Source organism: Streptomyces sp. NP160 (genome assembly GCF_006335115.1).
Classification (GTDB): Bacteria; Actinomycetota; Actinomycetes; order Actinomycetales; family Quadrisphaeraceae; genus Quadrisphaera.
In genome coordinates this window covers 1-57,671 of record NZ_VDMJ01000030.1, presented here as the reverse complement: position 1 = coordinate 57,671, position 57,671 = coordinate 1, and the positions used below count along the sequence as shown (strand labels likewise).

Here is a 57,671-nt window from a genome sequence, read left to right as displayed (position 1 = left end):
GGTCGTGGGCGAGGTGGTCACAGCGAGGCCGCCGCGAGGGTGGCGTTGGTGGCCGAGGAGGCCTGGGGGTCCTCCCCTGCTCGGCTGAGGACCTCGACCTGTCCGGTGGAGCCGTTGACGCGGATGCGGTCGCCGGTCTGGATGCGCCGGGTGGCGTCAGAGGTGCCGACCACGGCGGGCAGCGAGAACTCGCGGGAGACGACGGCGGGGTGGGAGGCCATGCCGCCGGCGTCGGTGACCAGGCCGCTGATCTTGGTGAAGAGGACCACCCAGGCCGGCGAGGTCATGCGGCACACGATGATGTCGCGGCGCTGGACCTGGTCGAACTGCTCCGGCGAGAGCACGACGCGTGCGGTGCCCTCGACCACGCCGCTGGAGGCGGGCAGCCCGACGACGATGTCGTCGGACTCCGACGGCTTGCGGTCGATCTTCTCCGGGAAGGCCCACAGCGCCCAGTAGGGGAAGGCGAGCGCCTCCTCGGTGGCGGTGCCGACCCAGTCGCGGGGGCGCACCTCGTAGGCGTCCTCGCGCTCGTCGCGACGGTCGGAGACCAGGTCGGCGACGTCGCCGGGGTAGCCGCCGGCCATGACCACCCGCAGCTCGTTGTAGCGCAGGTACATGACGTCCTCGGGGTCGGACAGCACGCCGGCCTCGACGAGCTTGCGCCCGATGGCGATGAGGACCAGGCGGACCCGGGCGTTGGTGCCCTGGTCGATGTAGAAGTGGTGGTCCGGGGTCAGCGGGTTCATCTTCAGGCTCAGCGCCAGGGCCGCGCTCAGCTCCTCGCGCGCCGGGCCCTCGGCCACACCTTCGAGCACCTCGGCCTTGGCGGCCTCGAGGTCGGCGGTGACGGCGGCGAGCTCGGCGGGGAAGTCGTAGTCGGTCTCCAGGTACCCGCGCACCGCCTCCACGATCGGGGCGGGCTCCTCGCGCCAGGTCTTGAAGGAGAACTCGTGGGCCCACATGGACTTGTAGCCGTAGACGGCCTGGTAGGGCTCCAGCTGCTCGGCGATGAAGGCGCGGCCGGCCTCGGTCTCGCGCAGAGCGACCAGCACGTCGGTGGCCGTCGCCTTGCCGAAGGCGTCTGCGACCTCGCCGCCGTCGTTCTTGACCTTCTCCTTGATCTGCCACAGCTCGCGCAGGGAGTCCCAGTTGCGGTTCTCCGTGGAGCTCTGGAGCCGGCCCATGAGAGCGGAGTGGTCTCCTTCGCCGCGGGCCTTGGTGATGGCGGCGTTGAGCGCGGTCGTGGAGGAGAACTGGGCGAAGTTCAGCACCCAGTGGATCTGCCAGTGGCGGTCGTGGACGTCGATGGCGTCCTCGAGCAGGATCGCCAGCTCCAGCAGGCTGGCGCCGTCGTAGTCGTAGCCGTCGAGGCGCTCGAAGTTGCGCTCGATCTCCGGGCGCAGTCGGCCGCGCCACCACTCGAGGAAGTTGTCGGCGTAGTACGGCAGCGTCCAGCCGAGGTAGGAGCCGATCTGGTTGGCGTACTCCGGGTCGACCGGCACACGAGGTGTGTAGCGGGCGCCGTACTCGAAGCCCTCAGCGGTCAAGCCCGCCTTCGCCGGGATGGCGGCGGTGTAGACGTAGCCGTTGATGACCTTGACCAGCCAGTCGCTGGCGAAGGGCGTTCCGAAGCGCCGGAACATGTAGTCGCACTTGAGCCACCACCCGCCGATGTCCGCGTACATCGGGGAGACCGGGTTGGGGATGTGCAGGTCGTCGTGGACCCAGAACAGCTCCTCCTGCCCGTCCTCCCACGTGATGGGGAAGGACTCGTCACCGAAGAAGGTCGCTCGGGGCGTGCTGGTGTCGCTCATACCCACTCCATCGTGGTCGGGCCGGCTGCGAGCCGGGTTCACCGATAGCCGAGTATCGATAATCACCAGGGCGCTGTACGGCTGTCAAGGGGTGGATCTCGCGAGCTCGGCACCCTGCAGGCGGCCAGGGGGGAGCCGTCGAACGGGCACCCTCCTGACCGTCCCCTGGCTACAGTTCGACCGCTGACCAATGCCCCATCAGGGGTCAACTGGGCTCTGATCTGCTATTACGCAGCTCGAGACCCACGCGAGCCAGCGGCATCCATGCCGCGCGGCAGAGGCAGGTGGGGTTCACTGGTCCCAGATCAGCACTCGAGGGTGCACCATTGACACCACGCGCATCGGTCATCGATGATCGATGGAACGGCACCAGGAGGGCGCATGGAGTCTCAGATCGTCCGCACCGTGCTGCGCGAAGAGATCAAAGGTCGCATCCTCGAGCGGATCATCGACGGCACCTACGCCCCCGGTGACCGCATCGTGGAGAGCGCCATCGCCAAGGAGTTCGGCACCTCCCAGGCCCCCGTCCGAGAGGCGCTGCGCGACCTGGAAGGCATGCACCTCATCGAGAGCCAGCCCCACAAGGGCGCCAGGGTGCGCGAGATCACTCCCGAGCGCCTCGGCCAGGTGTACCCGGTGCGCGCCTGCCTGGAGGAGCTCGCCGGCCGCGAGGCCGCCACTCGGATCACCGACGACGTGCTCCTCGCCCTGGCCGACGAGGTCGAGGGCATGCGCATCGCCGCCGTGGAACGCGACCCCCGGGCGCAGATGCGCCACGACACCCGCTTCCACGAGATCATCGTCGAAGTTGCCGGCAACGAGGTGCTGCTCGACCAGTGGCACTCGCTGCGCGTGGAGACGGGCACCCTCATCAGCGTCATCCGCGCCGAGTGGGACCTGCACATGATCGCCGAGATGCACCGCCCGATCCTCAACGCCCTGCGTCAGCGCGACCCGGCACTGGCCTCCTCGGAGATGCGGGCCCACATCGAGTTCTTCGGCGGCCTCGTGATGCGCAGCGCCCAGCCCGTCTGATCCCCACTCCCCCACCCTCGGTGGATCACACCGAGCCTTCTGATCCACCCGGCCCGCGCAGCACCGGAGCTGCGACGAGGCACCGCTGCCTTGCGCTGGCCAGGTACTGAGCTCTCACCACCACACCGGTCGCCACCGAGCAGGCGCACCGGACCAGACGCACAGAGAGGTACGTCGATGGAGCAGATCACCCCCCGCACCTTCGCCGAGACGAAGGTGCGCGGCTGCAATCCCGGGTTCGTCGTCACCAACAGCGGCACCGTCGTCATCGACACCCCGCAGCTGCCCACCAAGGCGGTCGCCATGCGGCGGGAGGTCGAGGGCCACGGCCCCATCCGCTACGTCATCAACACCGAGCACCACGTCGACCACATCTTCGGCAACTACTACTTCAAGGGCGCCGGCCAGGTGGTCCACCACCAGGGCGTCTACGACAACTTCATGACCGTCTACCCCGAGCTCGACCCCTTCGAGTACGCCCGCGAAGCCCTCCCGGACGACCCCGGCGGCGAGCTCCTCTTCCCCGAGCGGGAGGAGTACTACGCCGACCCCAACAAGGGTCACCTCGTCTTCACCGGCGATCTGACGCTGCGCGTCGGTGACCACACCTTCCACCTGCTTCACACCCCCGGCCACACCCCCGGCCAGATCGCGGTGCACGTCCCCGAGGAGCGTGTTGTCTTCACCGGAGACACGATCTTCAACGACTGCCAGACCTGGCTGATGACCTCCGACGTCGACCAGTGGATCGCTTCCCTGGACCGCGTGCGGGCTCTGGACGTCGACCACGTCATCCCGGGCCACGGACCGGTCACCACGCTCGAGTACGTCAACGTGCAGCGCGCCGTGCTGATCGAGTGGAAGTCGGCGGTGGCCGACGCCATCGCCCGAGGCTGGACGAGGGACGAGGTCGTCGCGAAGGTCAACTTCGCCGACCGCTACCCCGTCGACATCGGCCAGGGCTACATGATGGATTACATCCAGACGCTCAACGCCGGCTCCCTCTTCGACAAGCTCACCGCCGTGCCCGCCCGGGCGCACTGAGCCAGCGGTGAGGCCCAGACCACCGTGTTGACCGAGGGGCGCCAAGACGTCAGCGCATGGGCACAGCCCTACGCGCTGGCCACGGTCATCCGCACGTGGAACTCCGCCCCCCGGCCCGCGGGGGCAGCGATGGCCGTCAGCGCTGCCGGACAGGTCTACGGGTCGGTCTCCGGTGGCTGCGTGGAGTCCGACGTCTTCATGCGCTGCCAGGAGGTCATCGCGACCGGTCGACCGGCCACGACGACCTACGGCGTCAGCGACGACGATGCCATGCAGGTGGGACTGTCGTGCGGCGGGAGCCTGACCGTCTTCATGCAGCGGGTCGACCCGCGCACCTCCGTGTGGCACGAGCGCCTCACCTCGACCGCCACCGCCACCGCCACCGTGGTCGACGGTCCTGGAGCCGGTGCTCAGCTGGTGCTCGACGGCGACACCGCAGCCGGCACGCTGGGTGACGACGGGCTGGACCGCGCCGTCGTCGCCGAGGCACTCCGCCTGGCGGAGCTGGGCGGCACCCAGCTGATCCATCGCGGCGCGCACGGCCAGGCGCTGGACCAGGAGGTGACGGTCTTCATCGAAGCCACCAGCCCTCCCCCGCGCCTGATCGTCTTCGGCGCGGTCGACTTCACCACCGCACTGGCTGAGGCGGGGCGCTTCGTGGGCTTCCACGTCACCGTCTGCGACGCCCGTGACGTCTTCACCTCTCGGACTCGCTTCCCAGCAGCGCACGACGTCGTCGTCGACTGGCCGCACCGCTACCTGCAGCGCGAAGCCGATGCCGGACGAGTGGACGCTCGTACGGCCATCGCGGTCCTCACGCACGACCCGCGCTTCGACGTCCCCGTGCTGCAGGTGGCTGCACGTCTGCCCCAGCTGGCCTACATCGGGGCCATGGGCTCACGGCGGACTCACGACGACCGACTGGCCCGGCTGCGCGAGGCCGGCCTGCAGGAGGACGACCTGCGACGCCTGCGCTCCCCCATCGGGCTCGACATCGGGGCACGCACCCCCCAGGAGACAGCGATCTCGATCATCGCCGAGGTCATCGCCGAAGGGGCGGGCCGGGCGGGCCGACCGCTGGTCTTCACCGCAGGCCGCATCCACAGCGGCGCCGCCTGATGTCCTGGCGCACCCTCGCCGCCGTCACGCTGGTGAGCTCATTGCTGGCCTGGGCCGTGATCGCGGTGACCACCAGCCAACCATGGCCGTGGTCCCTGGTTCAGGGACTGATCGGTGGCGTCCTCTGCGGGTTCATGACGTGGTTCATCGACCGCCGGCTCAGCCCACCCGGCCCTCCAACCTCTGCTGGTTGATGGCGGCTCCCGAGACGATCAGATGGCGACGACGGTCACGGGAGACCAGTGGTGGCCGCAAAGACGACCGGCCAGAGCTCGTCGTCGTCCGAGGGGATCCGTCTCACCACGCCGTCGACGGGCAGCGCGAACATCGGCGCCGCGTCCGATCGACGCCTGCGACGGCGGACACGGTCCTTCTCGTGCGCGGTCAGCTGAACTGAGGGGGCGCGACAGCTCGACGAGCCAGCTCCACCAGGTGAGCGCGGTACCGGCTTCTGCTCTCCGCCGTGTCCTCACCGAGGACCATCTGCGTGATCTGAGGCGCAGCGACGTACCAGCTGACCAGGCTGATCAGTGACATGACGACGAAGCGGGGCTCAAGCGCAGGGTCCACCAGACCGAGCTGCTGCCCCTCGGCCACCGCGGCGGCCTTGCTGCCGTAGTGCTCGCGTCGCGGGGCCTGGTGAGGTGCCTCGCGGGGATCGAACTGCACAGCTTCGTGGAGGACCAGGCGCAGCACGTCCGGGTGCGACGTCATGAAGTCGAACAGGTCGCCGACGTACTCCGGGACGCGCCGGGGCTGCAGCTCGACCGCCTCAGCCAGCTGCGTCAGGCGGGTGGAGATGACCTGCGCGAACAGCTGCTCCTTGTTGCCGAAGTAGCTGTAGATCAGCGCCTTCCCGGCGTCCGCCGCCTCAGCAATGCGGTCCATCCGCGCCCCGGCGACCCCGTAGAGCGCGAACTCGCGCTCGGCCGCGGCGTGGATGCGCTGAGTGGTGCCGGCGCGGTCGTACGGGGACACACCTCATCCTCTCAGGGGCAGGTCGCCGTATCGCTCGCTCGCGCGGGCGACCCTGACCCGTGCTTCAATATTACTGACCAGTCGGAAATCTCTCCGGAGGCTGAGATGCATGATCCACAGCAACTGCCGTGGTCCCGACGGTTGCTCGTCCTGTGCGTCGTCGCCGCAGTGGCCGTCAGCGTCATCTACCTGCCGCAGCCGCTGCTGACCGATCTGGCTCGGTCACTCGGCACGAGCGAAGCTGCGGCCAGCGTGATCGCCACCACTGTCCAGGCGGGCTACGCGGTGGGCATCTTCTTCCTGGTGCCACTGGCTGACCGCGTGCAGCCCCGCCGCCAGATCAGCATCCAGCTGACCGTGCTCGCGCTGGCCATGCTGCTCACGGCAGCCCTGCCAGGGGTGACGGCCGTCGCAGTCGGCTTCCTGGTTGTGGGACTGGTCGCCAACATCGCCCAGCTCATCATCCCCACGGCTGGTCGACTGTCCCCGCCGGAAGCTCGAGCCCGCACGACCAGCGCTCTGGTCGGAGCCCTCGTGGTCGGGATCTTCGGTGGACGTGTGCTGGCCAGCGTCCTGGGGGGCCCGCTGGGCTGGCGGTGGGTCGCGGTGGTCTTCGCCGTACTGGTCCTGGTCCTCGTGCCTCTGGTCCGCCGAGTGCTCCCGAGCCACGTCGAGCTGGTCAGCGACGTCGGCTACGGGCGCCTCCTCGCTGCGACCGTCGGCCGTCTGCGAACCTCTGCCGCGCTGCGCCAGTCAGCACTCATGCAGCTCTTCGCCTTCGCGGCGTTCAACGCGGTGTGGACCGTGATGGTGCTGCACCTGGAAGCAGCCCCCTACCGGTGGTCGGTGGCGCAAGCCGGCCTCTTCGGCCTCGTGGGCCTGGCAGCGGGCCTCGTCACCCCGCTGGCCGGACGGCTGGTCCCCCGGCTCGGCGCAGTGCCAGTGGTGGGCCTCAGCCTGCTGGTCCTGGCACTGGCCATGGCCACCCTGGTGGTGGACTCCCACGTCCTCTGGGGTTTCGCCCTCTCGACCTTCGCCCTCACGCTGGCCAGCCAGAGCATGCAGTCGGCGAACCAGGGACGGGTGCTGGAGGCCAACGCCGACGGCGGCGCCCAGGCCAACACCGTCTTCATGGTCGCCGTCTTCGCCGGCGGCTCCCTGGGTGCGGCGGCCGGTTCGGCGGCCTTCGGCTGGGGTGGGATGCCCGCCGTGGCCGGGTTAGGCCTGCTCTTCCTGGCTGTCTCCGCGGTGGGCTGGCTGACCGCCACGCGCCACGACCGACGACACGGCCCCAGCCGCAGCACCACGCCCTCACCGGTCTGACGACTCGCAGGCCGCGACGAGACCGCAGCTGGCGGCCTCCTTCACGACGTCACATCAACAACCTTACGAACAGGAGCTACGTCATGGCGACGATCGGAACATCCGCGCTGGACGTCTTCCCCCTCGCCCTGGGCGGTAACACCTTCGGCTGGACCAGCGACGAGGCGACCTCCCACCAGGTCCTGGACGCCTTCGTCGCCGGCGGCGGCGACTTCATCGACACCGCCGACGGGTACTCCGCCTGGGCGCCAGGCCACTCCGGCGGGGAGTCTGAGACGGTCATCGGCTCCTGGCTCAAGTCCCGTGGCCGGCGCGACGACGTCGTCATCGGCACCAAGGTCAGCCAGCATCCGCAGTTCCGCGGCCTGTCAGCCACCAACGTCCGGGCCGCTGCCGAGGCGTCGCTGCGCCGGCTGCAGACCGACCACATCGACCTGTACTACGCCCACTTCGACGACCCCGAAGTCGACCTCGCCGAGACGGTCGCGGCCTTTGACGGGCTGGTGAACACCGGCAAGGTCCGATACGTGGGCCTCTCGAACTACAGCGCCGAGCGGGTCCAGCAGTGGGTGTCCATCGCGCAGGGCAGCGGCTACGCCGCGCCGGTGGCGCTCCAGCCGCACTACAACCTGGTCAGCCGGGAGCCGTTCGAGGGGCAGCTGGCACCGGTGGCCGCACAGCACCAGCTCGGCGTCGTGCCGTACTTCTCCCTCGCCAGCGGTTTCCTCACCGGCAAGTATCGCACCCGCGAGGACCTCGCGGGGAGCGACCGCGAGTCGTTCACCGCGAAGTACTTCACCGACGAGGGCCTGCGCGTGGTGGAACAGCTCGACCGCACCGCGCAGGCGCACGGCGTGGCGCTGTCGACGGTCGCGCTGGCCTGGCTCCAGAGCAAGCCCACCGTCGTCGCGCCGATCGCCAGCGCCAGGAACCCCGAGCAGCTCGCGGACCTGCTCGCCTCGGCGACCGTGGACCTGGCCGTGGACGAGGTGGCTGCGCTGGACGCCTTCTCAGACGAGGTGACCCGGACGGCCGCCGAGCGCGCGTCTGAGTCAGCGGCCTGAGCCACCCGACCGAGCAGCCCCTGCGAGGAGGAATCAGATGAGCAGCACGAGACGAGAGCCGGTGAAGACACCACCGTCGGTGGAGGGGTACTTCGCGGCTCTGCGCGCCAACGACCCCGCGGCGTGGGCGGCGTGCTTCGCGCCGGACGCCGTCGGCGAGGACCCGGCGGGTGCCCCCGCCCTGCGCGGACGTGCGGCGTTCCAGCAGATGCTCACGGACTTCCTCCCCACGTGGGGACGGTTCGACGGGATCCGCGAGGACGAGGTCTTCGCTGCGGGGCCGGCGACCGCTGTTCGCTGGACCGGCAGCGGACAGTCGCTGTCGGGACGAGAGATCAGCTGGTCGGGGATGAACCTGTACCTGCTCGACGACGGCGGGCTCATCGAGCGGTTCTGGGCGGTCTTCGACGCAGATGACCTCCAGCGACAGCTCTCGGGCGAGGCCACCAACACGACAGATGAGACGACTAGGGCGGACGACGATGACCAGCAGCACTGACGACCGCAACGACGGGCAGCCGACGATGTCCCAACCGGTGGTCTCCATCAGCGGCACCGACGGGACGCAGCTCGACATGCCCCTGATCGGGCTGGGGACCTGGGAGTCGAGCGGCGGCCAGGCCTACCGAGCCGTCCGCGACGCCCTCGACATCGGCTACCGGCACGTGGACACCGCCACCTACTACGCCAACGAGGACCAGGTCGGCGCTGCCGTCCGTGACAGCGGCCTGGCACGGGAGGACGTCTTCGTCACCACGAAGATGCCGCAGGGCAACGCCGGCCGGGAGCGGAAGACGCTCGAGGAGAGCCTGCGCGCGGCCGGCCTGGAGCATCTCGACCTGTGGCTCATCCACTGGCCCCCCGGCGGGCAGGCGCGTCCCGACGTCTGGGAGGAGTTCATCAAGGCGCGGACCGACGGACTCGTGCGGGCTATCGGCGTCAGCAACTACAGCATCGCCCAGATCGACGAGCTCACCGCTGCCACTGGCGTCACACCAGCGGTCAACCAGATCAAGTGGGGGCCTGGGCTCTTCGATGCGTCCCTGGTCGCGGCCCACGCGGAGCGGGGAGTGGCGCTTGAAGGATGGAGTCCCTTCAAGAGCACTGACCTCGCTGCCCTGTCGCTGACCGCGGCTGCCCGCCGGCACGGCGTCACGGTCCAGCAGGTGATCATCCGCTGGCACGTCCAGCACGGCGTCGTCGTCATCCCGAAGTCTTCGCAGCGCGAGCGGATCGCGAGCAACTTCGACATCTTCGACTTCGAGTTGAGCGCTGACGAGATGCGCGATGTCGATGCGCTCGGCAGGAGCCGCTGAGCGTCCTGGTGGAGTCCGACAGCCGGGGTGGGCTGGCGCCGCGAAGCGGTCGGGACACGGCACCCAGGGTCCTTGCCGTCGCGTCCCCCGACTACAGACCGATGTCGGCAGCCCCGGCTCTGGATCGACACCCTGTTCACAGGGGAGCCGGCTGCCTGGACGGTGACCCGCTTTCGCCCATCAGAACCTCAGGGCGAGTCGCTGGAGACGAGGCGGGAAGCCTCGCGGCTACTCCCCTTCGCTGCGGCGCTGCCCGACCTGCCAGCTGATGTGCAGTGTGGTGGTCTCACCCGGTCCGAGGTCGACCAGCGGGCCGAGCACCTCCATCTCGACGAGGTGGGCGTCGGGGTGGAGCCCGCTGAGCTCGGCGAGAGGCTCCGGGAGGGGGTGCTGCAGCCACAGTTCCACGGGGCAGCCTCCGTCGGGGTGGACCGCTGGGTCGGCCACCTCCGTGGTGAGCGACAGCCACGCACCATCAGGCCGGTCCCAACGGACCTCCCCGCTCGCCGTCGGAAAGCCCAGCTTGGCGACGGCGTCTTGAGCGGGGACGACGACGCCCCCGCGCAGGGGCTCGGTGCGGGGCCGCCCGGCGACCGCCATCAGCTCATGGACCTCCGGTTCGCCCGAGGTCGGCACCCAGAAGGTGCCGCGGGCTCCCGCGGCCGTCGGCCGTGTGTCCACCTGGACCACCTCCCACACCGCCCACCGCACGGGACGGTCGCTGCGGTTGGTGAGGCTGGCCGTCTGGTGGAAGTGCGCTGCGCCGGGGGTGAAGGTGAAGCGCCGACGGCACTGCAGTCCCGTGACGGGGTCGGTCTCGCTCGTGAGGTCCACCGCGACAGCACCGCTCGGACGCTCGTCCACCTCGAGCGCGTACGCCCCGGCATCGAGGACCGCGTCAGGCGGGCCGGCCCACTCCTCCGGCCCGGACCACCCCTGCGGCGCCGGCCACGTCTTGCCGCCGCCGACGTTGACCCAGCTGCCCATGGTGCCGTCGGGCTCAGGCCAGGAGGCGTGCGGGCGCACCGGGGCCAGGTCCCCGCCCAGCCACGTCGGATTGCGCCAGACCACCTCGACACCACCGACCCGCAGCGAGATGAGCCGGCCACCGACCTGCGGCAGGAACGCCACCTGGAGCGGTCCGGTGTCGACGTGCAGCACCTCGAGGTCGTCGAGGAGCTGGCGCTCCAGCCGGCAGACGGCGTCCTGGTGACCGCTGGTCACGAGACCTCGGGAACGATGACGACCTTGCCGGCCGCCCCCGAAGCCGCCAGGCGGTAGGCCTCGTCGGCCTGGTCCAACCCGAACCGGTGGCTGACCACCACCTCCGGGTGCACGCCGCTGCGGGCGAGCAGAAGGCTGAGGTCCTCCATGCCCTGCAGGGACGTCACCCAGGAGGCGTGGACAGTCACGTGCTTGTGCAACAGCGTGTCGGAGACCTCCGTCTCCAGGCGGCCCCCTTCGCCGAGCAGCGAGACCCGCCCCCACTCGGCCACGCCCTCGAGCGCCACCGAGCGGCCCGGAGCGCTGCCCGAGGCGTCGACGGCCACCGAGCACCCCTGACCGCCGGTCAGCGCGAGCACGTTCTCGACCGCGGAGCCGTCCGCGAGGACGACGTCGTCGACCAGGCCCGTGCCCTCTACGAAAGCGATGCGCTCCGGAGTCCGCTCCACGCCGATGACGCGGCGCACGCCGAGGCAGCGCGCGATCATGGCGGCCGCCAGGCCCACCGGGCCCAGTCCCACCACCAGGAGCTCGTCAGCGCCGCCGATGCCGGTGCGCAGCATCCCCTCGTAGGCGGTGCCGAAGCCGCAGGCGATGAGGCTCCCATCGACCAGCGACAGCTCGTCGGGCAGCGGGATGCAGGTGGACTCCTCAGCGAGCAGGTATGGCGCGTGCCCGCCGTCGCGCTGCCAGCCGTACGACTCGCGGCGCTGCTCGTCGCTGCAGCTGATGAAGTAGCCCGCCCGGCAGTTGCGGCACACCCCGCACCCGACGATGTGGTAGACGATCACGCGGTCGCCCTCGGCCACGCGGGTGACGCCCTCGCCGACGGCGAGGACGGTGCCGCTGGGCTCGTGACCTGCGATGACGCCGTGGTAGGCCGGCGCTCCGTCGAGGCCCTTGTGGCTCTTGTACCCGCGGTAGATGTAGCCGATGTCGCTACCGCAGATGCCGGAGGCGCCCACGCGCAGCAGCACCTGGCCGGGCCTCGGCCGGGGCACCGGGTGTGGGCGCAGCTGCGCGGTGGAGTCTCCGGGGAGCAAGACGCCCTGCATGGTGCTGGTCGTGCCCGTCTCAGTCTTCGTCTGGGCGCTCATCTCAGTCCTCCTCGACCGATGACGGGGTGGCGGTCAGAGCAAGCAGGTCCTGCGCGCCCTGGTGGTTGGGGTCGGCGTCCAGGATGCGCAGCGCGCGCCGGGCCGCCTGGTCGCGGTGGCCTCGTGCTGCGGCAGCCTGCGCCCGCAGCAGGTCCACCGACTGCTGACGCCGACGGCCGAGGTCGTCGCCGAAGAGCAGCAGCGTCGGCAGCGACGTGGCGAAGTAGTCGACGACGGCAGGGGTGCGCTGCAGCTCATCGGCGTAGGCCTCCAAGCCGGCCAGCAGCTCCTCAGCGCGCTCCGGGTGACCCAGACGGCGCCACGCCTGCGCCGACCACCAGGTCTTGTCGCTGTAGGGCTGGGGCGCCATCGCCTGGAAGTCGCCGCGGGCCTCGGCAGCGGTGCGCCACGCGGCGGCCGCCTGCTCCGGCTGCCCCTGCGCCGCGAGGGCGTCACCGAGCGCCAGGTGCAGCTCGGAGCGGTTGGCGAGCAGGTGCGGGCCCTCACCCAGGTGGCGCGGCGGCTCCAGGGCCGCCTCCAGCATCTGCTGCGCCTCCTGCGGGCGGCCCTCAGCGAGTGCCGTGCGCGCGAGGTGCAGGTGCGTGCGCTCCCAGGTGCCGAGCACCTGGCCCTCGCCGCCCTCCCAGGGCTGGAAGTGGCGGGCCAGCAGCGATTCGCGGGCCTCTGTGGTGCGCCCGACGGCCAGCAGCAGGTCGGCGTGCTCCAGGCTCAGGTCGTCGCGTTCGGCCACGAGGTCGAGGCGGTCCTCCAGCGCCTTGAGGCGCTGCGCCGGCGGGTGGTCTGTGCGCTTGGCGAGCTGGTCGGCCTCGTAGCGCAGGCGCGCGTCGTCCGGAGCCGCGGCCACGGCACGCTCGAAGCACCCCACTGCTAGGTCGGCGTCGTGCTGGACGTTGTGGGCGGCCACCCCGAGGTTGCGCCAGCAGACGGCGTCACCGGGGTCTCCCTCCACAGCGCGCCGCCACAGGGCGATGGCGTCGTCGTAGCGGCGCCGGTCGTAGGACCAGTGCCCGAGCAGCGCGGCGGCGCGGGGGTCCGCGGGCTCGGCCTCCAGCGCCAGGCGCAGCACGGCGGCATCGTCGAGGGTGTGCGGAAAGCAGTAGGTCGGGTCGGCGGCTCGGGCGTCGGCGCGCGCCGCCGCGGCGTCGTCGTGGCGACCGAGGCGGGTGAGGACGTCGGCCCGGTAGTAGTGCGCCAGCGGCTCCACCCCTCGCCAGCGCTCGTGGTGGCTGCGCTCGACCGCGGCGTCGACCAGCTGCAGGGCGTCGTCGAGGAGTCCGCTGCCGGTGCACTCGACCACGAGGTCCAGGCAGGTGCGGGCGTCGCAGTGCAGTGGCTGCCCATCGAGGTGGCGCGCCCACCAGTCGAGCGGGTCCAACTCCAGCGTGCTGGCCAGCAGCTGCTGGGCCCGCTGGTCCTGGCCGAGGCGCCGCAGCAGCGCCACCTGGAGGTCGCGCGCAGCGAGGTGCCCACCCTCCTTGGCCAGTGCCTGGTCGAGCAGGACCACCGCGGGCTCGTACTTCTGTCGGCGCGCCAGCGACCTCGCCATCGCCACCGCAGCCGGGGCGGCCCAGGCGGCGTTCCAGGCGGACTTGGCGAAGGCGTCGTAGGCCTCCGTCTCCCTCCCCTGGCGCACCAGCACCAGCCCGAGGCGGTACAGCGGCTCACCGTCGTAGGGGTTCGGGTTGCGCGCCACGAGGCGGGTGAGCGCGGTCCTCAGCAGCTCCTCGGCCTGCTCGAGCTCACCACGCTCGTAGGCGCGAGTGGCGAGCGCAGTCGCCGAGCGGGAGTCACCGGGGTCGCGCCGCAGCGCCTCGCGCCAGTAGGGCTCGGGCGAGCGGGTTGCGTGGCGGTACTGGGCCAGGTGCAGGCCGGTCAGGTAGAGCTCCTCCACGGTGTCCACGTCCTCCGGCGACGGGGGCTCGGTGGCCGGTTCCACCGGCTCCTGTGCTCCGGCCGCCGAGGACGGGTCCAGGCGCAGCAGCTCACGGTCGCCCTCCAGCACCCGTAGGACGAGCTGGTCCGCATCGGCCCCGGCGGGCAAGGACACCGAGCCCTCGAACGGGCGGTCGGGTGCTAGGTCGGCGTCCTCCTCCCAGAGCTCCTCGCCGGAGCTGCGCTCGAGCCGCAGCCGCAAGCCCGGGCGGGTGCTGGTCACCGCCACGCCGAAGCGAGCTACAGGGGTACCGCCCTGGTCAGCGCCCTCGACGACGAGCGAGACGGCCGCCTCCGGCGTCGCCTGGTGCACCACGCCGACCTTCTGCACCGGGTACCAGTACTGCGTGAAGGTCTTGGTCTCGCCAGGCGCGAGGAAGGAGAAGTCCGGCTGGTTGTCGGTGTAGACACCAGCCATCAGCTCCACGTAGGGGCCGTCGCCGTCGGTCAGCTGCTCGTCCCACGCCCAGCCGAAGGGCGCGTTGCCCCACGTCCACTGCTTCTTGCCCGGAGAGACGTGGTGATCGGCCCAGTGGACGAAGCCCGCCTGCGCCGCGTGGTCGTAGCCGCCGAAGAAGTCGCCGCGGCTGCCGACCACCATGTACGAGGTGGGCACAGGGATGTTGCGGTACCAGTCCAGCCGGTCCGCGTCCGGCGCGTCCTGGCTGACCCGGGAGGGGTAGTCGATGCCGTAGTAGGGCGTAGTCGCGCGGGGGAAGCCGGTCGTGGCGCGCTTGGCGTGGTCGGCGACCACCGACACGTCCGGCGGGAAGAACGACTGGAAGTCGTCGTGGACGCGGGCGGCGACATTGGCCCACCACAGGAACGTCCTGGTGTCCTCGGTGCGGTTGTGCAGGCGCACGTCGACCTGGACGACAGCGCGGTCGGGGTGCACCGTCACGCCGTGCATGCCCTTCATGCGGTGGAAGGGCTCGTGGTCAGAGCACCACACCGTCACGGAGCCGTCCTCGCGCTCCTCCACCTCGACGTCGACGGGCATGAAGGTGCCCGGACGGTGGTGCTGGGGCCAGTTGAACTCCACCCCGCCAGAGATCCAGGGGCCTGCGAGGCCGACGAGGGCGGGCTTGATGACGTTGTTGCGGTAGAAGAAGTCGTAGCCGCTGGCCTTGTCGTACCCGATGTGGATGCGCCCGCCGAGCTCGGGGAGCACCACGAGCCGGATCCACTCGTTCTCGATGTGGATCGCGTCCCAGGGGCGGGAGCGCTTCTCCGAGCTGATGCGGTCGTGGAAGGGGAGCGGGTACACCCTCCCGGAGGAGCCCTGGTAGACCCGCGACTCCAGGAACATGGGGTACCGGTCGGGGTCCAGGGGTTCGTAGGTGTCGATCTCGAGCGGCTCTCGCCACACCGCCACCGCCCGGTCGCGCAGGTGGTCAGGGACAGGGGGCAGCACCAGCTGCGAGGGGTCACCAGTCGTCGTCGACATGACGATGACGCTAGGAACAGCGCCGCCTGTGCGACATGGGCGCATCGACTGGTGACCTGGATGAATCATCGGTTCTAGTATTTTCGACGTGACACTGGAGTCGGGCTTCCCCGGCGAGCGCATCAGCGTCCTCCCCCGGCCTCGGCTGCGGGCGGCCAAGACCGACCCCCTCACGGCCCAGCTACTGGTGAGCGACGCCGGCTACTTCCCGCGGGCCGCCTCACACCTGCGCGTACGACCGCGAGGCAGCGAGCAGGCCATCATCATCGTCTGCACCTCAGGCACCGGGTGGTGCGAGCTGCCTGGAGGAGAGGTGGTGCTGCAACCGGGCCACGCCCTGGTCCTGCCCGCGGGGACACCACACCGATACGGCGCCGACACGCATGACCCCTGGACGGTCTGGTGGTTGCACCTGACAGGCACCGCCGTGCCAGACCTGCTGTCTGCTGCGGACGTGGGTGCCGACGGCGCGGTGCTGGTCGTCAGCGACGTCAGTCGCGCTGTCGCCCTCGTCAACGAGGCCCTGAGCGCCCTGGAGCGCGACGACTCCCCCTCGAGCCTCCAGCTCGCCTCAGGTGCGGCGTGGCACCTCCTCGCTCGACTCGCCGCCGGGCGGCACGCGCGGGCCGCTGGACGGGTGGACCCGGTCCAGGTGGCGATCGCGCACCTGCAGGACGCCTACGCGAGCGACGAGAGCGTCAGCCGCATGGCCGCACGGGTGGGCCTGTCGGTCTCACACTTCTCCACCCTCTTCCGCAAGGCCGCGGGATGCGGCCCTAGGGAGTACCAGACCCGCCTGAGGATGAACCGCAGCCGCGAGCTCCTCGACACCACTGACCTGTCCGTGGCAGCAGTGGCACGAGCTGTGGGCTACGAGGACCCGTTCTACTTCTCGCGCCAGTTCCGCAAGGTGCACGGCACCACCGCCTCCGAGTACCGCGACCGAGCCAAGGGCTGAGGGTCGGCGATTCGTCCAGGCAGACCGGTGGATCGGCCATTCAGGGCGGTAGTGGGCCGCTCGTAATCTCCTGGTGTGCCGGTGCAGACCGGAGCCGCCGTCAGCGGACTTCTGCGCCGACGTTGCATCGGGCCGACGACGTCGCGGCCACGCAGCTCCACCCACACGACCAACGGAGGTCTCCTGTGCTGTCTGCAAGAAGCCGCTTCGCCGCGGCTGCGGTCTCCCTCGCGGCCCTCGTGCCAGTCCTGGCCGCCTGCGGAGGTGGCGACGCCGGAGCCTCCGGCGCCGCCTCCAGCGGAGGCGATCTGCGCCTCGGTGTCATCTACCTCGACACCCAGGGCTTCTACGGCGGTGTCAAGAAGGGCATCGACGACGGAGCGAAGGAGCAGGGCCGCACCGTCTCCATCGTGGAGACCAACGCCCAGGACGACGCCAGCAAGGAGTCGACCTTCATGAACAACCTCGTGGCACAGCAGGTCGACGCGATCCTGCTGTCGGCCGCGTCGGGCACTGCTTCCGTGCCCGCGATCAAGGCCGCGTCAAACGCCGGCATCCCTGTGGTCTGCTACAACACCTGCATCGCGGACCCCGACCTGTCCAAGTACGTCTCCGCCTACGCGCTCGGTGACCCGGTGGAGTTCGGGTACAAGCTGGGCAGCGCCGCCGCCGACTACTTCGTGAAGGCCGGGATCACCGCCCCCAAGATCGGCGTGGTGAACTGCGAGTTCGTCGAGGTCTGCGTCCAGCGCCGCGAGGGTTTCGAGAAGGCGCTCAAGGAGAAGGTGCCCGGCTACAGCATCGTCGCCAACCAGAAGGGCGGCGACGCCTCGGCGTCCCTGACCGCGGCCCAGAACATCCTCACCGCCCAGCCCGACGTCGACGCCTTCTTCGGCGAGTACGGGGACGCCACCATCGGCGCCGTCAAGGCCGTCCAGAACGCCGGCATGACCGGCAAGACGGTGGTCTTCGGCGGAGACATGACCACAGACATCGCCAATGCGCTGAAGGACAACAGCGTCCTCAAGGCTCAGGTCGACATCAGCGGCCAGACGATGGGCAAGACCGCCGTCGACGCCGCCATCAAGGCCATCGGCAGCGGCGCGGAGCCGGCCGGCACGGTCGTGCCGGTGGCCGTCGACATCTACCCGGACGCCGCCTCCGCGGAGCAGTGGCTGACCACCCACGCCGACGGCATCCCGTGATCGGCGCCGGTGAGCCGATCGCCGTCCTGGAGGGGGTCAGCAAGCGCTACTCCGGCGTGCAGGCCCTCTCCGGGGTCGACCTGCAGATCCGCCGTGGCGAGGTCCGGGCGCTGCTCGGCAAGAACGGCGCCGGCAAGTCGACGGTGATCCGCATGCTCGCCGGCGCCGAAGCGCCCGACACCGGCACCGTCACCCTGTCCGGCACGGTGCTGGAGCGGGCGACCGTGCAGGGAGCCCACGCGCTGGGCGTGCGGACGGTCTTCCAGGAGCTCACGGTCATCCCCGACATGACGGTGGCGGAGAACCTCTTCATGGGTTCCTGGCCCCACGGGCGCGCCGGCATCGACCGCCGGCGGATGCTCGCCGGCGCCGAGGAGGCGCTGCACCGCATCGGCGTGGACCTCGACCCTCGGCGCCCGGTCGGCCAGCTCAGCATCGCCGACCAGCAGATGGTGGAGATCGCGCGGGCCGTCGCCGATGACCCGGGGCTGCTCATCCTCGACGAGCCGACCAGCTCCCTGGCCGCCGCGGAGGTCGAGAGGGTCCTCGCCACCGTCCAGACGATCCGCGCGGCAGGCGTGGCGGTGGTCTACGTCAGCCACCGCGTCTCCGAGATCCGCCGGGTCGCCGACACGGCGACGGTCATGCGCGACGGGCGGGTCATCGACACCGTCGACCTCGCCGGCACCTCCAACGCCGACGTCGTGCAGATGATGCTCGGGGAGGCGCAGGCCAGCACCTTCCCGGTGCAGGCCTCTACGTCCGCGGGCCGGGTGCTGGTGAGCGTGCGCGACCTGGCCGTCGAGCCGAAGGTCCACGACGTGTCCTTCGACGTGCGCGAGGGCGAGGTCCTCGGCCTCGCGGGGGTCCTGGGCTCGGGCCGCACCGAGCTGCTGCAGGTCATCGCCGGCCTCCGCAAGCCCGACGCCGGCCGCGTTGAGGTCGACGGCGTCCGGGTGGACGGGCGCGGGCTGGCCGCCGCACTTCGCCTTGGGATCGGGCTGACGCCGGAGGACCGCAAGAACGACGGGATCATCCCCGACCTCGGCGTCGACGAGAACCTCGTCATCACCGATTGGAAGCCGGTGGCCGCCGGCGGCGTCATCAACGGGCGCCGTCTGGCGGCCGCTGCCCGTCGGGGCATCGACAGCATGTCGGTGAAGACCCACAGCCCGGCGACGCCCATCGGGACGCTGAGCGGCGGGAACCAGCAGAAGGTCGTGATCGGCCGCTGGCTGCACGCTGGCAGCCGCGTGCTGCTCCTGGACGAACCGACGCGCGGCGTCGATGTCCAGGCCAAGGCGCAGATCTACGCCCTGCTGCGCGACCTCGCGGCCCAGGGCCGTGCCGTGGTGTTCGTCTCCAGCGAGATGGACGAGATCAACCTGGTGTGCGACAGGGCGCTCGTCCTGGCCGGGGGGCGCATCGTCGCCGAGCACCTCGCGCCGCACATCGAGACGGACAAGCTGCTGCTCGCGGCCATCGCCGAGCAGGACCGAGAGGAAGTGCGATGAGCACCGTCAGCACCGCCCCGACCGGGGCCCCCGAGGCGCCCGCGCAGCGGCGCGGCCGGCTCGCCCTGACCACCCAGCAGCTGAACGAGGCCGGGCTCGCGGTCGCCCTCGTGGTGCTCGTGGTGGCGCTGTCGGTGGCGAACCCGCGCTTCGCCAGCGAGGCCAACCTCTGGGCGATCCTGGGAGACGCAGCCCTCGTGGGCATCGTCGCCTGGGCGGGCACGCTCGTCGTCGTCGCCGGGGAGATCGACCTCAGCGTGGGGCCTGCCGTCGCCTTCTGGAGCGTGATCCTCGCCAAGCTCGACACGTCCTGGGGGTGGGGGCTCGTGCCGGCGATCCTCGCCACCCTGGTCGGCGGGGCGCTGGTGGGAGCAGGTGCCGGCTGGCTGCGCGGGCGCTACGGGGTGCCGTCCTTCATCGTCACGCTGGGGCTCTGGAGCGCCATGCGCGGTGCTGCGCAGTTCATGACCAACGCACTGCCGGTCCCCGTCGGCGACAGCTCGCTGCTGGACCTCCTGGGCGGCCGGGTCGGCCCCGTGCCCACCGCGGCAATCCTCATGTTCGTGCTCTTCGCCGTCTTCGCCTTCGTGGCGCGGCGGACCACCTTCGGCAGGTCCGTCTTCGCCGTCGGCGGCAACGCCCGGGCGGCCATGCTCACCGGAGTCCGCGTGCTGCGCGTCCGCGTGGTGATCTTCGCTCTCAGCGGCGTCATGGCGGCCCTGCTGGGCATCGTCTTCGCCGCGCGCTTGGCATCGGGAAACAGCGGCGCGGCGCAGGGCCTGGAGTTCTCGGTCATCGCGGCCATCGTGATCGGCGGCACCTCCCTGTCCGGCGGTCGTGGCTCGATGCTGGGCACGCTGCTGGGGGTCCTGTTCATCACGGTCATCGGCAACGGCCTGGTGATCCTCGGTGTGAACTCCTACTTCCAGGACGTCGTGCGCGGCGGCCTCATCGTCCTGGCGGTGCTGGTCAATGTGCTGCTGACGCGGCGCACCTCGGGTACCACCTGACGTCGCCCCTCCCGCGCCGGGCGTCGGCTGCACTGAGGGGCCCCCACCCCGGCGCAGCCGACGTCCTGCTCGTCCGCTGATCAAAGCACTGCCAAGGACTGACTCACCCGGTTCCTGTGCTGTGGTGTGGGTGCGCCCGTTGGACATGCTCCGCACGCCGCGAAGCCGCCTGATCGCTACGCCGATCGCCGATGCAGGCAGTCACAGATGGGATCGCTGCATGGTCAGCGTCTCGCTGCCCATGGTTCTACGCGGTCAGCCGGTGCTGGGGTGATCGAGTCACCTGGGCACGTCGCTGCCTCGGTCAGAGAATGTGGCAGTGATCGCTGCCCTCCCCCTCCCCGCCACGTTGCCCACCAAGACAGAGGGCGTCCTCCTGCGACGAGCCGTCGTAGAAGACCTCAGCACCCTCATGTCGCTGCTCTCGGATGACCCAATCAGCGCTAGCCGCGTAGACCGAGCGGTCGACACCGACGAGCCGGCACTTCGAGCGGCCCTGATCGAAGTGATCGATGACCCTGCCAACGACCTGCTCGTCGTGATCGCGGCCTCGGGTGAAGCGGTGGGCACGATGCAGCTGACCCGGATCCCCGGAATGGCGCGACGGGGATCTGCACGTCTGCTGATCGAGGCGGTCCGGGTGCGCAGCACTCAGCGCTCCAACGGAATCGGCAGCGCCATGATGCGGTGGGTCACCGACTCCGCCGCCCCCGCAGTCGGCGCCTCGCTAGTACAGCTGACATCGGACAAGGCTCGGACCGACGCGCACCGCTTCTACGAGCGACTCGGCTTCGTCGGCTCGCACCTCGGGTTCAAGCTCGCCGTCCCCGTGTCATGATCCTTCTTTGCATCTCACCCCGCTCTCGGGGGACGTGTTGGTATCGCGATGGACCATTGCTATCCGGGCAGCGGGTGCAGCGCCGGTAGCGCCGCACCCGGTAAGTTTGGGGCCGGTCAGTCACTCACAGCGTCGGGCGTGCCAGTTAGTGTCGATCCGTGCTGACGCGCGGAACGGGGTTGACGTCGATCGGTCGACTGTCGTGAGCCAGAGCGAACGTCGCGCGGCCATCCTGGAGTTCCTGCGCGCCCGCGAGAGTGCGAGCGTGGCCGAGCTGGGCGCTCAGCTGTCCGTGACGGAGATGACCATCCGTCGGGACCTGGAAGCGCTGGAGGGCGAAGGGGTCCTCAAGCGCTTCCATGGCGGCGCAAAGATCACAGCCGGCAGCAGCTACGAGCCGCCCTTGGCCGTTCGTCAGGCGCAGAACGCCGACCAGAAGCGAGCCATCGCCAACGAGGTCGCCAACTCCCTCGACGACGGAAGCACCGTGGTCATCGACGGTGGGTCCACCGGCATCGCGGTCGCGGAGGCTCTCGTCACGCGGCGCCTGACCGTCTGCCCGCTCTCGCTGCGCGTGGCCTGGGTCTTCGCCAGGTCCACCTCGGTACAGCTGCTCCTGCCCCCGGGGGCGGTGCGCTCGGGAGAGCTGAGCATCAGTGGGGCCGACACCGTCGCCCACCTGATGGGTCTGCACTTCGACCGCTTCGTCATGACCGCTAGCGCGTTCTCGGCTGCTGACGGCTTTACCGAGTGGAACGTCGAGGACGCGGCCGTGAAGCGAGCCGCGATGCGCAACGCCGCGGTGACCCTTGCCGCAGTCGACTCCAGCAAGTACGGGCGCACGGCCTTCGCGCAGATCTGTGCAGCCGACGGCCCTGACGTGGTCGTGGTCGACGACGGGCTGGCACCCGATGCCGTCAGCTCGCTGCGATCGGCCGCTCGTCGGATCGCCTTGGCCTCCTGACCCCTGGAGCTGGATGCGCCCCGCCAGTGAGGGAGGGGGCATCACCCGGCCTCGCCGGGCGGTCGCCTGCCCGCGGCGGCGACATGCACTTGTCACCTGAGCGAAACATGCATACGCACATCCGTCACCAAGATGAACATTGCTCTTGTTCATACGCACACTGCCGGGCTACCTTGTGGTTGGCAGTGACGCCCTCGCAGACGGAGAACCCCATGGCGACCAGTGACGCGCGACCAGTTCTGACCCCAGGCGGCACAGCGCCGGCCACGCCCACCTCACCGTCGGGACTGGCCACCGGCACCATCGGCCTCGGCGGCGCACTCATGCAGGCGATCGCCCAGATCTCGCCCACGCTGGGCATCTTCTACACGATCGCCTTCACCACGTCCCAGGCCGGACCCTCGGCCCCGCTGGCCTACCTGGCGGCGTTCCTGGTCTGCCTGCTGCTGGCCGCGCCGATGGCGGGCTTGGCCCGCCACCTCCCCTCAGCAGGCGGTCTGTACACCTACGTCTCAGCCGGGATCGGCCCCCGAGCGGGCTTCATGACGGGGTGGCTCTACGGCGTGTCGGTCTCCATCGTCCCGGCGGCCCTGGCGGCCTTCACCGGCGCGGTGCTCCAGGACGAGCTGTCCAGCGCCTACGGCGTCTCCGTCCCGTGGTGGGTCTACGCAGCCGTCATCCTGGCCGTCTGCTTCCTGTGCGCCTACCGAGGCATCGGCATCTCCATCAAGTTCCTCGTCGTCATGACCTGCTTCGAGATGGCCGTCGGCCTCGGCCTGGCCCTGACCGGCCTGTTCTCCCCGGGCCCGGGCGGCGTCAACGTCGACGGCTTCAACCCCGCCAACATCTCCAGCTCCTCTGGCTTCTTCCTCGCCGTGGTGCTCTCGATCTTCGCCTTCACCGGCTTTGAGAGCGCCGCAGCCGTGGGCGAGGAGTCTCGCGACCCCCGACGCATCATCCCCCGCGCGATCACGGGCTCGCTGGTCCTCATCGGCCTGTTCTACGTCGTCACCGCCTGGGGCCTGCAGGTCGGCTGGGGCACCAGCGACCTGCCCGCCCTGGCTGCCTCACCGACCGCACCGGCGTTCGTCCTGGCCGACCGCCTGTGGAACGGCGCCTCCCTAGTCGTGCTCATCGCGCTGGTCAACTCCGGCCTCGGCGTCTGCATCGCCTGCACCACCAGTGCCACGCGCACCCTGTACGGCATCGCCCGCACCGGAGCCCTGCCGCAGGCCCTGGTCAAGGTCCACCCCCGGCTTCGGACCCCGGTCACCGCCGTCGTCCTGCAGTCCGCGGTGGCCCTGGTGGTCTGCGTGGGACTGGGCGGCGTGCTGGGTCCGTACAACCTGTTCAACATGCTCGGGACGACGGGGACGTTCGTCTACATCCCGATCTTCGTGCTGATGAACGTCGCCGCCTTCCGCTTCTTCCGCAGCCGCTTCCCCCAGGAGTTCAGCATCTGGGCCCACGTGGTCGCCCCCGTCGTCTCCACGGTCGCGCTGCTGACCATCGGCTACTTCAGCCTCAGCCCGCTACCCGCCTTCCCGGTGCTGCTGGCTCCCTTCATCGCAGCGCTCTACGCACTGACCGGGGTCGCCGTCCTCTTCCTGCGCAACCTGCGCCCCGGCAAGAGGGCCTGGATGACGAGGGCCGGTGAGCTGCCCGACGTCGAGTGATGTGACCCGCGGCCGCTGAGCCCCTCCAGCTCAGCGGCCGCCCACCACCGCCACTCACCCAATGCCTAGCGAACGGCTGGACGATGACCCACACTCCTGGCGCCGACAAGCACACGACGCCCTACACCTCACCGGCGACCGCGCCCACCGAGCACTCCTCCCACCCTCAGCCCCCTATCAGCGAGCGCACGCAGGCGCTGCCCGCGCCGGCGCTGCCGGACGCCGTCGACACCCTCGTCATCGGAGGCGGCACCGGAGGCGCCACCCTGACTGCGGTCCTGAGCGCCCTGAGCGAGCAGACGGTGCTCCTGGTCGAGGCCGGACCGGACTACGGACCCGCTCAGGACGGGAACTGGCCCGCGGACGTCCTGGACGCACGCTCCATCCCCCTGTCCCACGACTACGCCATCGCCCAGCCGGCCACCTCCGGCAAGGGGATTCTGGACCTGCCCCGCGCACGCGTCCTCGGAGGCTGTTCCTCCCACAACGGCTGCACCGCCTCCATCGGAGCCGCGCAGGACTACGACGAGTGGGCCGCGCTCGGCAACCCGGGCTGGGATGCGCACTCGGTGCTACCGCTGCTGGAGTGGGTCCGGGACCGGTTCCGGGTGCGGCGCTACTCCGTGGACGAGCTCACCGAACCCCAGCGCGCCTTCGTCGCGGCCGGAACCGCCGTCGGCCTGCCCTTCGCCGACGACCTGGACGACATCGGCGCCGCCGAAGGCATCGGCCCGATGCCGGTGAACATCGTCGACGGCTACCGCTACAACGCCGCCTTCGCCTTCCTGGACGCCGTGCGCGACCACGCCAACCTCACCATCGCCGGCTCCACCGCCCTGGAGCGCATCGAGGTCCAGGACGGGCGGGCCACCGGGGCCTGGCTGATGCAAGGCGAGGACCGCCACTACGTCCGCGCCGAGCGGATCGTGCTCGCTGCGGGCGCCTATCACTCCCCGGCACTGCTGCTGCGTTCTGGCATCGGCCCGGCGGAGGAGCTGGAAGGGCTCGGGGTCGACGTGGTCGCCCACGCCCCCGGTGTGGGCAAGCACCTGCTGGACCACTCCTGCGTGCAGCTGGACTTCCACGGGCGCTCGGGCCTGGTCGAGGACCTCGCCGCGCTGAGCTGGAACCCTGATGAGCAGACCGTGGGCCGCCAGCGTTCCAGCCGCTGCGACGAGGGCCCCTACGACCTGCACGTCTTCATGGTCGCCGGCGCCAACAGCGGCCACCCGGGTCTGCCGCCCATCACCCTGTACGGCGGAGCGATGAGGGCCCGCTCGGAGGGCACCGTCACCCTGCCCGCCGACCTGGACGCCAGCCGGCCCGTGGTCCACCACCGCTACGGCACCGACCCCGAGGGCTATGACCGTCAGGTCCTCAGCGAAGCCCTCGACCTGTTGCGGTCCATGACCGCCGTGCCCGAACTGGCGGCAGTGCTGGGCGAGCCCGCGCCGCGCGAGCACGACCCGCTGGACAACATCGTCAACTACTGCCACCCCGCCGGCAGCTGCAAGATGGGCCCCGCCAGCGATCCCATGGCGGTGGTCGATGCCCGCGGCGCGGTCCACGCTGTCGAAGGCCTGTTCGTCGCGGACGCCTCGATCATGCCCGCCATCACCCGCGGCAACATCAACCTGCCCACGGCCATGATCGGGGCGAAGGTCGCCCTCGGTCTGCTCGGGCGCAGCCCCGCCGACATCATCGCGGCGCTCCCCCTCACCGAACCCGCCACCGCCTCGATCCTGGAGACCAGCAAGTGATCACCACCACCCCCTTCGAGCAGGACGTCCTCGCCCAGCCCGAGGCCCTGCGCGCGCTGGCCTCCCAGCCGGTCCCCACCGAGCTCTCGACGCTGGCGCGCAAGCCCTGGCAGCGCATCGTCCTGACCGGCATGGGCAGCTCTCACTTCGCCTCGGTCCCCACCTGGCGCTCGCTGGCTGCCCGGGGACGGGCCGTGTGGGCGGTGGACACCGGACAGCTCCTGGACACCCCCGAGCTGATCACTTCCGACACCCTGGTCATCGCGACCTCGCAGTCCGGCGCCAGCGGCGAGGTCGTCGAACTGATCAGCCGCATGCAGGATGGTCACGCCCGTGCTGGGGGACTCATCGGCATCACCGCTGACCCCGACAGCCCCCTGGCGCAAGCCGCCCACGGCGTGGGGCTGCTGCACTGCGGTCCGGAGGCCACCGTCAGCACCAAGAGCTACCTGAACACCTTGGTCGTGCACGCCCAGCTGACCGCAGCGTTGGTCGGTGAGGACATCGCGGCCGTGGGCGAGGACGCGGTCCGCATCGCCGACACCGTGGAAGACCTCATCCAGGTGGGGGTCTCCACGGCACTGGCCAAGGGCGCGCTGTCGCACGACCGGCCGCGCCTGGCCGCTGTCGGCTGGGAGGACGCAGCCGCCACCTCCCAGTTCGCCGGTCTCATCACCAAGGAGTCGACCAAGCTCGCCATCGAAGGCTTCGTCGGGGGGCAGTTCCGCCACGGTCCGCTGGAGCTTGCCGGCCCCGGCCTGACCGTCTACCTCTACGGCGCCCACTCCATCGAGAGTGATGGTCCCCTGGCTACCCTCGCGCGCGACGTGCTGGCCACTGGAGCCTCGGTGAACCTCATCGGCGACCTGCAGGTCGCGGGGGCGGAGACCATCGCCGCGCCGAGCCGCACCAGCCTGGAGGGACTGGCAACGGGAGCCGTCATCGCTCAGCTGCTCGCCGTCGACCTCGCTCGGGAGAACGGCGTGGTGCCGGGGGCCTTCGCCTTCGGCAGCAAGATCACCACGTCACTGTGATGACCGGTCCGCTCCTGCCTCCCACCACGGGGGTCCCCGTCGTCGGGATCGACATCGGAGGCACGGCGTCCCGGACGGTCGTGGTGCGGGGCGATGAGGTCGTCGCCTCGCACATCGACTCCACCCCGGCCTCGCCCTCGCTCGCGCTGGACGCTGTGGCTGGCTGGGTGGAGCACGTCGTCGAGCGAGCGGGGCTCGAGCTCGGTGAGCTGGGGGCGATCGGCATCGGAGCCAGCGGGCCGGTCGATGCCGGCGGCGTCATCCGCAACCCCGACACCCTTCCCGGGCTGACCGGTCTCGACGTGGTCGGCTCGCTCACCAACACCTTCGGGGTACCCGTCGTCATCGACAACGACGCGGCCGCCGCAGCCATCGGTGAGCACTGGAAGGGCGCCGGACGCGGAGCATCAGCCCTGCTCGTGCTCACGTTGGGCACCGGTGTCGGCGTAGCGGTCGTACGACAGGGACGTCCCTTCCGCGGCGGGGACGGGCTACACCCCGAAGCAGGCCACCTCACCGTTCCCGGTGCACCCGCCCTGTGCTACTGCGGCCGGCAGACCTGCCTGGAGCAGACCGCTTCCCGCGCCTCCCTGCAGAACCTGGCCGAGCAGGCTCGCGGTTCGACCGATCTCCGCGAACTCAACGCCGCAGCCACCGAAGGTGAGGCGGTGGCCCTGGAGGTGTTGACCGAGTACGGCCGACGAGTCGGTGATGGTCTTGTGGAGCTGTCGACCCAGCACCGGCCCGACGTGGTGGTGCTGGCTGGGAGTGCAGCGCAGTGCTTCGCGCACTTCGGGGCTGCTCTGCAAGGGCAGCTGGCAGCCATGACGTCCGCGGACGCGCCTGATGTCAGGGTCACCTCGCTGGGAGACCTCGCAGGAGCCATCGGCGCTGCACGACTCGCTGCCCCCGCAGGATCACTGGCCTGCGCCTGACAGAGGCGCGATCGTCGCGAGCTGGGTCGCCGTCTCGCCCTCGGGGCGGACGGCGACCTAGACGGCGCAGGGTCATTGCCGCAGCGACTCGACCTGCAGGTTGCTCAGCCCGTCATCGGTGGTCTCGTGGCGCTGCTCAGACAAGGCCACCACTGCGCGGAGCTCCTCCTCAGGGTGCTCGCGCACCATCGCCTCCACGCCCTGGCGCAGCAGGGAGAAGAAGCGCAATGCCTGCTCTTGCACGTGCTGCGGCATCCAACCCCGTGCGGCGCCGCCGCCAAGCACCTGCTCAGCAGCGCCCGGCACGAGCGGGCCCTGCCCACCTACAACCGGCTGCAGACGACCGCTACGCATCCGTGCGAGCCCGTGCCGGGAGCGAGACAGCCGCCCGGTCGCGACGTGCCTGCGGTCAGCGTCTCGCTGTCGACCGCCGACCGCACGCCCTCGGCGCATGTCGCCCTGACGGTCGGCAGGGGTCGCTTTCCGTCGCAGAAGGGGTCCTTGAGCGGGCACCCCGCGCTGGCTCCCGCGGCGCGGCAAGATCAGCGCTGTGCGCTGAGGTACGACGGAAGGGTGAGCGGGTGGTGCGCTTCAGCGTGCGGCACGCGCAGCGGTGTTCCCGTCCGGCGCCGGCCCAGCCACGGGCGTCTGGTCGATGAGGGTCTCGTCGCGGGTTCCCTCAGCGTTCTCGTCGTTCGCGGAGGCGGCGCTGATGACGTCGCAGTCCTGGCGCAGGGTGATGCCACGGCGGTTCAGCCAGCCGTCACCCCAGTCGCTGAGCTGCCTGAGCAGCGGGGTCAGGGTGACGGCTTCGTCGGTCAGGGAGTACTCCACCTTGGGAGGCACCACGGGGTAGACGGTGCGCAGGACCAGACCGTCTTCTTCGAGCTCACGCAGGTCATCGGCAGAAGGTGCTCGGCGGCCAACGGGCGAAGCGGGGCGCCCGGTCGCCGACCGCAGGGCGGACGGGCCAGACGTCGTCGCTCCGGTCCTCGTCACACCACGTGCTCAAGTCGCGTCTGCCCTGTTCGGCGATCCGTCTCACTCGGGTGCGTCGTACGAGACAGCGCGACACCACCGACCACGCACCTTCGACAGGTCCTGCGGGTCCCCGTCCCGACCACCTTCTCGAGCACTGGGATCGCGGAGCGGACCGCGCACCACTCCTCTGGTCATGCCTGTGAGCGTGGACGCCCGGACCGGTCAGGGCCGACGGTCGGGAAGGCGGCCGTGCCGCAAGCCCGTCATTGCCGACAGGCCTGCCGAGGACCGACGACGCTGTCGAATGCGTCGCCGGGCGACCGAAGAGGCAACCGGAGAGGCGATCGGCATCGTGCGGGCAACCGCCTCGGTGCAACAGCAGCACTCCCCCGACGAGGCACCCTCGCCGCCTGGTCCCACGCGGCTGTGGGGCGCGGTCGCCTCCTCCGCCCGGTCGAAGTCGGCGTCCGGATCGCCGCGATGACTGACGACTGTCCTCGCAGGTCTCGGCCTGGTGGCCCAGTCCTGCGACAGTCCTCAGCTTCTTCCAGAACCACCGCCTTCAGCCACCACGGGCCACCACCAAGAGCGCTGGTCGACGTCCTGTCCCCAGCTCGTCAGCGACACCAGCGACAGCTTCTGACCCGATGGTCGCTGGATCGAATCCAGCCGGGGGCGCCGACCTGACCAGGACGAACGATCGTGGCGGCTGCGCGCGGGCGGCTACGGACCTTCCACGGCCCCTCCACAGCGGAAGTCGCGTGGAGACGTCAGTCCAGGGTCCAGCAGTTCAGTGCCAGGCCCAGCGGGCTGAAGTGGAACGCCACCCTTCGCTGGTGACGGCGAACGGGTCAGGCAGCAGGTACGGCAACGCCAGCCCGACGAACTCGAACCAGGCGACGGCGGCGCTCGCTCCCACCACCGGCACGACGTGGCGCATGGACAGAGCCACACGCGCCGGAGCGGGTGGCTGGACGTCGGGGCTGCTCACAAGCCCGAGCGCCGCGCTTGCAAGACGATCTCACCAGCCCCCGTCCGGCTGCCGCACGGGCGGAGGCAACCCGTGGGGGCTGAGTCATCAGCGGTTCGTGCGCGCAGTCGCGATCAGCTGTTCGCTGGTGGTCCACAGGCGACGGGCGGCGTCGGGGTCGAGAGCGTGCGGCATGACGCCGTGGATGCCGTCGAGCTGCTCGACCACCTCGGCCTCACCGCAGTCCTCGAAGTAGCGCCCTCCCACGCCCGCCACCAAGGGAGAGGTGGCCAGGAAGACCGAGGTCGCCGCGCCCTGCTCGGTGGTCTTCATGTGGAAGGCCCCTGCGGCCTCGGCCTGCCGGGACTGCGCCTCGGCCGCGGCGCGCTGCTGCGGTGACCAGTGGCGTTGCAGGGGCGTCCAGATCCCGCCGGGCATGAGGGCGTTGGCGGTGATGCCCTCAGCCGACCACCGACGGGTCAGCTCCACGGCGAACAGGGCGTTGGCCGTCTTCGACTGCCCGTAGGCCAGGCCCGGGTGGTAGGGGCGGCGCTCGAACATGAGGTCCTCGAAGACCACCGGAGAGGCGGCGTGTCCGCTGGAGGACACCACGACGACCCGCGCCCCACCCGAGCCAGCGGCCTCCGCCGCGCCCGCGGCAAGCGCGGCGTGCAGCCCGGTGGTCAGCGCGAAGTGGCCGAGGTGGTTGGTGCCGAGCTGCATCTCCCAGCCCTGGGCGGTGGTCTGGTGGGGCAGGTCCATGACCCCGGCGTTGGCGACCAGCACGTGCAGCGGCCGCGCACCCCAGCGAGCGGTGAAGGCGTCGACGGAGGCCAGGTCGGCCAGGTCGAGCGCCTCCACGGCGGGGGCGGGGACGCCTGCGCGGCCAGCCCGCTGCAGGGAAGCGGCGATGTTGGCGGAGGTGCGCTCGCCGGCGGTGGTGTCGCGGACGGCGAGCAGCACCTCGGCACCGGCGTGCGCCAGCGCCCGTGCGGTCTCGACGCCGATGCCCGAAGCGCCTCCGGTGACGATGGCGCGCCGGCCGGACAGATCGACGCCGTCGACCACCTCCAAGGCGGTGCTGCGGCTGGAGAAGGGGCTCGTGATGCGCGTCGGGGACACCATGCGGATGACAATAACCAACTAGTTGGTTACCGGCTACCCTGGCGAGGTGAGAGACGGTGACGCCAGCAGGCGCCGACTGCTCGACGCGGCCGCTGCGGAGTTCGCCGAGCACGGCTTCGCCGGTGCGCGGGTCGACCGCATCGCGGCGGCGTCGGGGGTGAACAAGCAGCAGATGTACGCCTGGCACGGCTCCAAGGACGGCCTGTTCGACGCGGTCTTCGACGACCAGCTGGAGCACATCGTCGACGCGGTCCCCTTCGACGCGCTCGACCTGCCCGGCTACGCGGTGCGCCTGTACGACTCCTACCTCCGCGAACCTGAGCTGATCCGCCTCACCAGCTGGAACCGCCTCGAGCGAGTACCCGTCGGCGACCTCCTGCGGGGTCATGCCCACCTCGCGCAGCCCAAGCTCGACGCGATCGCCGCCGCTCAGGAACAGGGGCGGATCGTGCAGGAGCTGCAGCCGGCCGAGGTCTACTCGATGGTCATCGCCTTGGCGGGCACCTGGTCACCGGTCAGCGGTACCTTCACCGCATCCTCGGCGGACGACGACGCTGACCACGAACGCCGCCGTGAAGCGCTGCGCCTGACCGTGAGGAGAGCCCTGACGCCCTCGCCGTAGCCGAGAACGGCGAGCGGCGAGGCGTCGTCGGAGAGGGCAGTCGCGCTCCCGGTGGAGGGTCGCCTGCTGGGCGTCTCGTGAGACGACCGTTGACCGGACGTCGCGGTGCTCGTCTCGGCGCCGGCGGAGGCCGCCGTCAGTCGCACACGGGATCGGCACCTGCACACGGGCTCCACGACCCGGTGGGGCTGTGGGCGTGGTCAGCCCGCAGGAGGTTCACGGCGGTGGCACCGAGGCTGAAGACCACCGAGTGCTCATCGCGGTAGAGCTCGGGCAGGCTCACGACCAGGGCGCAGGACTCGGCTCCGGCGTCCACGTCGCTGGTGCGGATCCAGCCGGGGGCGCCCGCTCGTCGCGGTCCTCTCCCCTACGACCAGCCGGTGTCGCCACGTCGACGGCGAGACCCGCGGAGCGTCTGCGACTCAGGTAGCAGCCCGGGTGCCGACTCACGGCCGTCGAGCCGCCTGGCCTCGCGTTCCTAGCGTCGAGGACGCCCCCACCGGAGGCGCTCACCTCGAGGAAGGCCCCGTCATGTCCGTCATCGACAGGCCCCGGCGCACCCGTGCGTCGCGCGCCGCAGCACTGGTGCGCGAGCACCCCCTCGTCACCTTCTTCGCCCTCGCGTTCGGCCTCAGCTGGGTCGCCTGGACGCCGTGGGTCCTCTCCGCCGACGGGCTCGGCGTCCTCGACCTCCAGTTCCCGTCCGTGCTCGGCACCACCCAGCTGACCGGGATGCTCCCCGGCGCCTACCTCGGCCCGCTCGGTGCGGCGTTCGTCGTCACCGCGCTCACCACGGGCCGCGCCGGACTGCGGGTGTGGGCCGGTCGCCTGCTGCGCTGGCGCGTCGCCCCGCGCTGGTACGCGGTGGCGCTGCTCGCCGTCCCCGTCGCCGTCCTCGCGCTGGGGGCCGTCGCCTCCGGCGGCGACGTGCGCAACCCCGGCCTGCTCGTCGTCGCCTCGTACCTGCCGTTCCTCGTGCTGCAGCTGCTGACCACGGGCCTGGCCGAGGAGCCGGGCTGGCGCGACTACGCGCTGCCGCTGCTGCAGCAGCGCTTCGGCCCCCTCGGCGCCGCGGCGGTGCTGGGACCGCTGTGGGGCGCGTGGCACCTGCCGCTGTTCCTCACCGAGTGGGGCTCGTGGCCGGACGTGACGTGGTGGAGCGTGGTGCAGTTCGTCGCCTTCAGCGCGCTGTTCAACGTCGTCATCGTGTGGCTGTTCAACCGGACCGGTCAGAGCCTGCCGATCGTCATGCTCTTCCACGTCAGCCTCAACAACACCGTGACCGTGTTCTGGTCGGCCGCGTTCCCCACCGTCGGCGGGGACCAGCTGCAGAGCTGGCTGCTCGCCGGGGCCGCGGTGGCCGCGGCAGCCGTGCTCGTCGCGACCCGCGGCCGGCTGGGGCTCCCCCGCGAGACGCCTCTGCTGGGCGGCGCTCCGAGCGCCTCGGCAGGATCGGCGGTGTGAGCACGCCCGCCGACCGCCGGGACGCCGCGACGGCGCTGGCCTGGGCGGCTCTCAGCGCGGGCGTGCTCGTGCTGCTGCTGGGTCCGGTGGCCCGCAGCGCTGACGTCGACGTCCCGGCCCTGCTGGCCGCGGGCGTCGTCGCGGTGGCGGTCGCGCAGTGCCTGCTCCTGGTGCTGCGGCACCGGCGTCCCGCCGCCGTCCTCGCGCTGGCCTCGGCCCTGCAGGCGCTGCTGCTGTCCGCGGTCCCCGCCGACACGAGCCTGCAGGGCGCGGGCCTGCTCGTGGCCGCGTACACAGCGGGGACGCTGCTGCCGGGCCGACGCCTGGCGCTCGCGGTGCTCGCGTCGGTGGCCGTGCAGACGGTCGGGCTGACGGCAGGGTCGGTGGGCCTGACCCGCGCGGCGCCCACCGCCAGCGGCGCGCTGCCGGTGCTGGGCGAGGTGCTGCTGGCCACCGCGGGCGCCGCGACCACCACTGGCGCGGCGGCCGCGGTGGGGGCCTGGGTGGGCCTGCGGCGCGCGCACCAGCGGTCCCTGCTGGCCGCGGCGCGGGCCGAGGTCGAGCACCAGGCCGCGCTGGCGCGCTCGGCGGTCGCCGAGGAGCGCACCCGGATGGCGCGCGAGCTGCACGACGTCGCCGCCCACCACCTCTCGGGGATCGTCGTGCAGGCCAGCGCCAGCGAGCGCCTCGTGGACGCCGACCCCGAGCGCGCCAAGCAGGCGATCCGCGACCTGCGCGAGCAGGCCCGCGCCACCCTGCACGACATGCGCTCGATCGTCGGCATCCTCCGTGCCAGCGCCGTCAGCTCCCCCGCGGGTCAGCAGGACGACGACGAGGGCGCGCCCGTGCCCGGCCTGGCCCAGCTGCCCGCGCTCGTGGAGGCGGCGAGGGCCGCCGGCGACGAGGTGCAGGCGCGGTGCAGCGGGCCCGGCGTGGTGCTGCCGCCGCTCGCCGACCTGGCCGTCTACCGCACCGCGCAGGAGGCGCTCGCCAACGCGCGGCGCCACGCCCCCGGCGCGAGGGTGGTCCTGGCGGTCACCACCGCGCCCGAGCGCGTGCGGCTGGAGGTCGAGAACCAGGTGCCTCCGACGAGTGCGGCCGGGGCGCAGGCGCCACCGGGGTCCGGGCTGGGGCTGACGGGCATGCGCGAGCGCGCCGACCTCGTCCGGGGCCACCTGCAGACCGGGCCCACGGCGCACGGCAGCTGGCGGGTCGTCTTCGAAGTGCCCGTGCCCGCCGCGCCGACGCCGGAGGTGGAGGCGTGATCCGGCTGGTGGTGGCCGACGACCAGGCCGTCGTGCGGGCGGGCTTCACGGTGGTGTTCGAGTCGGAGGGCGACCTCGCCGTCGTCGGGGAGGCGGCCAGCGGGCGCGAGGCCGTGGCGGTGGTCGAGCGCGAGCGGCCCGACGTCGTCGTCATGGACGTGCGGATGCCCGGCGGTGACGGTCTGGAGGCGACGCGGGCCATCGCCGCCCGCGACGGCGCTCCCCCGGTGCTCGTCATGACCACCTTCGACCTCGACGAGCACGTCTTCGGCGCGCTGGAGGCCGGCGCGAGCGGCTTCGTGCTCAAGGACGCCGACCCCGCCGAGGTCGTGGCCGCGGTCCGCGCGCTCGCCGCCGGCCGAGGGGCCATCGACTCCGCGACGACCCGCCGCGTCATCACCGAGTTCGCGCGGCGCAGGGCGGCCCCCGAGCCGCCCCAGCACGACCTCACCCCGCGGGAGGTCGAGGTGGTGCGGCTGCTCGGCGAGGGGCTCTCCAACGAGGAGGTCGGTGCGCGGCTGGTCATCGAGACGGCCACCGTGAAGTCGCACCTGACCCGGATCATGACCAAGCTCGGCACCCGCGACCGACTGCAGACCGTGGTCTGGGCCTACCGGAGCGGCCTGCTGCCGTGAGGCAGCGGGTCACCGTCCGGCGCCGCACGACGCTGGGACTCCCGCTGCTCTCTCGGGAGTCGTCGTGGGTCCTCGAACAGGGGGCTCAGGCAGCACGCACCGCTGCCGACGGCACCCGTGAGCCAGCACCTCGTCCAGGTGCTGGCGACCGCGTCCACCACCGTGGGGCCGGAGCTTCCGGACGCCACCGGCTCGACCCCGCGCTCGCCGACGCCGTCACGGGCGCTGGTTCCAGAGCTCACCGAGGCGGTGCTCGTCAGCCGGCCGACCGCTCACGAGGTCGACGGTCCGTGGGCCCCGTCGACGGCGAGCGTGGACACGGCGCTGGCGATGACGCTCGGCACGGCGACGTCGTCTCAGCTCTGGACGATGGCGCTCCCCCGCCGCCTCCGTGACCGTGGACGCTGGCACGGGGACCGCCGTGGTCGTGGGCCGCACGCACGCTGCGGGTCGACCTGACGCTGCTGAGCGTCGGAGGTCCATGATCACGGCCGGAGGGCGCTCGGGAAGTCCGTGATCACGGCGGGCAGGGGCGGCTCAGGAACCGGTGGTCAGGTCGTAGACGGTGGTCGAGCCCACGGTCTGCGCGGTGAAGGTCGCCTCCACCCACGCGGTGATCTGCGCGGCGGTGCCCTGGTCCTCACCGCCGGTGCGACCGGGGATGAAGTAGTGGACCTCCCCCTCAGCCACCCAGGCCTGGAACTGCTCCAGCGTCGGCGAGGCGTCGGTGCCGTTGAAGCCGCCGATCGGCATCACCGACTCCTGCGTGGCCAGCTGGTACCCGGCGGCGTTGTTCGCCCCGACGGTCGCCGCGACCCAGGTGTAGGAACTCGCGTCCGCCTCCAGCAGCGCCACCAGCTCGGCGCTGGGGGTGCTGCCGTTGAGCAGACCGCCCATGCCGCCAGCCATGCCGCCAGCCATGCCGCCAGCCATGCCGCCAGCCATGCCGCCAGCCATGCCGCCAGCCATGCCGCCAGCCGTGCCGCCGCCGGTGCCGCCCGCGGTGCCGCCCGTCGCCCCGGGGAATCCCGTCGCACCTCCGGTCCGGGCGCCCGGCACCGCGCCGGGGAACCCTCCGCGCCCACCGCCCATCCCGCCCGGGCCTCCCATCGCACCGGCGACGGTCGGGCCCGCCGAGACGATGGAGCCCGTGTGCGGGGTGGCCACCGTGTTGGCGGTGTACGCCAGCGGTCCTGCCAGGGAGGCGGCAAGGGCCACCGCGGCAGCGGCCCTCGCCAGGGACGGGCGCACCGCCGTCGCCACCAGCGCCACGGCCGTGAGCACCCCCGCGACGAGCACCACCCACGACAGCCACGGCACGAAGTCGCTGCTGCGCGAGAGCAGCACGAACGACCACACCGCCGTCCCCGCCGTCGTCACCGCCAGCCCGGCCAGGGCCAGCGGACGGGCCCGCTCGCGCCACAGCAGCGAGGCGGTCACGCCCACCAGCGCCGCGACCGCGGGAGCCAGGGCGACGCTGTAGTACGCGTGGATGATCCCGCTCATGAAGCTGAAGGTGAGTCCAGTGACCAGCAGCCAGGTCAGCCACAGCACGACCTGGGCGCGCTGGCCGTCGACCCGCGGGCGGCGGCGCAGCAGGACCAGCGCGACCACCGCCATGACCAGCGCTGCGGGGACCAGCCAGGCGATCTGCCCGCCGAACTCCGCGGTGAACAGGCGGGTGATGCCGGTCTCGCCCCACATCGAGGTGCCCCCGGCGCCACCGCCGCCGACCGACCCGGTCTCCTCACCGGTGAGGCGCCCGAGGCCGTTGTAGCCGAGCGTCAGCCCCAGGAAGCTGTTGTCCGTCGAGCCACCGATGTACGGACGCGACGAGGCCGGCCACAGCTCGACCAGCGCCACCCACCAGCCCGCGGAGACCAGCAGCGCGGCCCCGGCGGCCAGCAGCTGCAGCACGCGCGTGCCCACCCGGCGAGGCCCGAAGAAGAGGTACGTCACCGACAGGGCCGGCAGCACCAGGAACACCTGCAGCTGCTTGGTCAGGAACCCCAGCCCCACCAGCGCGCCCGCGGCCAGCAGCCACCGGGTGCGCCCGCTCTCCAGCGCCCGCAGCACGGTGTACGCGGCGAGCGTCATGAGCAGGACGAGCAGTGCGTCGGGGTTGTTGAAGCGGAACATCAGCGCGGCCACCGGCGTCAGCAGCAGGACGACGCCGGACAGCAGTGCAGCGCCCGCGGAGAAGTGGCGGCGGACCGCGGCGTACAGGACGCCGGTCGTCGCGACGCCCATGAGCGCCTGCGGCACGAGGATCGACCAGCTGGACAGCCCGAAGATCCGCACCGACAGGGCCATCACCCACAGCGACGCCGGCGGCTTGTCGACCGTGATCGAGTTCCCGGCGTCGGAGCTGCCGAACAGGAACGCCTTCCAGCTCACCGACCCCGCCTGCACCGCCGCGGAGTAGAAGGAGTTCGCCCAGCCCGAGGAGCCCAGCGCCACGAGGTACGTCACCGCCGCGACCACGAGCAGACCCACCAGCGCGGGCCGCTCCCACGCGGGACCGTCGGCCCGGCGGCCCGTCACCCAGCCCCACGGTCCGCGGCGGCGGGGACGCGCCTCCCGAGGGCGGACGGTCCCGTCCAGCGGCGGAGCCTCGGAGGCCCCGGCAGCGGTGTAGCTCATGCTCATGGTGAGAGCCTCGGAACCGGCGCTGGGCGGGCTCTCGGGCGACCCTGTGCGCCGGCTATGGCTCCTCTGCGGGGTCGGGGTCGGCGGCCTCGAGGGGTGCGACGGGGAGCCGGACCAGGAAGGCGGTCTGTCCCGGTCGGGAGGTGACGTCGACGGTCCCCCCGGTGGAGGCGACGATGGCGGACACGATCGCGAGCCCCAGTCCGCTGCTGCCGGCGGCGCGCGACCGGGAGCCGTCGCCACGCGCGAACCTGTCGAAGACGTGCGGCAGCAGGTCCGGAGCGATGCCCGGACCGTCGTCGAGCACGGACAGCACCACCTGGCCGGGCGTCGTCGTCGCCAGCCCCGCCGTGACGGTGGTTCCCGGCGGGGTGTGGGTGCGGGCGTTGGCGAGCAGGTTGGCCAGCACCTGGTGGAGGCGCGCGGAGTCGCCGACCACCTCGACGGGCTCGTCGGGCAGCTCCAGGCGCCAGACGTGGTCGCGCCCGACGGCGGAGGCGTCGCTGACGGCGTCCAGCAGCAGCCTCGTCAGGTCCACCAGCTCGGTCTCCAGCGGACGGCCCGCGTCCAGGCGCGCCAGCAGCAGGAGGTCCTCCACGAGCCCGGTCATGCGCTTGGCCTCGGACTCCACCCGGCCGACGGCGTGCGCGGCGCTCGGCGGCAGGGCGGCCGGATCGCGGTTGACCAGCTCGGCGTAGCCGCGGATGGAGGCGAGAGGGGTGCGCAGCTCGTGGCTGGCGTCGGCCACGAACTGCCGGACCCGCAGCTCGCTCTCGTGCCGCGCCGACAGCGCCGAGCCGACGCGGGTGAGGAGGGTGTCCAGCGCCGCGCCGACCTGGCCGACCTCGGTGCGGGTGTCGGTGTCGCGCTCGGGGACGCGCACGGCCAGGTCGACCTCGCCCCGGTCCAGCTCCATGGCGCTGACCTGGGCGGCGGTCGCCGCGACCCGGCGCAGCGGCCGCAGCGAGCGCCGCACGACGACGGCCGCGGCGAGGCCCGCGAGCAGCATGGCGAGCAGCGCGACGACCAGCTCGACCTCCACGAGCCGGCGCTGCGTCGCCTGCAGGCCGGACAGCGGGACGCCGGTGATCAGCACGTCACCGCCGTCGTCGGCGGGGACCCCGACGACGCGGTAGGTGCCGAGGGAGCCGACGTCGACGGTGCGCGGCGTCCCGTCAGCGACGACGCCCGCCAGCGCGGCGGTGTCGGCGCTGCTCGCCGTGACCGCGCAGAACCCCTCGAGGGAGGCGGCGGCCACCACCTGCCCGCCGGAGACCCGCGCCGCCAGCGTGCCCGGCTGCTGACCAGGTGCCAGCAGGAACCCGATGCCGCTGGCGGCGGCCTCCTCGTCGGCCGTGGAGGACGGGCAGCGGTCCTGGAACTGCGGCTGCGAGCCCGGGGGCGCCGACCGGGAGCCATCACCGGCGAAGGGGGCTCGCTCGGCGGACGTGACCAGCTGGGTGTCGAGCTGGGCCAGCTGCAGCTGGCGCAGGGCGACGACGGTCGCGGTGCCCACCACGGCGCACACCACGGCGACGAGCACCACGAGGGCGACGACGAGCTTGGTGCGCAGCGACCACGCGCGCACCGGGACGAGACGGCCCACCGGGGTCACCGGCCCGCTCACCGGGCGGGCTTGAGCACGTACCCGACGCCGCGCACCGTGTGGATCATGGGCTGGCGGCCGGCGTCGACCTTCTTGCGCAGGTAGGAGATGTACAGCTCCACCACGTTCGCCTGCCCGCCGAAGTCGTAGTTCCACACCCGGTCCAGGATGTGCGCCTTGCTGAGCACCTTCCGGGGGTTGCGCATGAGCAGGCGCAGCAGCTCGAACTCGGTGGCCGTGAGGGTGATCTCGTCGTCACCGCGGAAGACCTCGTGGCCCTCCTCGTCCATCGTCAGGTCACCGACCACGAGGCGCGGGTCATCTCGCCGGGCGACCACGCCCGTGCGTCGGACCAGGCCCCGCAGGCGCGCGATGACCTCCTCGAGGCTGAACGGCTTGGTGACGTAGTCGTCGCCACCGGCGCGGATACCGGCCACGCGGTCCTCGACCGAGTCCTTCGCGGTGAGGAACAGCACCGGCACGTCCGGTGCCTCCTCGCGCAGGCGGCGCAGCAGGGTGAGGCCGTCGACGTCGGGGAGCATGACGTCCAGGACGACGACGTCGGGGCGCAGCTCGTGCGCCGCCTTCACCGCCGCAGCGCCGTCACCCGCGGAGCGCACCTGCCAGCCCTCGTAGCGCAGCGCCATGGAGACCAGGTCGGCCAGCTGGGGCTCGTCGTCGACGACGAGCGCGCGCAGGGGGCTGCCGTCAGCGCGCACGAGGGTGTCGGTGGTGGTCACAGGAGGAGTCTCGGGCTGGAGCGGTGCACGCACCTGTGGGATCGCTGTGACCGACCTGTGGAGGCTGCACCTGTGCGCGGGCGGCGGCCGCTCCACAGCACGGCCACAGGGGCTCCCCAGGGCCGGGGCAGACCCCGCTCCGACCGTCCTGGCATGTCCGCTGACGCGCAGCACCGCTCCCCCGACGTCCCGCCGTCGTCGTCCTCCCCCTCCTGGCCCGCACCGCCGGTGACGTCGACGGCCGACGACGACGTCGCACCTGCGCGGCGCGGGCACCGCGTCACGGCGCTGGTGGCGTCAGGCGCACTCGCCATCGGTCTGGTCGGCGGTGTCGGGATCGGCCGCGTGACGGCCCCCGCCGCCCAGACGTCCGGGGCGAGCGCCACCGGTTTCGGGCAGGGCGGCCCCGGCGGCGCGGGAGGGATGGGCCTGCCCGGGCAGGGCACCGCACCGGGCGGCACCGGGCTCCAGGGCAGCACCGGGCTCCAGGGCTCGCCCTCCGGGCCGGGCGGCGCTGCCGCACCTGACCAGAGCAGCCAGGGCGGCCAGCTCGGCGCCGCACCTGGCAGCGGCACCGCGGTCGCGCCGTCCCAGCAGGGCACGAGCACCACCTGAGCACGCCGCGGCAGAGGTCGCCGAGCTGGCCGGCGGCCTCAGGCCCCCTCGCGGGACCCGCTGGGCTCAGACGTCCCGTCCGGCGAGGCGCTGGGGGGGAGGCCCGACCAGGACGAGGTCGAGCTCGTCCTGCAGCTTCTGCAGCACGTGCACCGGAGGAGGGCCCACGAGGTCCGTCTCCCGGCTGCTCATCGTGCCCGGCTCGGCGTAGGAGCGGTCCTGCGTGGACGAGCCGAGGACGCCGAAGAACGGCTCGAAGACGTCGGGGCTGAGGATCCCGAGCATCTCGGTGCGGTGGGCGTCGAAGGCGAACGTGTGGATGGTCCCGGCGGGCGCGTGCACGAAGTCGCCCGGGGTGAGCAGCAGCTCGGTGCCGTTGACCCACAGCCACACCCGGCCCGCGAGGCACACGAAGTTCTCGGTGTGCTGGCGGTGGAAGTGCCGCCCGAAGTACTGCCCGGGGGCTCCGACGGTGTGGATGGCGAAGTAGCGGTGGTCGGTGTTCCTGCCCCGGGAGAGGTAGGTGTACAGCGCGTCGGGCGTGCGCAGGCGGTCGCCCTCCCCCGCGCGCAGGAAGTACGGCTCCACGCCCGCGGGGAGCTCCGCGTCCCACGCGTCGGACGTCAGGACCTCCTCCACCGACGGGAAGGTCACGCCCAGGGCCTCCCCGGCCTCGCGGCGCAGTCCGGGCGCGGGCGGTCCGGACGGGGCGTCACGGTGCGCGTGGACGTCCACCGGCGTGCCCAGGCGCTCCACCAGGTCGAGGGCACCTCCCGGCGCGGCCCACACGAGCAGCCGGGTGGTGTGCGCGAGGAAGCGCCAGCCGACGGGCGTCCCGGCGGGGACGGTGAACGAGTCCCCCGGCACGAGCACGCGCGCCGACGCACCCAGCTGCACGCGGACGCTGCCCTTGACGACGACGAAGGACCGCTGCTGGTCGCGGTGCGCGTGCGGGGCGACCACCGAGCCGCGCGGGCCGTCGACCCACGCGGCGTCGAACAGCCCCCCGGTGTCCGAGGCGCGGGCGAAGACGGTCCAGAGCTGTCCGTCCAGCTCGTAGCGCAGCCCCTCGCCGTGGGCGACGGCGTAGGGCACCGGCTCCCCCGGGAGCGCGTTGCGCACCGGCGAGAGACCGTGCACCACCTCCAGGTCGATGCTCACCGCTGTGACCCCTCTCCTCGTCCGTCGTCGTAGACGCCCAGGTGGCGGGCGAGGAAGTCACCCACCACGTCGAAGCTGAAGCTGCTCGGCCCCGTGCGCTCCTCGGCACCGGGCACGGACCACCGGCACGCCGAGGGAGCTGCCCCTTCGCGCTCGAGGCGCCCGTCGTCGAAGACGGGAGGACCGGGCACCTCCACGGCCCCGGCGGGGTTGAGGAAGCCGTGCCGGTAGCCCGCCACCAGGTGCAGGGAGCTCTCGACCCCGGCCGCCACGAGGGCCTCGTGGAGCAGTGCGCTCTGGCTGGCGCGCACGAGCACGTCCTCGGTGCCGTGCGCGATCTGGAACGGCGGTGCGGCGTCCGTCACGTGCGTCAGCAGGCACGCGTCACGCGCCAGCTCGCGGCGCTCGGACGGCAGGCCGCCCAGCAGCCGGGCCTCGGGGGCGTTGGCCCCGCTCATCGCCGGCGGCGCCGAGGTCGGCGCCTCGGCCACGACGCGCTCGAGGTCGACCGGGCCGTACCCCTCGGCCACCGCCTGCACCGCAGCGCTCGGATCGTCGGCGCCGACGTCCTCACCGGGCAGCGCGTGCACGTGCCCGGTGAGGCCGGCCAGCGCTGCCAGGTGCCCACCGGCCGAGGAGCCCCACAGGCCGATGCGCTCGGCGTCGAGGCCGAGCTCGTCGGCGTGCGCCCGCAGGAACCGCACCGCGGCGCGCACGTCGTGGAGCTGGGCGGGGAAGAGGGCCTGACCGCTGAGGCGGTACTCGATCGAGGCCATGGCCAGCCCGCGAGCGGCGAACCACCGCGTCAGGTCAGGTGCCAGGTGGCGGTCGCCGGTGAACCACCCGCCGCCGTGCAGCCACACCACCACGGGAGCAGGTGCCGCGGTCGGGCGCAGAGCCGCGGGCTGCGCCGGCAGCACGAGGTCGAGCACCAGCGGACCGCTGTCCCGCTGGGCGTAGACCAGCTCGTGGCGGGGAGCGCTCCCCTGCACCGGAACCGTCATGCCACGGGGACGGGGCGGTGGGTGGCCACGACGCCGGCGTAGACGCCGGCGCTGGGCTTGGGCGTGCGCTCGAAGGTCTCCCGGTCCACCGACACCAGGCCGAGCTTGGGCCCGTAGCCGAAGATCCACTCGAAGTTGTCGAGCAGCGTCCAGTGGCAGTAGCCGAGCACGGGGGTGCCCTCGGCCACCTCGCGCGCCAGCTCGTCGAGGGCCGCGGGGATGAAGGCGGCGCGCTGGCCGTCGTCGTCGGTCTGGATCCCGTGCTCGGTGACGAGCACGGGGACGCCCGAGACCTCGTGGGCGTACCTCACGGCCCCCGCCAGCGACGCCGGCTCGATGGCCGTGCCCATCCCGTTGCGCGGGCCGGGCGGCACCACCTCACCGTGCGGGCCGTGCACGACGCGCTCGTAGTTCTGCACGCCGATGAAGTCGTCCTCGCGCGCCACCCGGAGCCAGTGGTCGTAGACGGCGGCGCGCCGCGCGTCGCGGCGCGCCTCGCCCCCCGGCAGGGCGGCGTCGTCGCAGATGGCGATCGACACGCCCACCGGCAGGTCGGGCCGGAGGGCCTTGACCGCGGCCCGTGCGGTGCGGTGCGCGGCGGTGGTGGCCGCCTGCACCTCGTGCTGCAGGTCGGAGGGGACGACGTTGGAGCTGAGGTAGGTCGCGCTGCCCGCGGCCCGCGCCGCCGCGGCGAGCATGTCCCGCTTGACCTGCTCGGCCACCGGCGGCAGCTTGCCGCCGGCGGTGAGCAGCTGCTCGAGGTTCGGCTCGTTGAGCGTCACCGCGGCGCGGATGCGGTCGCCGAAGCGCGCCACCACGCGCTCGCACTGCGCGGCGAACAGCTCCGCCGCACCGAGGGCCAGCCAGGACCCGGACGCCGCGAACCAGTGCGGCGAGGTGAAGTGGTTGAACGTCACCAGCGGGGCGAGCCCCCGCTCGAGGCAGCCGTCCACCACGCGCTCGTAGTGGTCGAGCGCCGCGGGGTCCACCTGCCCGCGCACCGGCTCCACGCGCGCCCACTCCACGGAGAAGCGGAAGGCGTCCAGGCCCATGCCGGCGGCGAGGTCCAGGTCCTCCTGCCAGCGCTCCAGCGTCCTGCAGGCGGCACCGCTGGGCTCTGCGAAGAGCGTCGGCGAGACGTGCTCGAGGAACCAGGTGTCGCTGTGGACGTCGTCGCCCTCGACCTGGTGGCCGGAGGTGGCGACGCCCCAGAGGAAGCCGTCGGGGAAGCGCTGGGTCACGGGGGTCTCCTGGGGTCGCGGGTCGTGCGGGGTCAGCGCGCTCTGCTCAGCGGGAGCCGCGGACGAAGAGGATGAGCACACCGCCGAGCACGGCGCTGGCGGCACCGGCGATGAACAGCGCTGCGAAGTTCCCCCCGCCGCCGATGGCGAGCAGGGCGGGAGCGACGGCGGCGACGAGGGTGACGGGCAGGTTGTCGGCGACCTTGACGAGCGCCAGGTCCTTGGCGGGGTTCTCCGGGTCGGGCAGCACGCGCGTGGCCAGCGCCAGCTCGACGGCGAAGTACACGCCCTGGCCCAGCGCCACCACGCCGCAGGCGACGAGGTAGGAGGGGAAGCCGGTGGCGGCCGAGGCAGCCACGAGCCCGGCGCCGAGGATGAGCGCGGCGACGAGGATGAACGGCCTGCGCACGCCGAGCCGGTCGCTGAGCCTGCCGATGAACGGCGCGACGAGCAGCGACAGGCCGCAGTTGACCACCACGGTCAGCAGGATGGCGCCGCCGAGGCCGGCCGGCGTCAGCCCGATCTCCTGCAGCAGGTAGATGGCCTGGTACCCGTTGAGCGCTGCGACGCCGGAGAAGACGAGCATGCGGCTGGCGAACACGAGGGCGAAGTCGGGGTGGCGGACGGGGTCGACCCAGAAGACGCCGACGGCCTGGCGCAGGGCGAAGCGGGCCGGCGGCGCGGTGAGGCGCTCCTCGCGGAGGAAGACGGCCAGCAGGACGAGGGTGACGACGGCGAAGGCGGTGGGCAGGCCCACGACCAGCGCGAGCTGCGCGCCGAAGGGCTGGGCGATGGTGAGGCCCACCAGCGCGCCCATGGCGGTGGAGAGGCTGAGGAACGCAGCGGCGGGGCCACGGCGGTCCGCGGGGACCTGGTCGGCGAGCAGGGCGGTGGTGGTGACGCTGGCCGCCACGAAGCCGAGCGTGATGAGCAGGTGCGCGGCGACGAAGAGGGGGACGTTCGGCGCCACGACCAGCAGGGCACCGCCGAGGGCGAAGGACCCCGCGGAGGCGACGAGGTAGGGGCGGCGGCGCCCGAACCGCGAGCGGGTGCGGTCGGACAGCGCGCCGATGGTCGGGAGCGTCAGCAGCGTCACGACACCGGCGATGCCGCTGGAGAGGCTGATGATCGTGGTGGCGCCCGCGGCGTCGAGGGCCGTGGCCTTGAGGGTGAGGGACAGCAGCGCCGCGACCATCTGCGCAGCGCCCGCTCCGACGGCCGCGAGGACCAGCAGCGCGACGAAGCCGCGGCGGGTCGGTGGGGCGGCGGGTGGGACCGCGCCCGGAGCGGAGCCGGTCGTCAGGACCGCGGCCGCCAGGGGGTCGGGGCTGGCGACCGGTGCCGGGTCGGTGGGGGGGACGTGCAGGGGCGTGGTCATGACGGCTCCCTTGCCGGGGTCACACCGCGGTGGTGCGGCGGTGACCGGTGTCGACGGTGACGGCCCCGCGTCCGGGGTGGCTCGACGGTAGGGTGAAAACATTGGTAGGTCAAGGTTTTTGGTCGACGCTAGCCTCCCCGAGTGGCCGGACCCCGTGGCGAGTACCGCAAGAGCGCCGAGCGACGGGCCCAGATCCTCGAGGCGGCTGCCGCCGTCTTCGCCCGCGGCGGGTACACCGCCAGCTCCCTGGCGGAGGTGGCGCGCGAGGTCGGCATGACGCAGACCGGGGTCCTGCACCACTTCGCCGGCGGCAAGGTCGCGCTGCTGCGCGCCGTGCTCGAGCAGCGCGACGCCGCAGCCGAGGGGCTCCTGACGGGACGCACCGGCCGCGACTTCCTCGCCGGCCTGGTGGAGATCTCCCGGACCCAGCGCGAGCAGCGCGGCACCGTGCAGCTCTACGCGGTGCTCGCGGCGGAGGCGACCGACCCCGACCACCCGGCCCACGCGTACTTCGCCGAGCGCTTCACGCGCATCGCCGACGCCGTGGCCGGGGCCTTCGCGGCCGTCCGGGCCGAAGGCGGCCTTCGCCCGGGCGTCGAGCCGCGGCGCGCGGCGAACAGCCTGCTGGCCGTCACGGAGGGCCTCCAGCTGCTGTGGCTCAGCGGGGTCGACGTCGACATCGCCGACGACGTCCAGCGCCACCTCGACGGGCTCCTCGTCGAGCCGCTCGACGTCAGCGGGGAGCCGGTCGCGCACCCCTCGCGGGAGCGCACGACCGGCTGACGGGCGAGCCGCTCAGACCGAGCAGCGCAGCTCGTGCTCCCCGCCGACCACGGCGCGCGCCGTGCCGTCGGGGAGCACGACGTCGGCGGGGACGCCCTCCGGCAGCGACACCCGCACCGACAGCTCACCGCCCTCGCTGCGCCAGTCGACCTCGATGCGGCCGACGGGCGAGTCGAGCGCCGTGCTGGCCCACGTGATGCCGGGTCCGGGCACGGGCTGCACGCGCACCCGGCGGTAGCCGGGTTCCGCGGGCCGCAGTCCGCCCACCACCTGGTAGACCCAGTCGCACACGGCGCCGAGCGCGTAGTGGTTGAACGAGGTCATCTCCCCGGGGTTGATGGACCCGTCGGGCAGCATCGAGTCCCACCGCTCCCAGACGGTGGTGGCGCCCATCGAGACCGTGTAGAGCCAGGACGGGCAGCCCGTCTCCAGCAGCAGCCGGTAGGCGGTCTCGACATGGCCGTGCTCGGACAGCGCCCAGGTGACGTAGGGCGTGCCGGCGAAGCCGGTGGACACCCGGTGGCCGGCGGACTCCACGAGCTGGGCGAGCCGGTCCGCGGCCGCCTGCTCCTCGTCGTCCTCGAGCATCCCGAAGCACACCGCCAGGGCGTAGACCGTGGCGCAGTCGGACTCCACGCGCAGGCCCGTGGCGCCGTCGGGGGCGTCGGCCGCGGCGCGGTGCACGTAGGCGGCCCGGAACGCCGTGCGCAGCCGAGCGGCCAGGACGGTCAGGCGCTCGGCGTCGTCGTCGTGGCCCAGCAGCCGCGCCGCCTCCGCGGCGAACGCCACCGACCGGTGGAAGCTCGCGGTGGCGACCACGCCCGGGTGGGCCTTGGCCTGCCAGGGGGCATCCGGCGGAGCGTCGGGGTCGAGCCAGTCGGCCAGCTGCATGCCGGAGTCCCACAGGCCCGACGGCGACAGCAGCGGCTCCACCGACGCGATGTGCGCCAGCACCCCCGGGTAGTGGGCGGCGAGCCTGTCGAGGTCTCCGTACGCGGTCCACAGCGCCAGCGGCACCCACGCCGCCGCGTCGGACCAGATCGCCTGCGCACCCACCTCGGGGAAGGGCGGCGGCCCGTCGAAGCGGGCGTGCTTGAGCACGTCCGGGACGGTCACCGGCACCGCACCGTCGGGGCGGTGGGACATCTCGCAGGGCACGTCGAGCAGCCAGGAGTGCAGGAAGTCGGCCACGTCGAACTGGAAGGCGGCCGTCGGTGCGTAGACGGCGATGTCGCCGGTCCAGCCGAGCCGCTCGTCGCGCTGCGGGCAGTCGGTGGGGACCGAGAGGAAGTTGCCCTTCTGCCCCCACACCGAGTTGCTGACCAGCTGGTCGACCAGGGGCTCGGAACAGGCGAAGGTCCCGGTGCGCCGCAGCTGGGACCCGACGACGACGGCCTCCAGCGCCTCGGCGAGCGCGTCGTGGTCACCGGGGAAGCCGGTCACCTCGACGTAGCGGAAGCCGTGGAAGGTGAAGGACGGCTCGAAGACGTCGACGTCCGCGCCGGAGAGCACGAAGACGTCCGTGGCAGCGGCGCCGCGCAGCGGACGGGTGCCCAGCTCACCGCCCTCGAGCACCTCGGCGTGGCGCAGCACCACCTCGGCGCCCGCGAGGTCCGGCGCACCGGGCACCGCGAGCCTGACCCACCCGACGAGGTTCTGGCCGACGTCGACGAGGGTCGCGCCGGAGGGCGAGGTCCAGACGCGCTGGGCCCTGAGCACCTCCTGGCGGCGCACGGGTGCGGCGACCTGCGGCACGAGCCGCCGGCCGCCGCGTCCGTCCTCGCGCTCGAACGCCCCCTCGCGCACGGAGAGGCCACGACCGGGGCGGTCGCGCAGGCGGGCGTCCACGCGCTCGCCGCCGTAGAGGGAGTTCTCCACGACCTCGCAGGTGGCGGCGGTCCACGAGCCGTCGGCGGCGGTGGCCAGGCGCTGCACCGCGCCGTCGTCGTAGGTGACCTCCAGGACGGCGAGCAGGCCGGTCTCGTCGCCGTAGTCGGCGTTCGCCGCGGCGAACCCCAGACCGCCGCGCCACCAGCCGTTGCCCAGGCGGGCGGAGAGGCGCACCCGTCCGCCCGCGCCGGCGCGCACGGCGTCGGTGACGTCGTGCTCCTGCACCTGCAGCCGCCACTCGTAGGCGGTCCAGCCGGGCGCCAGGAGGTCCTCCCCCACGGGGGCACCGTCGAGCGCGAGGTCGTAGACGCCCTGCGCGGTCGCCGCGACGCGGGCGCTCACGACCGCCGAGCGCGGCCGCTCGAGCTGCAGCTCGCCGGAGAGCACCACCACCTCGCCGCGGGCGGCGCCGTCGGCGGTGAGGAGGGTGGCGCGCTCGAGGAGGTCCACGGCGGTTCCGTCGAGTGCGGTCGGCCCGGCAGCGGGCGAGGTGGTGGTCACGCGAGGAGCTCCTGTCAGCCCTTGACGGCGCCGGACGTCATGCCGGCCACGATCTGGCGGTTGAAGAACACGTACATCACCAGCGGCGGGATGGTGATGAGGAGGATGTTCATGAAGAGCAGGTTGAAGCTGGTGTTGTACTGGCTCTGGAAGTTGAAGAGCGTCAGCTGCACCGTCGCGTTCTGCTCGCCGGGCAGGAAGTACAGCGGGTTGGCGAAGTCGTTGAAGACGGCCACCGACTGCACGACGACCACCGTGACCACCACCGAGCGCAGCAGCGGGAAGACCACGCGGAAGAACAGGCGCAGCGGGCCAGCGCCGTCGATGATCGCCGCCTCGTCCAGCTCGCGCGGGATCGAGGAGATGAAGGCGCGGAACAGCAGCACCGAGAAGGACAGCCCGAAGGCGACCTCCACGAGGACGAGCCCCGGCATGGTGCCGAACAGGCCGATGCCCTGGAGCACCCAGATGGTGGGCACCACGGCCGGCGGCACGATGAGACCGGCCAGCACGAGGAAGTTGATGAGGCCGGTCCAGCGGGTGGTGCGCCGCTGGAGCACGAAGGCGACCATCGCGCCGAGGACCACGAGGAACGCCACCGAGACGACCGTGAGGATCGTGCTGTTGATGAACGCGATGATGAGGATGTAGTCGCGCGACTCGAGCACCGCCACGAGGTTCTCCACGAACTGCGGCCGCTCGGGCCAGGAGAAGCTCAGCCGGGAGGCGTCGGTGGCGTCCTTGCCGGCCTGCAGCACGATGAAGGCGAACGGCACGAGGAAGACGACGACGCTGGCGGCGATCGCCAGGGCGCCGACCCACCAGCGCTGGGCGGTGCGCATCACAGGGCCACCTCCTTCTTGGCCAGCCAGCGCGTCAGCGGGACGACGACGGCGGTGACGACGAGGAACAGGACGACGTTGCCGGCGGTCGAGAGGCCGTAGAAGCCGGCCTGGTACTGCTTGTAGATGACCGAGGCGATGACGTCGGAGGTGAAGCCGGGACCACCGCGCGTCATCGCCCAGATGAGGTCGAACGAGCGCAGCCCGCCGATGAGGCTGAGGGTGACGACGGTGGACGTGGCCGGCCACGACAGCGGCAGCGTGACGTTGCGGAAGCGCTGCCAGGCGGAGGCGCCGTCGACGGCGGCAGCCTCGGTGTACTCCTGCGGGATGGAGACGATGCCCGCGATGTAGATGACGGTGGCCAGGCCCACCCCCTTCCAGACGTCGACGAGGGCCACGGACAGCAGCGCGATCTGCGGGTCGGTGAGCCAGCCGGGGCCGGTGACGCCCACCAGGCCGATGACCTGGTTGATGAGGCCACGGGTGGGGTTCATGAGCGCGGTGAAGGTGATGCCCACTCCGATGGTGGAGACCAGCACCGGGAAGAACACCACCGAGCGCAGGTAGCCGCGGCCGATGATCTGGCTGGTGAGGAGCACGCCGAGGGCCATCCCGAGGACGACCTTGAGGACGGAGGTCACCGCACCGAAGACGAGCGTGTTGACGAAGCCCTTCACGAGCGCGGGCTCGCGGAAGAACTGCACGAAGTTCCCCAGCCCGATGAACTCCGAGCTGTTGAAGTTCCAGCGGGTGAGGCTGAAGTAGAACGACGCGAACGTCGGCAGCAGGAAGATCCCCCCGTAGATGACCGCGGCCGGCAGGTAGAACCAGCTCGGGTAGGGGCTGCCTCGGCGCCCGCGGCGCGTCGCGCGCGGCTGGCCGGCCGGTGCCGGCGGCACCGGCGGGAGCGCTGTCGTGGTGCTGGCCACGGCTCCTCCTGGGGTGGGTGCGGTCGGGGGGCCCCCGCCCCGGCCCGCTGCGTGCGGGCCGGGGCGGGTGGGGAGGGAGGTCACCAGCCGGCGAGGCCGAGCTGCTGCGCCTGCTTCTCGACGTCCTGGTCGTAGAGGGCGGCGCCCTGCGCGGCGGTGCTGATCCCGGAGCCCACCTGCACGGTGATCTGCTCCAGGCTCGGGCCCTTCACCGGGGAGAGGAACTCCAGCGCCGGGCTCTGCTTCCCGTCGTCGAAGTACTTCACGACGTCCTTGGTGAGCTGCGAGGTGTCGCTCGGCAGCTCGCAGCCGGACACGAGGTACGGGCCGGTCGGCGCGGACGCCGACGTCTGCGCGTCGCAGCCCGCGGGGCTGGCGATGAACCCCAGGAACGCCTTCGCCGCCTCGAGCTCCGCGCCGCTCGTGCTCTTGGGGATGTAGGCGCCCGCCGGGTACCAGGCCGTGAGGCCGTTGCTGGCGGCGTCGTCCCCGGGCAGCGCGAAGAAGCCGACCGAGTCCGTGTTCCCCCCGGCAGCGGTGGCGAGGCCTCCAGCGGCGATGGCCGACAGCATCGGGTACTGGGCGCCGGTGCCGTCGGCGACCATCCGCAGGCCGTCCGCGAGGGTGGCGGAGGCGAAGTCGGTGTTGGTCAGGCCTGCATCGTGGACCTGCTGGAGGTGCTCGAAGCCCTTGAGGGCGGCGGGGTCGGTGGCGAACTTCGCCTTGTTGGCGGTGAAGTCGTCCGCGAAGGTCGGTTCGGCCGCAGCCACGTTGTGGAAGTCACCGAGGACGAAGAGCTGGGACGTCCAGGTGTCGCCGTAGGTCTGGACGACCGGGGCGACACCACCGCCGGAGTCCTTGATCTTCTGGCTGTTCTCGATGAACTGCTGCCACGTGGTGGGCACGGACAGCCCGAGCTGGGAGTAGACGTCGCGGTTGTAGAGCACGCCGCCGCCCATGGCCGTGCCGATCGGGGCGCCGTACAGCTCTCCGCCCGCAGAGGCGTTGGGCTTGAAGGACTCGTCGATGTCGGCGGCGTAGGGCTGGTCGGTGATGGGCACCAGGTTCTTCGCCGGGTCGATCTGCTGGAAGAGCGACCCCGAGTTGTAGAGGAAGACGTCGTCCATCGTCCCGGTCGACAGGCGCGTCTTGACGAGGTTGTCGCCGTCGGTGCCGCCCGGGCGCGTCTCGACCTCGACGGTGATGTCGGGGTTCTGCTCGTGGAACGCCTCGGCGAGGGCCTCGGCGGGCTTCACGCTCGAGTCGGCGGTGTCCACCAGGAAGGTGATGGTCGTGCCGCCACCGGCGTCGTCGGAGGAGGAGCCCAGGGAGCCGGCGCTGCAGCCGGTGAGCAGGAGGGGGGCGGCCACCAGGGCTGCGAGCAGGCGGGAGCGGGGCACCTTCACGGGGTCTCCTCGTCGAGACGGGCGGTGGCGGGATGTCCCGGCCACCGTCAATGAATCGTTTCAGTGGCGGGAACGTACGCGTCCGGCCGCAGTGCCGTCAAGCACTTCGTGATGACGACGGCTCCGCGCCCCGGACGGGTCGCGGGGCTGGGGGCCTCAGCGCGAGGAGCGGGTCGACTCGCGGACGACGAGCTCGGGGACGAACTGCACGTGGCGCCCCTCACCGCGGGCGTCCTCGCCCGCCGCCCCCTCGACAGCCTCCAGCAGCAGCTCGACCGCCGTGCGCCCCAGCAGCTCGCGGGGCTGGCGCACGGAGGTGAGGGGCACCGCCGCCGTGCCGGCGTAGCCGATGTCGTCGTACCCCACCAGCGCCAGCTCGTGCGGGACGCGCACCCCGCGGCGCACGCACTCGTTGAGCACGCCGAGGGCCAGCAGGTCGTTGGCGCAGAAGACCGCCGTCGGCCGGTCCGCGGGGTCGGGCCACTGGGCGAACAGGCGCGCTGCCGCGGCGCTGCCGGCGCGCACCGACATGTCGTCGCTGGGCACGACCTCCACCGCGGCGGCGCCACCCTGGGCACCCGCGCCGCCGGCGGCAGTGCGGAGCCCGGCGAGGCGGTCGCGCACCTGCCCGAGGTGGTCCGGCCCCCCGACGAAGGCGATGCGGCGGTGCCCGAGGGAGAGCAGGTGCTCCCCCGCCAGCCGGCCGCCGCGCACGTCGTCCACCGCGACCGAGGGTGCGGCGGCGGACTCCGAGACCCTGTCGACCAGCACGACCGGCGTGCCGCGCCGCTCGAGCTCCGCGACTGCGGGGTTCTCCCCCTCCCGCACCGGCGACAGGAGCACCCCCATGACGCGCTGGGCCTCGAGGCGCGCGAGGTGCCGCGCCTCGCGGTCGGGGTTCCCCGCGCTGTTGGAGACGACGACGAGGGCGCCGACGTCCTCGGCAGCCTCCTCCGCGCCGGCGATGACGTCGGCGAAGAACGGGTTGGCCACGTCGAGCACCACCAGGGCGATGGTGCGCGAGGACCCCGCCCGCAGCTGGCGGGCCGACTCGTTGCGCACGTACCCCAGGCGCACGACGGCGGCCTCGACCAAGGCGCGCTTGGCGGGGCTGACGCTGTCGGGGCGGTTGAGCACGTTGCTGACGGTGCCGACGGACACCCCGGCCTCGCGCGCGACGTCCTTGATGCCCACCACCACGTCGGCACGCTAGCCGCCCCCGGGCACCCTGGGGGCCTGACGTGCGCCCGGCAGGGGCGTTGACGATGGGCGACGTACCCGGCTAGCGTGTCTGAATCGTTTCATCGACGGACGGAGCTCCCGTGTCAGACCTGCGCGACGAAGCGCTGGCGGCCCTGGCCCAGCAGACGATCGAGCTGCCGAGCTGGGCCTTCGGCAACTCCGGCACCCGCTTCAAGGTGTTCTCCACCCCCGGTGTGCCCCGTGACCCCTTCGAGAAGATCAGCGACGCCGCGCAGGTGCACCGCCACACCGGAGCCGCCCCGCGCGTCTCGCTGCACATCCCCTGGGACCTCGTGGACGACTTCGGCAAGCTCGCCGCGCACGCCGCCGACGAGGGCGTGAGCATCGGCGCCATCAACTCCAACGTCTTCCAGGACGACGACTACCGCCTCGGCTCGCTGTGCAACCCCGACGCCCGCGTGCGCGCCAAGGCCGTCCAGCACCACCTGGCGTGCATCGACGTCATGCGCGAGACCGGGTCGAAGGACCTCAAGGTCTGGCTGGCCGACGGGCTGAACTACCCCGGCCAGGACGACCTGCGCGCCCGCCAGGACCGCCTCGCCGAGGGCCTCGCGCAGGTCTACGCAGCCTTGGACGACGACATGCGCCTGCTGCTCGAGTACAAGTTCTTCGAGCCGGCGTTCTACGCCACCGACGTGCCGGACTGGGGCACCTCGCTGCTGCACTGCCTGGCCCTGGGCGAGCAGGCCTCCGTGGTGCTCGACACCGGCCACCACGCGCCCGGCACCAACATCGAGTTCGTCGTGGCGCAGCTGCTGCGCGCTGGCCGCCTCGGCGCCTTCGACTTCAACAGCCGCTTCTACGCCGACGACGACCTCATCGTCGGCGCCGCCGACCCGTTCCAGCTGTTCCGCATCATGAGCGAGATCGTGAGCGCCGGCGCCCACCTGCCCGGCTCCGGGGTCAACTTCATGCTCGACCAGTGCCACAACATCGAGCCGAAGATCCCCGGCCAGATCCGCTCGGTGACCAACGTCCAGGAGGCCACCGCCAAGGCGCTCCTGGTCGACCGCGAGGCGCTGGCGGCGGCCCAGGCGGCCGGTGACGTGCTCGGCGCGAACGGCGTCCTCATGGACGCCTACAACACCGACGTCCGCGACCTGCTCGCCGACCTCCGCGAGAGCCGCGGCCTGCCGCGCGACCCCTACGCCGCCTTCGCCGCCACCGGGTACCTCGACCGCGTCGCCGCCGAGCGCATCGGCGGGTCCCAGGCCTCCTGGGGCGCCTGAGCACCGCTCGGCCCCGACCAGCGACGACCCGCCACCCCCCGAGGACGCCATGACCAACCCCACCGCCGCCGACCTGATCGCCCGCTCGCACCGGCTCGGCGCCGACCCGGCGAACACCAACTACGCCGGCGGCAACACCTCCGCCAAGGGCACCGCCACCGACCCGGTGACCGGCCAGGAGGTCGACCTGCTGTGGGTGAAGGGCTCCGGCGGTGACCTGGGCACCCTGACCGAGTCCGGCCTGGCGGTCCTGCACCTGGACCGGGTCCGCGCCCTGCGCGAGGTCTACCCCGGGGTGGAGCGCGAGGACGAGATGGTCGCCGCCTTCGACCACTGCCTGTTCGGCAGGGGCGGCGCAGCCCCCTCCATCGACACCGCCATGCACGCCCTGGTCGACGCCGCCCACGTCGACCACCTGCACCCCGACGCCGGCATCGCCATCGCCACCGCCGCCGACGGCGAGGCCCTGACGAAGGAGGTCTTCGGACCGAAGGTCGTGTGGGTGCCGTGGCGGCGCCCCGGCTTCCAGCTCGGCCTGGACATCGCCGCGGTGAAGGAGGCCAACCCCGACGCCGTCGGCTGCATCCTCGGCGGGCACGGCATCACCGCCTGGGGCGAGACCTCCGAGCAGGCCGAGGCCAACTCCCTGTGGATCATCGCCACGGCCCAGGCGCACATCGACCAGAAGGGCAGTGCGGAGCCCTTCGGCCCGGTCCGCCCCGGCTTCGAGGCGCTGCCCGAGGCTGAGCGCCGCACCCGCGCCGCTGCCCTGGCCCCCGCGGTCCGCGGGCTCGCCAGCCACGACCACCCCGTGGTCGGTCACTTCACCGACGACCCCCGGGTGCTCGACTTCCTCGCCCGGGAGGCGCTGCCGCGCCTGGCGGCCCTGGGCACCTCCTGCCCGGACCACTTCCTGCGCACCAAGGTCAAGCCGATGGTGCTGGACCTGCCGACCACGGCGACGGTCGAGGAGGCCACCGCCCGGCTGCGCGAGCTGCACACCGCCTACCGCGAGGACTACCAGGCCTACTACGACCGCCACGCCGACGCCGACAGCCCCGCCATCCGCGGGGCGGACCCGGCGATCGTCCTCGTGCCCGGCGTGGGCATGCTCAGCTACGGCAAGGACAAGCAGACCGCCCGCGTGGCGGGCGAGTTCTACCTCAACGCCATCAACGTCATGCGCGGCGCCGAGGCGGTCTCCACCTACTCCCCCATCGCCGAGTCGGAGAAGTTCCGCATCGAGTACTGGGCGCTGGAGGAGGCCAAGCTCGCCCGCCTGCCGAAGCCGAAGAGCCACGCCACCCGCATCGCGCTGGTCACCGGAGCCGCCTCCGGCATCGGCAAGGCCATCGCCACCCGCCTCGCGGCGGAGGGCGCCTGCGTCGTCGTCGCCGACCTGGACCTGGGGAAGGCGCAGGCCGCCGCCGAGGAGATCGCCGCGCAGACCGGCGCGAGGGTCAGCAGCGACGTCGCCGTCGGGGTCGCCGCGGACGTCACCGACGAGGCCGCCGTCGCCACCGCCGTCGAGGCGGCGGTGCTGGCCTTCGGGGGGATCGACCTGGTGGTGAACAACGCCGGGCTGTCCCTGTCCAAGCCGCTGCTGGAGACCACCGCGAAGGACTGGGACCTGCAGCACGACGTCATGGCCAAGGGCTCCTTCCTGGTCTCCAAGGCCGCCGCGCGCCCGCTCATCGAGCAGGGGCTGGGCGGCGACGTCGTCTACATCTCGAGCAAGAACTCCGTCTTCGCCGGGCCGAACAACATCGCCTACTCCGCCACGAAGGCCGACCAGGCCCACCAGGTGCGCCTGCTGGCCGTCGAGCTCGGCGAGCACGGGGTGAAGGTCAACGGCATCAACCCCGACGGGGTGGTGCGCGGCTCGGGCATCTTCGCCTCCGGGTGGGGCGCCAACCGCGCCAAGACCTACGGCATCGACGAGGGCGACCTGGGGAAGTTCTACGCCCAGCGCACCATCCTCAAGCGCGAGGTGCTGCCCGAGAACGTCGCCAACGCCGTCGCCGCCATCACCGGACCGGACTTCAGCCACACCACCGGGCTGCACGTCCCGGTCGACGCGGGCGTGGCCGCCGCATTCCTGCGGTGAGCCGGCGATGAGCAGCGTCGCCGCGGTCGACCTCGGCGCCACCAGCGGCCGGGTCATCACCGGCACCCTCGAGGGTGGGCGGGGCGGCGAGCAGCTGCACCTGCGTCACCTCGCGCGCTTCGAGAACCGCCCCGTTCGCCTGCCCGACGGGCTGCACTGGGACGTGCTGTCCCTGTACTCCGCCGCGATGCAGGGGCTGGGCCGTGCCTCGCGGGAGGAGCCGGGGCTGGTGGGAGCGGCGGTGGACTCCTGGGCGGTGGACCACGGGCTGCTGCGTGAGGGCCGGCTGCTCGGGAACCCGTACCACTACCGCGACGAGCGCAACGACGACGGCGTCCGGGCGGTGCACGCCCAGGTGGGGCCCGAGGAGCTGTTCCAGCGCAACGGGCTGCAGCACCTGCCGTTCAACACCCTGTTCCAGCTGGCCGCCGCGCGCGCCAGCGGTGAGCTGGAGCTCGCCGACAGGCTGCTGCTCATCCCCGACCTGCTCGGCTACTGGGCCACAGGACGCCAGGTCGCCGAGCGCACCAACGCCTCCACCACCGGCCTGGTACCGGTCGGGGGCGGTGGCTGGGACACCGAGCTGCTGCGCCGGCTGGACCTGCCCGTGACGCTGTTCCCCGAGGTGGTCGAGCCGGGCACGGTGGTCGGCGAGCTCTCGGCGCAGGCGAGGGCCGAGTTCGGCATCGCCGACGGGCTCACCCTCACCACGGTGGGCTCCCACGACACCGCCTCGGCGGTGGCCGCGGTGCCGATGCGCGCCGAGGACGCCGTGTACATCTCCTGCGGCACCTGGTCGCTGGTCGGCGCCGAGCTCGAGACGGCGGTCGCCACTGACGAGGCGCGCCGGGCGGGGTTCACCAACGAGGGGGGCGTCGACGGGCGCGTGAGGTTCCTCAAGAACGTCATGGGCCTGTGGCTGCTCTCGGAGTCGCTGCGCACCTGGGCCAAGGCCGGGCAGGATCACGACCTGGCCACCCTCCTGGAGCAGGCGGCGCTCGTGCGCCCGGACGTCCCCACCTTCGACGCGAACGACCCGCGGCTGATGGCCCCGGGCGACGTGCCCGCCCGCATCGCCGCCCTGCTCACCGAGCAGGGACAGCCGGTGCCGGCATCGGCGCCCGAGCTGGTCCGCAGCATCCTGGCGAGCCTCGCGCAGGCCTACGCGGCCACCGTCCGCGACGTCGACAGGCTCACCGGGCGCACCACGCGCACGGTGCACCTGGTCGGCGGTGGGGCTCAGAACGCGCTGCTGTGCCAGCTCGCGGCGGACCTGACCGGACTGCCCGTCGTCGCCGGGCCGGTGGAGGCGACGGCGATGGGGAACCTGCTGGTCCAAGCCCGCACCCACCGCCTCATCAGCGGAGACCTCGAGGCGCTGCGCGCCGTCGTGGCGCGCTCGTCCCCGCCGCAGACGTTCAGCGCGCGCGCCCGCACCACCCAGCACTGACACGACCCAGGAAGGCCCACCCGACGATGGTCCAGCGACAGGTTCCCAGGCCCGCCGAGCTGCTCGAGCACGTGCGGCTCAAGAAGCCCACCCTGGACGGCCGCAAACGCCGCCTGCAGGCAGCCCTGACCATCGAGGACCTGCGCACCATCGCCAAGCGCCGCACCCCCAAGGCCGCCTTCGACTACACCGACGGCTCCGCCGAAGCCGAGATCTCCATCACCCGCGCCCGCCAAGCCTTCCACGACGTCGAGTTCCACCCCCGGGTGCTCAGGGACGTCGCCCACGTCGACACCACCTGCACGGTGTTGGGCGGCCCCTCCGCGATGCCCTTCGGCATCGCCCCCACCGGCTTCACCCGCCTCATGCAGACCGAAGGCGAGACCGCCGGCGCCAGCGCCGCCGCCGCCGCCGGCATCCCCTTCACCCTGTCCACCCTGGGCACCACCTCCATCGAAGACGTCAAGACCGCCAACCCCACCGGCCGCAACTGGTTCCAGC

General features: G+C 72.2%; 48 protein-coding genes. 27 read left to right on the top strand and 21 right to left on the bottom strand.

The window, feature by feature from the left end; genetic code table 11:
* Positions 1–17: 17 nt before the first annotated feature.
* Positions 18–1,817 carry a PEP-utilizing enzyme gene (locus FHN55_RS15995; RefSeq protein WP_139713326.1) on the bottom strand — a complete coding sequence of 600 codons (1,800 nt, stop codon included), beginning with the start codon at positions 1,815–1,817 and terminating at the stop codon, positions 18–20.
* 381 nt (positions 1,818–2,198) lie between these two features.
* On the opposite strand from FHN55_RS15995, the gene FHN55_RS15990 reads away from it, so the two are divergent.
* The 3 genes from FHN55_RS15990 (at position 2,199) to FHN55_RS15980 (ending at position 5,015) form a co-directional block, all read left to right on the top strand.
* Positions 2,199–2,852, top strand: coding sequence for a GntR family transcriptional regulator (locus FHN55_RS15990; protein ID WP_218974731.1), 654 nt, complete (start codon positions 2,199–2,201; stop codon positions 2,850–2,852).
* 177 nt (positions 2,853–3,029) lie between these two features.
* On the top strand, positions 3,030–3,896 hold the full coding sequence (locus tag FHN55_RS15985; RefSeq protein WP_139713324.1) for an MBL fold metallo-hydrolase: 867 nt from the start codon (positions 3,030–3,032) through the stop codon (positions 3,894–3,896).
* A 27-nt stretch (positions 3,897–3,923) separates the two neighbouring features.
* Positions 3,924–5,015 (top strand): XdhC family protein, encoded by a 1,092-nt coding sequence (locus FHN55_RS15980; protein WP_257571056.1) that lies wholly within the window; start codon positions 3,924–3,926, stop codon positions 5,013–5,015.
* Positions 5,016–5,399: 384 nt separating this feature from the next.
* On the opposite strand, the gene FHN55_RS15975 is transcribed toward FHN55_RS15980, so the two are convergent.
* Entirely contained in the window at positions 5,400–5,993 is a 594-nt protein-coding gene (locus FHN55_RS15975; RefSeq protein ID WP_139713323.1) for a TetR family transcriptional regulator, read from the bottom strand.
* Here FHN55_RS15975 and FHN55_RS15970 point away from each other — a divergent pair.
* The 4 genes from FHN55_RS15970 (at position 5,952) to FHN55_RS15955 (ending at position 9,696) form a co-directional block, all read left to right on the top strand.
* A complete protein-coding gene (locus tag FHN55_RS15970) occupies positions 5,952–7,316 on the top strand; it encodes an MFS transporter (protein ID WP_218974730.1) in 1,365 nt (454 codons plus the stop codon). The genes FHN55_RS15975 and FHN55_RS15970 overlap by 42 nt on opposite strands.
* Before the next feature lie 83 nt (positions 7,317–7,399).
* On the top strand, positions 7,400–8,380 hold the full coding sequence (locus FHN55_RS15965; protein ID WP_139713322.1) for an aldo/keto reductase: 981 nt from the start codon (positions 7,400–7,402) through the stop codon (positions 8,378–8,380).
* Between the two features lie 37 nt (positions 8,381–8,417).
* Positions 8,418–8,879, top strand: a complete 462-nt coding sequence (locus FHN55_RS15960; RefSeq protein WP_139713321.1) for a nuclear transport factor 2 family protein — start codon at positions 8,418–8,420, stop codon at positions 8,877–8,879.
* Positions 8,863–9,696, top strand: a complete 834-nt coding sequence (locus FHN55_RS15955) for an aldo/keto reductase (RefSeq protein WP_218974729.1) — start codon at positions 8,863–8,865, stop codon at positions 9,694–9,696. Before FHN55_RS15960 ends, FHN55_RS15955 begins: the two co-directional genes overlap by 17 nt.
* 228 nt (positions 9,697–9,924) lie before the next feature.
* On the opposite strand, the gene FHN55_RS15950 is transcribed toward FHN55_RS15955, so the two are convergent.
* From FHN55_RS15950 to FHN55_RS15940, 3 genes are read right to left on the bottom strand one after another with little or no spacing between them, the layout of a single operon-like run.
* The gene (locus FHN55_RS15950) at positions 9,925–10,920 is read right to left on the bottom strand and encodes a DUF4380 domain-containing protein (RefSeq protein WP_139713320.1); all 996 of its coding nucleotides are present in this window, start codon (positions 10,918–10,920) and stop codon (positions 9,925–9,927) included.
* On the bottom strand, positions 10,917–12,017 hold the full coding sequence (locus tag FHN55_RS15945) for a zinc-binding dehydrogenase (RefSeq protein ID WP_218974728.1): 1,101 nt from the start codon (positions 12,015–12,017) through the stop codon (positions 10,917–10,919). The genes FHN55_RS15950 and FHN55_RS15945 overlap by 4 nt, the downstream gene beginning before the upstream one ends.
* Before the next feature lies 1 nt (position 12,018).
* Entirely contained in the window at positions 12,019–15,417 is a 3,399-nt protein-coding gene (locus tag FHN55_RS15940) for a DUF5107 domain-containing protein (RefSeq protein ID WP_139713319.1), read from the bottom strand.
* An 88-nt stretch (positions 15,418–15,505) separates the two neighbouring features.
* On the opposite strand from FHN55_RS15940, the gene FHN55_RS15935 reads away from it, so the two are divergent.
* From FHN55_RS15935 to FHN55_RS15890, 10 genes are all read left to right on the top strand, one after another.
* Positions 15,506–16,375 carry an AraC family transcriptional regulator gene (locus FHN55_RS15935; RefSeq protein ID WP_139713318.1) on the top strand — a complete coding sequence of 290 codons (870 nt, stop codon included), beginning with the start codon at positions 15,506–15,508 and terminating at the stop codon, positions 16,373–16,375.
* A gap of 185 nt (positions 16,376–16,560) precedes the next feature.
* Complete coding sequence (locus FHN55_RS15930) at positions 16,561–17,580, top strand: substrate-binding domain-containing protein (protein ID WP_218974727.1); 1,020 nt, start codon at positions 16,561–16,563, stop codon at positions 17,578–17,580.
* A complete protein-coding gene (locus FHN55_RS15925) occupies positions 17,577–19,094 on the top strand; it encodes a sugar ABC transporter ATP-binding protein (RefSeq protein WP_139713317.1) in 1,518 nt (505 codons plus the stop codon). The genes FHN55_RS15930 and FHN55_RS15925 overlap by 4 nt, the downstream gene beginning before the upstream one ends.
* Complete coding sequence (locus FHN55_RS15920) at positions 19,091–20,104, top strand: ABC transporter permease (RefSeq protein WP_139713316.1); 1,014 nt, start codon at positions 19,091–19,093, stop codon at positions 20,102–20,104. The genes FHN55_RS15925 and FHN55_RS15920 overlap by 4 nt, the downstream gene beginning before the upstream one ends.
* Before the next feature lie 319 nt (positions 20,105–20,423).
* A complete protein-coding gene (locus FHN55_RS15915; RefSeq protein ID WP_139713315.1) occupies positions 20,424–20,942 on the top strand; it encodes a GNAT family N-acetyltransferase in 519 nt (172 codons plus the stop codon).
* Positions 20,943–21,144: 202 nt separating this feature from the next.
* On the top strand, positions 21,145–21,906 hold the full coding sequence (locus FHN55_RS15910; RefSeq protein ID WP_180357885.1) for a DeoR/GlpR family DNA-binding transcription regulator: 762 nt from the start codon (positions 21,145–21,147) through the stop codon (positions 21,904–21,906).
* A gap of 212 nt (positions 21,907–22,118) precedes the next feature.
* Positions 22,119–23,582, top strand: a complete 1,464-nt coding sequence (locus FHN55_RS15905; RefSeq protein WP_180357884.1) for an APC family permease — start codon at positions 22,119–22,121, stop codon at positions 23,580–23,582.
* 83 nt (positions 23,583–23,665) lie between these two features.
* Positions 23,666–25,342: a GMC family oxidoreductase gene (locus tag FHN55_RS15900; protein ID WP_139713312.1), complete on the top strand. Its 1,677-nt coding sequence runs from the start codon at positions 23,666–23,668 to the stop codon at positions 25,340–25,342.
* Complete coding sequence (locus FHN55_RS15895; protein ID WP_139713311.1) at positions 25,339–26,376, top strand: SIS domain-containing protein; 1,038 nt, start codon at positions 25,339–25,341, stop codon at positions 26,374–26,376. The genes FHN55_RS15900 and FHN55_RS15895 overlap by 4 nt, the downstream gene beginning before the upstream one ends.
* On the top strand, positions 26,376–27,311 hold the full coding sequence (locus tag FHN55_RS15890; protein WP_139713310.1) for an ROK family protein: 936 nt from the start codon (positions 26,376–26,378) through the stop codon (positions 27,309–27,311). Before FHN55_RS15895 ends, FHN55_RS15890 begins: the two co-directional genes overlap by 1 nt.
* 72 nt (positions 27,312–27,383) lie before the next feature.
* Here FHN55_RS15890 and FHN55_RS15885 read toward each other — a convergent pair whose 3' ends face one another.
* The 4 genes from FHN55_RS15885 to FHN55_RS15875 all read right to left on the bottom strand — a co-directional run bounded on the left by FHN55_RS15885 (position 27,384) and on the right by FHN55_RS15875 (position 30,387).
* A complete protein-coding gene (locus FHN55_RS15885) occupies positions 27,384–27,617 on the bottom strand; it encodes a hypothetical protein (RefSeq protein WP_139713309.1) in 234 nt (77 codons plus the stop codon).
* A 285-nt stretch (positions 27,618–27,902) separates the two neighbouring features.
* Positions 27,903–28,160: a winged helix-turn-helix transcriptional regulator gene (locus tag FHN55_RS24300; protein ID WP_373995745.1), complete on the bottom strand. Its 258-nt coding sequence runs from the start codon at positions 28,158–28,160 to the stop codon at positions 27,903–27,905.
* A gap of 922 nt (positions 28,161–29,082) precedes the next feature.
* Positions 29,083–29,232: a hypothetical protein gene (locus FHN55_RS22830; RefSeq protein ID WP_180357883.1), complete on the bottom strand. Its 150-nt coding sequence runs from the start codon at positions 29,230–29,232 to the stop codon at positions 29,083–29,085.
* Positions 29,233–29,370: 138 nt separating this feature from the next.
* Positions 29,371–30,387, bottom strand: coding sequence for an SDR family NAD(P)-dependent oxidoreductase (locus FHN55_RS15875; RefSeq protein ID WP_139713307.1), 1,017 nt, complete (start codon positions 30,385–30,387; stop codon positions 29,371–29,373).
* A gap of 46 nt (positions 30,388–30,433) precedes the next feature.
* On the opposite strand from FHN55_RS15875, the gene FHN55_RS15870 reads away from it, so the two are divergent.
* The 4 genes from FHN55_RS15870 (at position 30,434) to FHN55_RS15850 (ending at position 34,373) form a co-directional block, all read left to right on the top strand.
* The gene (locus FHN55_RS15870) at positions 30,434–31,009 is read left to right on the top strand and encodes a TetR family transcriptional regulator (RefSeq protein WP_139713306.1); all 576 of its coding nucleotides are present in this window, start codon (positions 30,434–30,436) and stop codon (positions 31,007–31,009) included.
* A gap of 531 nt (positions 31,010–31,540) precedes the next feature.
* Positions 31,541–32,473, top strand: coding sequence for a CPBP family intramembrane glutamic endopeptidase (locus FHN55_RS15860; RefSeq protein ID WP_139713304.1), 933 nt, complete (start codon positions 31,541–31,543; stop codon positions 32,471–32,473).
* Positions 32,470–33,738, top strand: coding sequence for a sensor histidine kinase (locus FHN55_RS15855; RefSeq protein WP_139713303.1), 1,269 nt, complete (start codon positions 32,470–32,472; stop codon positions 33,736–33,738). Before FHN55_RS15860 ends, FHN55_RS15855 begins: the two co-directional genes overlap by 4 nt.
* Positions 33,735–34,373: a response regulator gene (locus FHN55_RS15850; protein WP_139713302.1), complete on the top strand. Its 639-nt coding sequence runs from the start codon at positions 33,735–33,737 to the stop codon at positions 34,371–34,373. Before FHN55_RS15855 ends, FHN55_RS15850 begins: the two co-directional genes overlap by 4 nt.
* A 537-nt stretch (positions 34,374–34,910) precedes the next feature.
* Here FHN55_RS15850 and FHN55_RS15845 read toward each other — a convergent pair.
* The 3 genes from FHN55_RS15845 to FHN55_RS15835 are packed head-to-tail and all read right to left on the bottom strand — an operon-like array spanning position 34,911 to position 39,368.
* A complete protein-coding gene (locus tag FHN55_RS15845; RefSeq protein WP_180357882.1) occupies positions 34,911–37,022 on the bottom strand; it encodes a glycosyltransferase family 39 protein in 2,112 nt (703 codons plus the stop codon).
* Between the two features lie 55 nt (positions 37,023–37,077).
* Positions 37,078–38,649, bottom strand: a complete 1,572-nt coding sequence (locus tag FHN55_RS15840; protein WP_139713301.1) for a cell wall metabolism sensor histidine kinase WalK — start codon at positions 38,647–38,649, stop codon at positions 37,078–37,080.
* Positions 38,646–39,368: a response regulator transcription factor gene (locus tag FHN55_RS15835; RefSeq protein ID WP_180357881.1), complete on the bottom strand. Its 723-nt coding sequence runs from the start codon at positions 39,366–39,368 to the stop codon at positions 38,646–38,648. Before FHN55_RS15835 ends, FHN55_RS15840 begins: the two co-directional genes overlap by 4 nt.
* Positions 39,369–39,521: 153 nt before the next feature.
* On the opposite strand from FHN55_RS15835, the gene FHN55_RS15830 reads away from it, so the two are divergent.
* The gene (locus FHN55_RS15830; RefSeq protein WP_139713299.1) at positions 39,522–39,983 is read left to right on the top strand and encodes a hypothetical protein; all 462 of its coding nucleotides are present in this window, start codon (positions 39,522–39,524) and stop codon (positions 39,981–39,983) included.
* A 66-nt stretch (positions 39,984–40,049) separates the two neighbouring features.
* Here the strand turns inward: FHN55_RS15830 and FHN55_RS15825 are convergent, their stop codons facing one another.
* From FHN55_RS15825 to FHN55_RS15810, 4 genes are read right to left on the bottom strand one after another with little or no spacing between them, the layout of a single operon-like run.
* Positions 40,050–41,144 (bottom strand): quercetin 2,3-dioxygenase, encoded by a 1,095-nt coding sequence (locus tag FHN55_RS15825; RefSeq protein WP_139713298.1) that lies wholly within the window; start codon positions 41,142–41,144, stop codon positions 40,050–40,052.
* On the bottom strand, positions 41,141–42,136 hold the full coding sequence (locus tag FHN55_RS15820) for an alpha/beta hydrolase (RefSeq protein WP_218974726.1): 996 nt from the start codon (positions 42,134–42,136) through the stop codon (positions 41,141–41,143). The genes FHN55_RS15825 and FHN55_RS15820 overlap by 4 nt, the downstream gene beginning before the upstream one ends.
* 8 nt (positions 42,137–42,144) lie before the next feature.
* Complete coding sequence (locus tag FHN55_RS15815; protein WP_139713296.1) at positions 42,145–43,389, bottom strand: family 1 glycosylhydrolase; 1,245 nt, start codon at positions 43,387–43,389, stop codon at positions 42,145–42,147.
* A 46-nt stretch (positions 43,390–43,435) separates the two neighbouring features.
* Entirely contained in the window at positions 43,436–44,767 is a 1,332-nt protein-coding gene (locus FHN55_RS15810; RefSeq protein WP_180357880.1) for an MFS transporter, read from the bottom strand.
* Between the two features lie 141 nt (positions 44,768–44,908).
* On the opposite strand from FHN55_RS15810, the gene FHN55_RS15805 reads away from it, so the two are divergent.
* Positions 44,909–45,550: a TetR/AcrR family transcriptional regulator gene (locus tag FHN55_RS15805; RefSeq protein ID WP_139713294.1), complete on the top strand. Its 642-nt coding sequence runs from the start codon at positions 44,909–44,911 to the stop codon at positions 45,548–45,550.
* Between the two features lie 12 nt (positions 45,551–45,562).
* Here the strand turns inward: FHN55_RS15805 and FHN55_RS15800 are convergent, their stop codons facing one another.
* The 5 genes from FHN55_RS15800 to FHN55_RS15780 form a co-directional block, all read right to left on the bottom strand.
* Positions 45,563–47,941, bottom strand: a complete 2,379-nt coding sequence (locus tag FHN55_RS15800) for a family 78 glycoside hydrolase catalytic domain (protein ID WP_218974725.1) — start codon at positions 47,939–47,941, stop codon at positions 45,563–45,565.
* A gap of 14 nt (positions 47,942–47,955) precedes the next feature.
* Complete coding sequence (locus FHN55_RS15795) at positions 47,956–48,783, bottom strand: carbohydrate ABC transporter permease (protein ID WP_139713345.1); 828 nt, start codon at positions 48,781–48,783, stop codon at positions 47,956–47,958.
* The gene (locus FHN55_RS15790; protein ID WP_218974724.1) at positions 48,783–49,715 is read right to left on the bottom strand and encodes a carbohydrate ABC transporter permease; all 933 of its coding nucleotides are present in this window, start codon (positions 49,713–49,715) and stop codon (positions 48,783–48,785) included. The genes FHN55_RS15795 and FHN55_RS15790 overlap by 1 nt, the downstream gene beginning before the upstream one ends.
* A gap of 80 nt (positions 49,716–49,795) precedes the next feature.
* A complete protein-coding gene (locus FHN55_RS15785; protein ID WP_139713293.1) occupies positions 49,796–51,121 on the bottom strand; it encodes an ABC transporter substrate-binding protein in 1,326 nt (441 codons plus the stop codon).
* Positions 51,122–51,277: 156 nt separating this feature from the next.
* Positions 51,278–52,318, bottom strand: a complete 1,041-nt coding sequence (locus FHN55_RS15780) for a LacI family DNA-binding transcriptional regulator (RefSeq protein ID WP_139713343.1) — start codon at positions 52,316–52,318, stop codon at positions 51,278–51,280.
* Positions 52,319–52,452: 134 nt separating this feature from the next.
* On the opposite strand from FHN55_RS15780, the gene rhaI reads away from it, so the two are divergent.
* The 4 genes from rhaI to FHN55_RS15760 form a co-directional block, all read left to right on the top strand.
* On the top strand, positions 52,453–53,613 hold the full coding sequence (rhaI, locus tag FHN55_RS15775; protein WP_218974733.1) for an L-rhamnose isomerase: 1,161 nt from the start codon (positions 52,453–52,455) through the stop codon (positions 53,611–53,613).
* A gap of 49 nt (positions 53,614–53,662) precedes the next feature.
* The gene (locus tag FHN55_RS15770) at positions 53,663–55,720 is read left to right on the top strand and encodes a bifunctional aldolase/short-chain dehydrogenase (protein ID WP_139713291.1); all 2,058 of its coding nucleotides are present in this window, start codon (positions 53,663–53,665) and stop codon (positions 55,718–55,720) included.
* Between the two features lie 7 nt (positions 55,721–55,727).
* Positions 55,728–57,170 (top strand): rhamnulokinase family protein, encoded by a 1,443-nt coding sequence (locus FHN55_RS15765; protein ID WP_139713290.1) that lies wholly within the window; start codon positions 55,728–55,730, stop codon positions 57,168–57,170.
* Positions 57,171–57,196: 26 nt separating this feature from the next.
* Positions 57,197–57,671 (top strand): alpha-hydroxy-acid oxidizing protein (locus FHN55_RS15760; RefSeq protein ID WP_180357879.1); only part of this gene is annotated, 475 nt, incomplete at its 3' end.

What these genes read in the sequence shown, in the direction of transcription:
- FHN55_RS15830 (WP_139713299.1), top strand. Translation starts at nt 39,522, where the DNA reads ATGTCCGCTGACGCGCAGCACCGCTCCCCCGACGTCCCGCCGTCGTCG.
- FHN55_RS15960 (WP_139713321.1), top strand. Translation starts at nt 8,418, where the DNA reads ATGAGCAGCACGAGACGAGAGCCGGTGAAGACACCACCGTCGGTGGAG.
- FHN55_RS22830 (WP_180357883.1), bottom strand. Translation starts at nt 29,232, where the DNA reads ATGCGCCACGTCGTGCCGGTGGTGGGAGCGAGCGCCGCCGTCGCCTGG.
- FHN55_RS15765 (WP_139713290.1), top strand. Translation starts at nt 55,728, where the DNA reads ATGAGCAGCGTCGCCGCGGTCGACCTCGGCGCCACCAGCGGCCGGGTC.
- FHN55_RS15940 (WP_139713319.1), bottom strand. Translation starts at nt 15,417, where the DNA reads ATGTCGACGACGACTGGTGACCCCTCGCAGCTGGTGCTGCCCCCTGTC.
- FHN55_RS15845 (WP_180357882.1), bottom strand. Translation starts at nt 37,022, where the DNA reads ATGAGCATGAGCTACACCGCTGCCGGGGCCTCCGAGGCTCCGCCGCTG.
- FHN55_RS15770 (WP_139713291.1), top strand. Translation starts at nt 53,663, where the DNA reads ATGACCAACCCCACCGCCGCCGACCTGATCGCCCGCTCGCACCGGCTC.
- FHN55_RS15905 (WP_180357884.1), top strand. Translation starts at nt 22,119, where the DNA reads ATGGCGACCAGTGACGCGCGACCAGTTCTGACCCCAGGCGGCACAGCG.
- FHN55_RS15890 (WP_139713310.1), top strand. Translation starts at nt 26,376, where the DNA reads ATGACCGGTCCGCTCCTGCCTCCCACCACGGGGGTCCCCGTCGTCGGG.
- FHN55_RS15900 (WP_139713312.1), top strand. Translation starts at nt 23,666, where the DNA reads ATGACCCACACTCCTGGCGCCGACAAGCACACGACGCCCTACACCTCA.
- FHN55_RS15920 (WP_139713316.1), top strand. Translation starts at nt 19,091, where the DNA reads ATGAGCACCGTCAGCACCGCCCCGACCGGGGCCCCCGAGGCGCCCGCG.
- FHN55_RS15875 (WP_139713307.1), bottom strand. Translation starts at nt 30,387, where the DNA reads ATGGTGTCCCCGACGCGCATCACGAGCCCCTTCTCCAGCCGCAGCACC.
- FHN55_RS15945 (WP_218974728.1), bottom strand. Translation starts at nt 12,017, where the DNA reads ATGAGCGCCCAGACGAAGACTGAGACGGGCACGACCAGCACCATGCAG.
- FHN55_RS15985 (WP_139713324.1), top strand. Translation starts at nt 3,030, where the DNA reads ATGGAGCAGATCACCCCCCGCACCTTCGCCGAGACGAAGGTGCGCGGC.
- FHN55_RS15860 (WP_139713304.1), top strand. Translation starts at nt 31,541, where the DNA reads ATGTCCGTCATCGACAGGCCCCGGCGCACCCGTGCGTCGCGCGCCGCA.
- FHN55_RS15810 (WP_180357880.1), bottom strand. Translation starts at nt 44,767, where the DNA reads ATGACCACGCCCCTGCACGTCCCCCCCACCGACCCGGCACCGGTCGCC.
- FHN55_RS15955 (WP_218974729.1), top strand. Translation starts at nt 8,863, where the DNA reads ATGACCAGCAGCACTGACGACCGCAACGACGGGCAGCCGACGATGTCC.
- FHN55_RS15995 (WP_139713326.1), bottom strand. Translation starts at nt 1,817, where the DNA reads ATGAGCGACACCAGCACGCCCCGAGCGACCTTCTTCGGTGACGAGTCC.
- FHN55_RS15965 (WP_139713322.1), top strand. Translation starts at nt 7,400, where the DNA reads ATGGCGACGATCGGAACATCCGCGCTGGACGTCTTCCCCCTCGCCCTG.
- FHN55_RS15990 (WP_218974731.1), top strand. Translation starts at nt 2,199, where the DNA reads ATGGAGTCTCAGATCGTCCGCACCGTGCTGCGCGAAGAGATCAAAGGT.
- FHN55_RS15795 (WP_139713345.1), bottom strand. Translation starts at nt 48,783, where the DNA reads ATGCGCACCGCCCAGCGCTGGTGGGTCGGCGCCCTGGCGATCGCCGCC.